Origin of the sequence: Mycobacterium sp. ITM-2016-00318 (genome assembly GCF_002968285.2) — a bacterium.
Lineage (GTDB): Bacteria > Actinomycetota > Actinomycetes > Mycobacteriales > Mycobacteriaceae > Mycobacterium.
The window spans coordinates 2,164,434-2,222,104 of the sequence record NZ_CP134400.1; the positions used below are offsets into that span (position 1 = coordinate 2,164,434).

Genomic DNA, 57,671 nt, shown 5'->3' on the forward strand with positions numbered 1-57,671 from the left:
GGTCGCGATAGATCGTGGCGAGCGCGCGGGTCAACGCCGCGCCCACACCCGGCAGGCTGATGCTCGGGTCGACGGCCAGGGTCCACAGGCTCGTGCCGTTCTCCGGGTCGGCGAACAGCCGCTTGTGATCGACGCCGGTGACGGTGCCCACCACGGAGCCGTCGTCGGCGCGTACCGCGATGAGGTAGTCCACCGATTCGCTGTCGCGATGGTTCTTCCAGATGACGTCGGTCGGCGCGGGCACCATCCCGCAGCGGACATAGACCTGGTTGATCGCGTCGGCTTCGGCCACGTCGCGCAGCGCGCGCACCGTGAAGCCGGTGGGCGGGGAAGTCGGCTCGTCGTCCTCGGAGAAGCGCAGCCGGTAGGTGTGGCTGGGGTCGATGAACAGTTCGGCGGGCGCTCTCGACACCAGCACGTGTGGCTCGCGGGCGTAGATGCAGATGTCGCGTCTGCCGTGGGTCTCGCCGCGCAGTACCTCGGCGAGCTTTTCGGCGTCGGCGAAGGTCTGCCCGAAAATGAGCCGCCCCCAGCCGAGTTCGAGGACGACATCGTCGGCCATCTCGTCGATCAGATGTGGCGGCGACGCGTCGTGCAATCCCAAGGTGATCGCTTCGGTGTGGTCTATGTCTGTTGCGTGGCTCCCGCTCGTCCCTTGCCGTGCGGGCCGGGGCCCACCGGTCCTCGCTTCGCTGCGATTCTCCTTCGCATTCGCTTCGCCGGGAGCCGCGCTCACGCCGCTGCCCCCGTGATGCCGTGCCGCTGCAGCCATAGTTCGAGCAGCGCTATCTGCCACAGTTCGTTGCCGCGCAGCGGGGTCAGCCTGCCGTTGGGGTCCGCCAGCAGTGCATCGACCGCCTCCGGCCGGAACAGGCCGCGCTCCTTGGCGACCGGTGCGTACAGCGCGTCGCGCACCAGATCGAGGTAGGGGCCTTCGAGGTGGGTCAGTGCCGGCACCGGGAAGTAGCCCTTCGGGCGGTCGATCACCTCGGACGGAATGACCCTGCGCGCGGCTTCCTTGAGCACGCCCTTACCGCCCTGTGCGGTCTTGAGATCCGGCGGGCAGGTGGCGGCCAACTCGACGAGTTCGTGGTCGAGGAAAGGCACTCGACCCTCTAAACCCCAGGCCATGGTCATGTTGTCTACCCGTTTGACGGGGTCGTCAACCAGCATGACGGTGGTGTCCAGCCGCAGCGCGCGGTCCACGCCCGACTGTGCGCCCTCCCGGGCGAAGTGCTCGCTGACGAACCGCCCGCTCGGGTCGTCGTCGGCGATGTAGTTGGCCGCCGCGAGGCTGCGAACACCCACAGGGTCGCGGTCGAAGAAGGCACCCCGATAGGCGGCCACCGCACCGTCGAGGGAGGCGGCTGCCGGCTCGCCCATCGGCGGATACCAGTGGTAGCCCGCGAACACCTCGTCGGCGCCCTGACCGGACTGCACCACCTTGACGTGTTTGGCGACTTCCTGGCTGAGCAGATAGAAGGCGACGCAGTCATGGCTGACCATCGGTTCGCTCATCGCGCCGATGGCGCCGTCGAGCGCGGGCAGCATGCGATCGGTACCGATGCGGATCTGATGGTGGTCGGTGCCGAACCGGTCGGCGATGATGTCCGACCAGGTGAACTCGTCACCCTCGACGTCGCCGACGGACTCGAAGCCGATCGAGAACGTCGACAGATGGTTCTGGCCGGCCTCTGCTAGCAGGCCGACGATGAGGCTGGAGTCGACGCCGCCGGACAGTAGGCAGCCGACCGGGACGTCGGCAACCATTCGGCGGTCGACCGCAACCCGCAGAGAGTCCAGAACCGCGTCCTCCCAGTCCTTTTCGGACCAGTCCTTGCGGTCGTCGCGGCGGCTGAAGTCGGGCGTCCAGTAGGTGACCTCGCTGCGACGGCCGTCCGGTTCGATGGCGACCAGCGTCGCGGGCGGAATCTTGGAGACGCCGCGCAGGATGGTGCGCGGCGGCGGCACCACGGAGTGGAAGGTGAGGTAGTGGTGCAGCGCGACGGGATCGATGCGGGTGTCGATGCCGCCACCTGCCACCAGTGCCGGCAGCGACGAGGCGAAGCGGACGCGGTGGGCGTCCTCGCTGATGTAGAGCGGTTTGATGCCGAGCCGATCGCGTCCGAGCAGGACTCGCCCGCTGTCGCGTTCGACGATCGCGAACGCGAACATTCCGTACAGCCGGTCGACGAAGCGGTCACCCCAGTGGTGGTAGGCCTTCAGCAGCACCTCGGTGTCGCTGTGGGAGAAGAACCGGTAGCCGTGCTGTTCGGACAGCTCATGCCGCAGCTGCTGATAGTTGTAGATGCACCCGTTCCAGGCGATGGCCAGGCCGAGCTCGCTGTCCACCATCGGCTGCGCGCCCGCTTCGGACAGGTCGATGATCTTCAGGCGGCGGTGCCCGAGCGCGACTCGACCCTGCGACCACGCACCCGCCGCATCGGGGCCGCGAGGGGCCATCGCCTCGGCCATGGCCGACACCGCCGCAAGATCAGGCGTTCGGCCGTCGAGTCGCACCTCGCCGGTGGCTCCACACATCGTTTCGACCCTACCGTTCGGCGCCCCTTCGGGCGCACGGATGGCTTATTGCCCGATGGGAGGGGTTAAGAAACGCCCTCCAACTCGCCTGTCTCGTCGATCTGCTTGACGGGCCCGGTGAACCAGTTCTTCACCGATGCGTGCCAGTAGATGTACAGCAGGATCAGGACGCCACCAACCAGGAGCGGGGTGTAGTTGACGAACTTCCACTCGAAGCTCGGATCCCACGGCATCCCGCCGAGCGAGGTCGGGAACATCGCGATTATCGACGTGATGATGATCTCGATGATGGCCACGGGAGCCATCCACTTGTGGTGCCCGCGCAGATTCCATCTACCGAGCGGGAAGTCGTCACCCATCTTCCAGCGCAGGTAGATGGGTACCGCGAAGCAAAGGTAGAGGCCGACGACGCCGATGGACACCACCGCGAAGAACGCGACCGGAACCGGTGCGCCGTTGATGTCGACCTCGACAAGGGCGGGCAGGGTGATGGTCGCCGCAAGGATCGCGGTGACCATGACGCCGTTGGCGGGAATCCTCTTCGAACTCAGCGCCGACCACAGCTGGTGACCGGGTACGGCGCGGTCGCGGCTGAACGCGAACAGCATGCGCGATGCGCTCGTCTGGCAGGCCGTGGTGCAGAAGAACTGGCCCGCGGCGGAGATCAACAGGACTATCGCGACCCACTTGGAGTCCATCGCCTGGGTGAAGATCGTGACCACCGCGCCGCCGCCGGCCGACACCTCGTCGGAGTCCTGCACCGCGAAGAGGAACGTCACCAGCAGGATCCAGCCGCCGATCGCCGAGTAGAAGATCGACCGCCAGATGCCCTTGGCCGCGCCGTCGGCCGCGCTTTTCGTCTCCTCGGAGAGGTGTGCCGACGCGTCGTAGCCGGTGATCGTGTACTGGGTGAGGATCGCGGCGATCGGCAGGCAGAAGAACAGGAAGCCGATGCTCGAGGTGGAGCCGCCGAACATGCCGCTGTTGTTGATTGTCTTGGCGAAGACGTCGCTGATGCTGGCGTGCTGCTCAGGGATGAGCCACAGGATGAGGATGACCACCGCGGCGCCCGCCACGTGCCACCACACCGAGATGTTGTTGATAACGGCCAACAGGTGGCTGGAGAAGATGTTGATGATCGCCGAGGCGGCCAGGATGATCACGAACAGGATGAACGTCCGGGTCAGGCTGTAGCCCGCGAGCCAGCCTTCGCTGAACGTGCCGAGCGTCAGGTCCAGGAACGTCGCGCAGCCGTAGGCCACGGATGCCAGGATGGCGATCAAACCGATCAGGTTCAGCCAGCCGGTGTAGAACCCCGCCTTGGGGCCGCCCAACTTGCTTGCCCACCAATAAATCCCGCCGGAAGTGGGGAATGCCGACACGAGTTCGGACATACACAGCCCGATGATCAGGATGAAGAGGGAGACGAGTGGCCAGCCCCACGCGATCGCCGCCGGTCCGCCGTTGTTCCACCCGAGCCCGAACGACGTGAAACACCCCGCGAGGATCGAGATGATCGAGAACGAGATCGCGAAGTTCGAGAAACCCGACCAGGACCGCGACAACTCCTGGACATAGCCGAGGCTGGCGAGGTGTTTCTCGTCGTCGTCTAGATGTTCGTGGCCCTCTGGCACGGCGATTCTCCTTCGCGGGGTGGGGATGGAACTCGCATAGGCACAATAAAGCGCCAAAGGTCTGTTGTCCTACCTTTGGCCATGACGACTGCGTAAATCTTGCTTCATGGGGAGTGACCTGCGGTTCACCCCGGGGGTTGCGCTCGAATACTCCGCGGTCCGTGGCCGTGGCCGATTTCGGGGCCGCGAGGGGTAGCTGGGCGCGACAGTAGGCCGGCCGACGCCGACATGAACGCATATGCCTGATCTAATGGTCTAATTACCCACCTTTAACCGGTGAGGGTTTGGTAAAACTACGTGGTCGCCCACGACCGAAGGCGGGTCCCGATGGTTGAGTTCTCGGCATGACTGGAATGTTGTCGCAGACCGAGTTGGAATCGTTGATCGCCGCAGGCGACATCGACACCGTGATCGTCGCCTTCTGCGATATGCAGGGCCGGCTGATCGGCAAGCGCGTTGCGGCGCGGTTGTGGGTGGAAGACGTCGCCGCCCACGGCGCGGAGTGCTGTAACTATCTGCTCGCGGTCGACGTCGACATGAACACCGTGGACGGCTATGCGATCTCCAGTTGGGAGACCGGATACGGCGACATGGTGATGACGCCGGACTTCTCCACCCTTCGCCTGGTGCCCTGGCTGCCTGCCACTGCGCTGGCGATGGCCGACCTGTCGTGGACGGACGGCAGGCCGGTGACCCAGGCGCCGCGCAGCATCTTGAACAAGCAGATCGCCCGGTTGGCCGACAAGGGTCTGGTGCCCTACATCGGCACCGAACTCGAGTTCATCGTCTTCGACGACAGCTACCGGGCGGCATGGGCGGCGGGCTATCGCGACCTGACGCCTGCCACGGACTACAACGTCGACTACGCGATGCACGCGTCCACCCGGATGGAGCCACTGCTGCGCGACATCCGCAACGGCATGGACGGTGCGGGCATGTACTGCGAAGGCGTCAAGGGCGAATGCAACCTCGGGCAGCAGGAGATCGCCTTCCGCTACGACCATGCGCGCGTCACCTGCGACAACCACACGATCTACAAGAACGGCGCGAAAGAGATCGCGGACAAACACGGCAAGAGCCTGACGTTCATGGCGAAATTTGATGAACGGGAAGGCAACAGCTGTCACATCCACATCTCGTTGCGCGGCGCCGACGGCAGCGCCGTGTTCGCCGACGAGGACGCATCCGACGGCATGTCGCCGATGTTCCGCAGCTTCATCGCGGGCCAGCTCGCGACGCTTCGTGATTTCACCCTCTTCTACGCGCCGAACATCAACTCCTACAAGCGTTTCGTGGAGGGCAGTTTCGCTCCGACCGCGATCGCGTGGGGAATGGACAACCGGACCTGTGCGCTGCGCATCGTCGGGCACGGTCACGGAATGCGCATGGAGTGTCGGGCGCCTGGCGGTGACGTCAACCAGTACTTGGCGGTGTCTGCGCTGATTGCGGGCGGCCTGTACGGAATCGAGAACGAGCTGGAGCTCCCGGAACCGTTGGCGGGCAACGCCTATACCAGTGGCGCCGAACATCTGCCGACGACGTTGGCCGAAGCCGCCGACCTCCTCGACAAATCGGAGATCGCGCGCGAACAGTTCGGCGACGAGGTGATCGATCACTACCTGAACTACGCCGACGTCGAACTGAAGGCGTTCAACTCGACCGTCACCGACTGGGAAAGGGTGCGTGGATTTGAGCGCCTTTAGCCCCGTGCTCGGCATGACCACATATCTGCAGCAGGCGCAGACAGGTGTGTGGGATGTGCACGCGACTTTCCTGCCCGCCATCTACCTGGAGGGCGTCAACCTCGCGGGCGGCACGGTGGTGCTGCTTCCGCCGCAGGCCGAAGACGCGGCGGACCGGGTGCTCGACGGGCTGGACGGCGTGATCATCACCGGCGGACCCGATCTCGATCCGGCCGCCTACGGCCAGGCGCGGCATCCCAAGACCGACGAACCGGACGCAGCCAGGCGCGCGCGCGACGCCTGGGAGTACGCCCTGGTTCACGGCGCGATCAGGCGCGGCATCCCGGTGCTCGGAATCTGCCGGGGCGCACAGGTGATCAACGTGGTGCTCGGCGGCACGCTGCACCAGCATCTGCCCGACGTGCTCGGCCACCACAATCATCAGCAGGGCAACGCCGTCTTCTCCACATCGTCGGTGCGCACCGTCGCGGGCACGCGCCTGGCCGCGTTGATCGGCGAAACATCCGATGCGCAGTGCTACCACCACCAGGCCATCGATCGGCTCGGCGACGGCCTGATCGTCAGTGCCCAGGATGCCGAGGGCGTGATCGAGGGCATCGAGATACCAGGGCCGAACTTCGTTCTGGGAGTGCAGTGGCACCCCGAGGAACGACTCGACGATCTTCGTCTGTTCTCCGCAGTGGTGAACGCCGCCGCGCGGTACGCAACCGGAAAGGTGGACGCGTGACCTCCTCTACCCTGGTCAACCCCGCAACTGAGCAGGAGTTGCGGCAGGTCGAGCAGACCACCGCTGAGGCGGTCGACGACGCGGTGGCGCGAGCCAAAGTCGCACAGCGGCAGTGGGCCAGGCGAGCACCGGCGGACAAGGCGGCCGCTTTGCGCGCTTTTGCCGCCGTCGTCGATGCGCACGTCGACGAGTTGGCCGCTTTGGAGGTGGCCAACTCCGGCCATCCGATCGGCAACGCCGAGTGGGAGGCGGGCCACGTCCGCGACGTTCTGCAGTTTTACGCTGCGAGCCCAGAGCGGTTGTCCGGCAAGCAGATTCCTGTCGCGGGCGGGTTCGACGTCACCTTCAACGAGCCGATCGGCGTCGTCGGCGTCATCACGCCGTGGAACTTCCCGATGACGATCGCATCATGGGGCGTCGTGCCCGCACTCGCCGCGGGCAACGCGGTGCTGGTGAAGCCGGCCGAGTGGACACCGCTGACAACCATCCGGCTCGGCGAACTCGCCCTCGAGGCCGGCATTCCCGCCGATCTGTTTCAGGTGCTGCCCGGCAAGGGCTCGGTGGTGGGGGACCGGTTCGTCACCAACCCGGACATCGGCAAGATAGTTTTCACCGGGTCCACCGAAGTCGGTGTCGGCGTGATGGCCGGAGCCGCGAAGCACATCAAGCGGGTGACGCTGGAGCTCGGCGGCAAGAGCGCCAACATCGTCTTCGACGACTGCGATCTCGAGCGTGCGGCAGCCACCGCGCCGCACGGCGTGTTCGACAACGCGGGCCAGGACTGCTGCGCGCGCAGCCGCATCCTTGTGCAGCGCAATGTCTATGACCGGTTCATGGAGCTGCTCGAGCCTGCGGTCAAGGGCGTCGTCGTCGGTGATCCCTCGTCGAAGGAAACCGAGATGGGACCGTTGGTCTCCAAGACGCACTGGAACAGCGTCGCCTCCTACGTACCTGAAGACGCACCGGTCGCGTTCCGCGGCGAGGCACCATCGGGGCCCGGGTACTGGTTCCCGCCGACGGTGCTGACCCCGCAGCGCACGGACCGGACCGTGACCGAGGAAATCTTCGGGCCGGTCGTCACGGTGTTGCCGTTCGAGGACGAAGCCGACGCGATCGAGTTGGCCAACGACACGCCCTACGGGCTGTCCGGGTCGATCTGGACCGATAACCTCTCTCGGGCCGTCCGGGTCTCTCGGGCCGTGGAAACGGGCAACGTGAGTGTCAATTCGCATTCGTCGGTCCGCTACAACACACCGTTCGGCGGCTTCAAGCAATCCGGTCTGGGGCGCGAGCTCGGCCCCGACGCGCCGTTGCACTTCACCGAAACCAAGAACGTCTTCTTTGCGATCGAGGAGAGCTAGATGGATCTCACCCAGCGGATGAAGGGCAAGGTCGCCGTCATCACGGGCGGGGCCAGCGGCATCGGACTCGCCACCGCCAAACGCATGCACGCCGAGGGAGCGACGATCGTCATCGGGGACATCGACCCCGCCGCAGGCAAGACGGTCGCCGACGACCTGAACGGCACTTTCGTCCAAGTCGACGTTTCCGATCAGGTCGCGGTGGACACGCTCTTCGACACGGCCGCCGAGACCCACGGTTCGGTGGACATCGCGTTCAACAATGCGGGAATCAGCCCGCCGGAGGACGACCTCATCGAGGTGACCGGAATCGACGCGTGGGACCGCGTGCAAGACATCAATCTCAAGTCGGTGTTCTTCTGCTGCAAGGCCGCGTTGCGTCACATGGTTCCGCAACAGAAGGGGTCGATCGTCAACACCGCGTCGTTCGTCGCGGTGAACGGTTCGGCGACATCGCAGATCTCCTATACCGCGTCCAAGGGCGGCGTGCTGGCGATGTCGCGGGAACTGGGCATCCAGTACGCGCGACAAGGCATCCGGGTCAATGCTCTGTGCCCTGGCCCGGTGAACACGCCGCTGCTGCAAGAACTCTTCGCCAAGGACCCCGAGCGCGCTGCACGCAGGCTTGTCCACGTGCCGGTCGGGAGGTTCGCCGAACCGGAGGAGCTGGCGGCGGCCGTCGCGTTTCTCGCCAGCGATGACGCGTCGTTCATCACCGGGTCGACGTTCCTGGTCGACGGCGGCATAACCGGCCACTACGTCACTCCGCTGTAGTCATGACGGCAGGCCAGGACGTCCCGCTTGCGGGCGAAGCGCTGCTTCGCCCGGTACGACCTGGGAATGCCTTCGAGGACACCGTCGGACGGCTTCTCCAGACGATCCGGCTCGGCGTGCTTCAACCGGGTGAATCGTTGCCGCCCGAGCGGGAGTTGGCGGCCCGCCTCGGCGTCAGCCGCGACACTGTGCGAGAAGCGATCAAGTCGTTGGCGGACGCCGGTTACCTGGTCCCGCGGCGCGGTCGGTACGGCGGCACCTTCCTGGCGGAACCGCTGCCCACGCATATGGGCGACCAACCGCGGGTGACGCGCGCCGAAATCGACGACGCGCTACGGCTACGGGAGGTGCTCGAAGTCGGTGCCGCGCGGATGGCGGCGAGCCAGACGTTGACCGCAGCGGAACGAGAAGTGCTGTGGGCCCGGATGACCGATGTGCGTGGGGCGCCCGCCGCCGACTACCGGCGGCTGGACTCGAGGTTTCATCTGGCCATCGCCGAAGCCGCCGGGTCACCGTCGCTGGTCACGCTGGTGGCCGAGAACCGGATGCGGCTCAACGGTCTACTCGACCAGATCCCGTTGCTGGCACGCAATATCGCGCACTCCGACGAACAGCACGAGGCGATCGTCATGGCCGTCCTCGCCGGGGACGGCGATGGTGCCGCCGCCGCGATGCTGGCTCATGTCGCGGGCTCGGCGGCGCTGCTGCACGGCTTCCTGGACTAGGAGTCAGCCGAGGCCATGCAACGGGACCGACGGCGACAACGGTGACTGAACGCTAGGCGTATGCCTGTGACCCCAGCGTTTCGATGGACACACCGCGGTCACTTGGTGAACGCTGTACTGCATGGCCGCGGAATTCAAGTTGCTCGGCGAAGTCGAGGCTTGCGTGGACGGCCACCCGCTCGACATCGGCCACGCGCGGCAACGGTGTGTCCTCGCGTCGTTGTTGGTCGATGTCAACAAGCCGGTGTCGGTCGACCAGTTGATCGACAGGGTGTGGTCCGCCGAGCCGCCGCACCGTGCCCGCAATGCCCTCGCGGGCTACCTGTCTCGACTTCGCACGCTTCTGGCCGATGCTTCAGCCCTGCAGATCACCCGCGGGCCTGCCGGCTACACCCTGACGGCCGAGGCGCTTTCGGTGGACCTGCACCTGTTCCGTTACCTGGCCGCAGAGGCGCGGTCGACCGCGGATCCACACGAAGCCACTGGCCTGTTCGGCCGCGCGCTCGATCTGTGGCGTGGCGAGCCGTTTGCGGCCCTCGACACTCCATGGATCAGCGACTACCGCACTTCGCTTGAGGCGGAACGGCTCTCGGTGGTGCTGGACCGCAATGACGTCGCGCTGCGTGCCGGGCAGCACACCGAACTGCTCGACGAGATGACCACCGCACACCACGGCCATCCGCTCGACGAGCGACTGGCCGGACAGTTGATGGTCGCGCAATACCGCTGCGGGCGTCAGGCCGACGCACTGGAAACCTACCGCAGGATGCGTGAGCGCCTCATCGACGAGCTTGGCGTCGACCCCAGCCCGCCGCTGCGCGAGATCCACCAGCAGATACTCGAAAGCGATTCCTTTGCAGCGCCCTCAAGGCCGCCATCGTCGCCGTCGTCGGCTGTAGGCGGTAGGACAACCGCCCAGACGAACGTGCCGCGTCGCACGAAGCGGTTCATCGGCCGCGACCGCGAAGTGGCGTCGCTGCGCAAGGCTTTGAATGACGGTCCGCTCATCACCTTGACCGGCGTCGGCGGAGTCGGTAAGACGCGGCTCGCGCTCGAGGTGGCCGACTGCACAAGGGAGAGCTTCGCTGACGGCGCATGGTTCTGTGAACTCGCGCCATTGGCCGACGGCGCCGCCGTCGGCCACTCCATCGCATCGGCACTGAGACTTCAGCAGGGCCCCCACGAAGCCGACGAGGCGGTCGTCGACTATCTGCGGGCCCGCGAGCTGCTCCTTGTCGTCGACAACTGTGAACACGTGCTGTTCGAGGCCGCACAGCTGGTCGACCGCATCGTGCGCGACTGCCCGCGGGTGTCGGTGCTGGCCACAAGCAGAGAGCCGCTCGGCACGGAGGGAGAAAGGATCACCCCCATATCTCCGCTGCCGGCCGAGGATGCCGCAGAACTGTTCGCCGAACGGGCCCGGGCGGCGCGCCCGGACTTCGACGCCGACAACGAACCGGTCGGTGCCGTGGCGGAGATTTGTCGACGGCTCGACGGCGTTCCGCTCGCCATCGAACTGGCCGCAGCGCGGATGCGCGCGATGAGCAGCCTCGATGTCGCGCGCCGACTTGACCGCCTGCGCCTTCTCAGCGGCGGCGCCCGCGGTGCGCATCCGCGCCAACAGAGCGTTGCGGCGACCATCGACTGGTCGTACCACCTGCTCGACGAGCGGGAGAAGGCGTTGTTCGACCGGCTGTCCGTCTTCGCAGGCGGGTTCGACCTCGAAGCGGTGCACGGCGTGTGTGCCGACGCGGGGCAGACCGAGGACGACATCCTCGACCTGTTGACCGGGTTGGTCGACAAGTCAATGGTTTTCATTCGCAGTGGCGGCATGGCGACTCGCTACGGAGTGCTCGAGACGCTGCGGGCGTATGGACGGGAACGGTTGCAGGACAAGGCCCTTACCGACGACATCGCAGCCCGGCACGCGCGCTACTACATCGAGCTCGTTGAGCGCTCCGAACGGGGTATGCACAGCGCCGACGAGCGGGCCTGGGTCGAGCGGATGGCGCCCAATGCGGGCACGCGTTACGCGTCGCCCGACTTCGAGAATCTCCGAACGGCGTTCGAGCATGTGATGTCGGACGGCGACATCGACCTTGCGCTTCGGCTTGTCACCTCTTTGATCGACTTGATGAACCGCGTGGGCTACCACGCGGCCCGCTGGGCGTTCCGAGTGGTGGATTCGGCCGACCACGACCATCCGCTGTTTGTATCGGCGGTTGGTGTCGCGGCGCGCGCGGCCTGGGTACTCGGCGACTTCCCGCACGCGCGGTCACTTGCCGACATGGCGGCTGGCCGGGTTGCCGGCGAACGTCCCTGCTACCTCGCTCATCCCGACGACGTACTCGCCGATATCGCCCTGTACGACGGTGATGCGGAGACCGCGCTGGCGCATTACGAGGCCGAGCTGCCAGGTGCCCGCAGTGCGGGCGATCCGATCCGGTTGGTGATGATCGTCGACCGGATCACCATGTGCCATCGGGCGTTCGGCGCCCCCGAAGCGGGCGTGCCCTATGCGGAGGAGGCGATCGTCGTCGCGGACGCCGCGGGTGTTCCGACGGCACGGTCACTGGCGCGCTGCGCCCTCGGCCGGGCACTGGCCCGCGCCGATCCGCCGCGGGCGCTCGCGCTGCTCGAACAAGCGAACGAGATCGGCGCGTCTGTCGACAACAACTGGTGTACCGGGATGGCAGGCATGGAGGCTGCGGCCATCCGCGCCGTACACGGTGATCCGATCGCGGCCGCGCCGACACTGATACCGGTGCTCGATCACTGGGAGCACGGGGGGCCCGGGCTCATCGCTCAGCAGTGGGACACGCTGCGGCATGTGGCACGACTGCTGGTGCGCTTGGGGGCCGAGAACGAAGCCGCAACGCTGCAACGCTTCTTCGTCGACGCGGGCCGTGAACCGCCCTTGTCCGGTGACGATGCCGCGCGGGTCGAGGACGCAAGCGCCACTGTGCCTGCCGAGGCCGATGTCGTCGAGTTCGCGAGGGCCGCTCTTCGCCCCTACTGCTGACACGAAAACGGGCTAGGCACAACAATTTCTGCTGTGCCGGCCCGCCGTGGGAGATCAGAAGTCGCCCTCCACCACGTTCGTGTTCTGGACTCTGCTGCCGCAGTCGCCGTCGACGAAGCGCGCACGGACGAACACCTCGTCGGTGCCGTCGCTGTCCTCGTTGAGGACACTCGCCGGAACGACGAACTGCTGCAGATACTCAAGGCCGCGGTCGGTGGCCCTGACGAAGCCGTCGACGTCCTCGCGGACTCCTGGGTAGTTGCGGTCGGACAGGTACTGCTCACCGCCGTCGTCGCCCCAGACGATGTAGTGCATGCCGCCGCAGCCGGCGCTCAGGTTGTTGAGATAGCCGACAGCATCAGGCTTCTCCATCGGATACACACCCTGCACGATCACCCGGTTCTGACCTGCGCCGGTGAAGTCCTGGTCGACGATGGTCAGATGCGATTCCGGTGACTGCGCGGGGGCAGCCGATGCGGGTGCAAGGCCCGGGGTCATGCCGGCGACGGTGGCGACCATGGCCGCTCCGCCCATCAAGGTCGTGATCTTCGTACGCCTGCTCATCGGTTCTCCAGTGCTCGTGGGCCGCGGGTGGCCCGGTCGTTGACGGTGTAACCGTGCCGGGCGAGGTTTCGGCAGGCCTGTCGCGATTATGAAATTCGCAGTTCAGGCCGCTCGAAGCCTTCATGCTGTACGGGTGGCGGTGAAGTTCGGGTTACTCGGCGACGTGGAGGCGCGTACGGGCGGGCAGTTGCTCGACATCGGTCCCGCGCGTCAGCGCTGCGTCCTGGTGGCACTGCTGATCGACGTGAACCGCCTTGTACCGTCCGACCAACTGATCGAGCGGGTGTGGTCCGACGAATTGCCGCACCGTGCGCGAAACGCCCTGGCCGGCTATCTGTCCCGGCTCCGGCATGTGCTCGGCGACCATGGTGTGCAGATCACGCGCCAGCCCGGCGGCTATGTGCTGACGACGGATCCGTCGTCGATTGATCTGCACACGTTTCGGCAGCTGGCGCGCCGGGCGCGCGCTGCGGCCGAAGCCGTCGAGGCCGACGCGTTGTTCGACGCGGCGATGTCGATGTGGCGCGGCGTCCCTTTCGCGTCGCTCGACACGCCCTGGATGAACGACGTTCGGACTGCACTGGAGGCCGAGCGGTTCGCGGTCGCGCTGGACGGCAACGACGCCGCCTTGCGGGTCGGCAGGCACGGTGAGCTGCTCCCCGGCCTTGTCACATTGTCGTCGGAGCATCCGCTCGACGAACGGCTGGCCGGACAGCTGATGCTCGCCCAGTTCCGTTGTGGCAGACAAGCCGACGCGTTGGAGACCTTCCGCGCGATGCGTGAACGGCTCGTGGAGGAGTTGGGCACGGACCCCGGGCCAGGACTGCGGCAGGTGCACCAGCAAATCCTCGACGGCGACCCAGGGCATCTGGTGCCAACGCCCGCGCCACGTGCTGCGGTGACCGCCCGCCCGCGCCCAACAGTGCCAAGGCGAATCACGAGCTTCGTCGGGCGCGAACGTGACATATCCACCGTCCTCGACGCCCTTGCCCGCAGCCCGTTGGTGACCTTGACCGGCGTCGGCGGGGTCGGTAAGACGCGGTTGGGCCTCGAGGTCGCCAGCCGGCTGCAGGCGGAATTCGACCACGGTGCGGCGTTCTGCGAGCTGGCGCCTCTGGAGGACGGTTCGGCGGTCGGCCACGTGGTCGCCGCGGCGCTGAGACTGCAACAACAGCAGGGGCTCGGAATCGAGGACACCGTCATCGACTACCTGCGCACGCACAGGATGTTGCTGCTACTGGACAACTGCGAACACGTCCTGCCCGCCGCCGCGCGTCTCGCGGACGAGATCGCGCGGCACTGCCCGGATGTCGTCGTGCTGGCTACGAGCCGCGAGGCGCTCGGCATCGAGGGTGAGCGAATCGTGCCGGTGGCCGCGCTGCCTGTCGAGGACGCAACCGCGCTGTTCGCCGAGCGCGCCAAGGCCGGCAGACCCGATTTCGACCTCGACCGGGAACCCGTAGGGGCAGTCGCCGAGATCTGCAGGCGTCTCGACGGCCTTCCGTTGGCGATCGAACTGGCCGCCGCGCGCATGCGCGCGATGAGCAGCCTCGACGTGGCACGCCGGCTGGACGGGCTGCGGCTGCTGCGCGGCGGAACACGCGATGCGCCACGACGGCAGCAGAGCCTCGCCGCGACGATCGACTGGTCCTACCGTCTGCTGACTGAGCGGGAACAGGCATTGTTCGTCCGGCTCTCGGTGTTCGCGGGCGGTTTCGACCTCGACGCCGCCCACGGCGTATGCGGTGCGGACGCCGACACCGAAGACGACATCCTCGACCTGCTCACCGCGCTGCTCGACAAATCCATGGTGAAGATGCGCGCCGGCACGACCGGAGCCCGCTACTTCCTTCTCGAAACGCTGCGCGCGTACGGCCGTGATCGATTGCGGAACAGCGGTCTTCTCGAGGACAACGTTTCGCGCCATGCGCGGTACTACACCGGTTTGGCTGAGCGCGCCGCGGCCGGCATGCACGGCGTCGACGAAGGGGCGTGGGTCGAGCGGATGACGCCCGACTACGACAACCTGCGGGTGGCGTTCGAGCACGCCGTCGCTGCGGCGGACATCGACAACGCCCTGCGTTTGGTCACGTCGCTGTCCGAATTCGTCCACCTCCGAATCGGATACGAGTCTTCGGGCTGGGCGCAGCGGCTGGTCGAGTTGACCGACCCCGACCACCGGCTCTACGCCGCCGCCGTCGGATTCGCCGCACGGGGAGCGTGGAACAAGGGGGAGTTCGAGCAGGCCCGGTCGTTGGCGAGCCTGGCCCGCGGGCGCGACCCGGGCCGCGGCAACGGCCGCGTCGCCTACCCCGGCGATGTGCTCGCGGATCTTGCACTGTATGAAGGGGATCCGGGCGCCGCGCTCAGCCATTACCATGCGGAGATGGTGCGTGCCCGCGCCGAGAACGATCCGATTCGCCTGGTGTGGACGCTGTTCTACGTGGCGATCTGCCATGCCGCGCTGCGTGTCCCCGACGACGGCATCGCCGCCGCGGAGGAGGCGGTCGCGGTATCCGATACGACTGCCAACCCGACGGCGCGATCGATGGCACGTTATGCGCTCGGCCTGGTGTCCAAGAAGTCGGCGCCCGAACGTGCCCTGGCGTTGTTCGACGAGGCCGCTGAGCTGGCGGCATCGGTGCAGAATTTCTGGTGGCATGGCATCGCGTCGATGGAGGCCGCGGCGACCCGCGCCGTCCACGACGAACCCGCGAGCGCGGCGCATGCCCTGATCGAGGTGATCGATCACTGGGACCGGGTCGGAGACTGGAGCCAGCAGTGGTTGAATCTCCGCTACGTCACCCGATTTCTGTTCAGGGTCGGCGCCGAGGAGGATGCGACGCGCCTGCATCACGCGCTCGTCGCCGCGGGCAAGGAATCGCCGCTGCGCGCAGACCAGCTCGTCGGCCTCGACGCGCGCCAGGGGGCAGGCATGTCCGGCGCCCAAGCCGTGGCGCTGGCGCTTGCGACACTTGAGCGGCACACCTGAAAAGCCAGAATATGTCCTGTGAGCAGGAGATTTCACGATCTGCGAACCCTTGCTCAACACCGCGGGGCGACGCTATTAACGTCAATCACCTACGTGAAGGAGTGCATGAGATGACCACCGTCGAAGCCGACGACCGTGAACTCAAGGCCAAACACCGTGCCCTGTGGGCATCCGGCGACTATCCGGCCGTCGCCGCCGAGCTCATCCCCGCCTTCGGTCCCGAACTGGTGCGCGCTTGCGGCGTCAAGTCCGGCGACCGCGTCCTCGACATCGCCGCCGGTTCGGGCAACGCGGCCATTCCCGCCGCCGAGACCGGCGCCATCGTCACCGCAAGTGACCTCACGCCGGAGCTGTTCGCCGCCGGCAGGCGCATCGCTGCCGCGCGCGGTGTCGAGCTCGAGTGGGCGGAAGCCGACGCGGAGGCTCTGCCGTTCGCAGACGACAGCTACGACGTCGTGATGTCATCCGTCGGTGTGATGTTCGCACCGCATCACCAGGCGGCCGCGGACGAGTTGATCAGGGTGTGCCGTCCGGGTGGAACGATCGGATTGATCAACTGGACGCCGCAGGGCTTCATCGGCAACCTGTTCAAGACGATGAAGCCGTACGCACCGCCGCCACCGCCTGGCGCCAGCCCCGCACCACTGTGGGGCGACGAGGACCACGTCCGCGAACTGCTCGGGGATCGGGTGACCGATCTCGAGCTGCGTCGCCAGAAGGTCCTCATCGACCACAGTGCGACGCCCGAGGAATTCCGCGAGTACTGGAAGCGCAACTACGGGCCGACGATCGCGGCGTACAGGTTCAACGCCGAGGATGCCGAGCGGGTTGCGGCTCTGGACCGCGACTTCCTGGCGTTCCTCACTGAATGGAACTCCTCGACGGAGCCCGGCGCGACGGCGTATGAGGCCGAGTATCTGCTCGTCACCGCACGGAAGCTCGAGCGGTAGGTAGAGGGGCCGCGGGGTGATCCAGCCGCTGGGTACCCGGTGGCTGGATTACATTGTCAGCAGTGGAGAAGCCCGTGAAAGAGCAGCTGGTCGAGCGTGCGTCGTCGGCGCTGGCCGACGTCGACACCGCCGGCTGGACCCTGCGTTTCGACCTGTTGTCCGATCCCAACCGGCTGGAGATCCTGCTGTGCCTGCACCGGGCGCCGGGGATCTGCGTCGGTGATCTCGCCGCGGCACTCGGGCGGTCGGAAAATGCGGTGTCTCAAGCGCTTCGGGTGCTTCGGCAGCAGGGCTGGGTGAGTTCGACGCGGACCGGCCGAGAGGTCAGCTACCGGCTCGAGGACGAGATCGTCCACGAGTTGCTGCACCGAATCGGCGCCCAGCACGGCTGATCACCTGGCCAACTCGAGGCTTCGCCACGACTCGGGCCTGAGCCAGTTCACACCTGAATATCTGTTCAGCTAGACAGATGAAGGCCCGGGTTCTAGGGTCGGCATGGTGAGTGTCGCGACGCAGTCGGAAGCCGCCGGTACCAATCGTTTCGACCGAACCGACTGGATGTCGATCACCGCAATGGGCGCCGTCGTGCTCGCACTCCACGTCTTCGGGTGGGGTGTGCTGGTACTCGGCGTGGCTCCACAGCACATCACGCTCGGTTCCGCCGGAGTCTTCGGCGTAGGTCTGGGCGTCACGGCTTACCTATTGGGCGTGCGACACGCATTCGACGCCGACCACATCGCCGTCATCGACAACACCACCCGCAAGCTGGTCGGGGAAGGCACCCGGTCGGTGTCGGCAGGCTTCTGGTTCTCGCTAGGACATTCCAGCGTGGTTTTCGGCCTGGCGTTCCTGTTGGCGATCGGCGTGCGCGCGATCGTCGGGCCGGTGCAGGACGAGGGATCGCCGATGCTGCAGACCCTTGCCCTGGTGGGTTCCCTTGTCGCAGGCACCTTCCTCATTTTGATCGGGCTCTCGAATCTGTTCGCCGCAGTGGGCATCGCCAAGGTGTTCCGCCGCATGCGCAGCGGCGAGCTCGACGAGGCCGAACTGGAGCGTCAACTTCAGCAGCGAGGCCTGCTGGCCCGGGTATTCGCCAGGGTCATGCGCCGGGTGAGCAAGCCGGGGCATCTGTATCCGGTCGGGCTCTTGATGGGCCTCGGCTTCGATACGGCCACCCAGGTGGCGCTGCTCGTGCTGGCGGCGGGAACGGCCGCGTTCACGCTGCCCTGGTACGCGATCCTGGTGCTGCCTGTGCTGTTCGCCGCGGGGATGAGCCTGTTCGATGCGGTCGACGGCATCCTGATGTCGCGCGCCTACGGCTGGGCCTTCCTGCAGCCGGTGCGCAAGGTCTACTACAACCTCACGGTGACGGTGCTGTCGGTCATCGTCGCGTTGGTCATCGGCGTCATCGTCCTCAGCGGCCTGCTGGCCGACCGGCTCGGCATCGAGTCCGGGCCGGTGGAGGTGATCGCTTCGGCGAATCTCGAGTTCGTCGGCTTCATGATCGTCGGCCTCTTCATCGCGGCATGGCTCATCGCCCTCGGCATCTGGCGTTACGGTCACGTCGAGAAGCGGTGGGCGGCGGCCGACTGAATCATCAGCCTTCTCGTGGGTTGCTAGAGCCCGGCCTGCTCGAGCGCTTCATCGAACTGCTCCATGGCGTCTTTCGCGCTCTTGCCGTCGTCAAGCGCCTTGGCGTAGACCGAATACAGACCGGCGCCGACGAGCGCGAACCGGTCATCCCAACCAGCGGAGTGCCGCCGCCAGTAACCCATGACGTCGAGTTGGCCGAGCTCCCAATGCAGTTCATTCCGCAGGTGCTTGCGTACGGCGCGCGCATCGCTCGCTTCGCCGGCGAACCAGCAGTAACCGGCCCCCTCCGGTGGGGTGTACGCCGAAACCCGCTGGGGGAGGGCACCGTCGAACGAGGGCACCACCGTCACGTCCGGCTGGGTTGGCAGGTAGGCCAGAGCGTCGTCGTCGACCACCTCGACGAACACGGTGGTCGGTACCGGTGGCGGATCGTCCAGGATCGCGGCGAGCGCGGGCAACCCGGCCATATCGGCAACGAGCAACTGCCAGTCGGTGGTCGCTGGTGGCCGGTACCACGAATTGGCATGCGCCAGCACGACCTTGTCACCCTCGGCGGCACGGCTTGCCCACGCGGTTCCCACGCCGTCACCGTGCATGAGGATGTCGACGACGAGACGCGCGTCCCCGCCTACATCCCGTCGAACGGTGTAGGTCCGGCCCGGCGCGGACCGCTCCCCGCCGAAATAGATTCCGACAGCGGTGTCGGCACAATTCGGCAGGTTCAGCCGCTCCACATCGGGCACATCGAGAGTGACTCGCGTGAAATACGCGCTGAGAGAACGTGAGTCGACCACCGAGCCCACGGCATGGTCAGTACTCAATGGCGGCGGGCGGGCGGCCACGGCGGTTCGCCGCACAACGCCAGCAGAGCGTTCTCGATGACCTCAGGCAGCGCCGGATGGATCCAGTACTGGCCGCGCGCCATGTCCTGACCGGCAAGACCGAAGCTCATCGCCTGGATGATCGGCTGGATCAACGACGACGCCTGATAGCCCATGATGTGGGCGCCGAGGATCTTCCCGGACTCGGCTTCGACGATGATCTTCGCGATACCGGTGGTGTCTTCCATCGCCCAGCCGTAGGCGACGTCGCCGTAGTCCTGCACCTTCGAACTGACGTCGTATCCCTGTGCGCGGGCTTGATTCTCGGTGAGCCCGACCATCGCGATCTGCGGATCGGTGAACACCGCCGACGGCACGAAACGATGGTCGGACTGCTTGAGGTGTTCGGTGTCGTCCCAGTCCAGCAGCAGGTTTTCCCGGACCACGCGAGCCTCGTGGTTGGCCACATGTTTGAGCTGATAGTCCGAGCTCACGTCGCCGAGCGCGAAAACGTTGCGGGCAGTGGTGCGTTGGTACTCGTCCACAACGACGCTGCCGTCACGAACCTCGATGCCGGCGGATTCGGCGTCGAGCAGGTCGCCGTTGGGTACGCGGCCCGTCGCCACCAACACGACATCGGCCTTCAGAGTCGCTCCGTTGTCCATCGTCAGAGTGACGCCATCGCTACCTTGGCTGGCGCCGACCACGTTGCAGTGGTTGTGGATCTCCCATTTCTTCGACGCGATGTCGGTGAACCGCTCGCACACCGTGTCGTCGCAGTGCCGCAGAAGCGTCCCACCGCGGATCACCAGCGAGACCCGGGTACCCAGCGCTGCAAACGTGTGGGCGAATTCGGCGGCGACGAACCCGCCCCCGACGATGACCAGGTGTTTCGGCAATTCGCCGATCCGCATGATGGTGTCGCTGGTGTAGTAGTCGACGCCGCAGTCCCTGATCGCGTCGGGCACCGAGACACGCGAGCCGGCCGCGATCACCACCTGGTCCGCCGTGAACTCCTCGCCGTTCTCGGTGCGCAGCTGATAGCGACCATCGGCCGTGGATGTGGTGAAGCGGGTGTGGGTGTCGTACACCACGACGTTGGGTGATGATCGTCGGTAGTTCTCGCCGCCCATCGCGATCGGGTCGATGCGACCGAACACCCGCGAAACGATGTCGCTCCACCGAACACCGTCAAGCGTCGCGTCGACACCGAATCGGGCGGTGTCGCGGACGGTATGCGCGACCTCCGCGGAGTAGACGAACATCTTCGTCGGGATGCAGCCGACGTTGAGGCAGGTACCGCCGAAAATGCCCTGTTCGCATATCGCGACGCGCTTGTCGGTGTAGCGCTGGTCGAGAATCGCGTTGCCCGAGCCGGTGCCGATGATCGCGATGTCGAAATGTTCCATTCAGGTCATCCTTGTTCCGATTGCGCTTCTGCACCTGCCGAATGTGACCAGTCGGCATACCAGTCCAGCCAACGGCCCAGTTCGCGGAATGCGGCGGCGCGCGGCTCTTCCAGCGACAGGAACACGTCGTGCTTCGCGTCGACGATCGGCACGATCGTGGTCCGGTTGCCGATGCAGCCCGCCCACCGCGCGATCTGCTCGACGTCGAGCACCGCGTCGCCGCGCTGAATCTTGTCGGGGTTGGGTACCTCCCGCACGCTGTGGTCCGAGCGCAGAATCAGGTTCGGCACGCCGACATCGAGTCCGCGGTGCAGGCGCGCGTGTCCGCGCCTGATCGCGTTGATCCAGCCGAACGTCACCGGAAAGCCGCCGACCGGTTTCCAGTTGAGGTCGTAGTCGAATTCGCCGTGGTAGTCGCGGTGCAAAGAGGTGCCGTACCCGCCTTCCGTCGGCGACCGGGCCACCAGCTTCTTACGGAAGCGCGAGACAGCGCCGATCGCGGCGGTGCCGACGGTGCGCAGGATCGCCGGGCCTTGCAGGTCCAGCCACGGGCTGTTGAGGACAAGGCCGTTGAGGTTTTTGGCGGCGGTGGCGCCGCGGCGCCGCAACCGGTCCAGCCACAGCGACACGACGAGCCCGCCCGCCGAGTGCCCGTACACGAGGACCTTCGCCCCACCGGTGGCCGCAGTGACGATGGCGAGTGCGCGGTCCAACTCGGCGTCGTAGCGGGTCAGGTCGGTGGTGAAGTGCGGGGTCTGCCCTTCGCGCCAGGATCGCCCGCACTTGTGCAGGTCGAGGGCGTAAAAGGCGAAACCGCGGTCGATGAAGGCGTTGGCGACCTCGGTGTGGAAGAAGTAGTCGGTGAACCCGTGCACCAGCAGCACGGCGTGCTCGACGGGTCGCTCCCGATCGCCTGCGCGAACCAGGGTGGCCACCAGGTCGCCTTCGCCGTCGGGGTCCGGCCCAAGGGCAAGGGTGTGCTGCCAGTAGCCGGGCAGAACATCGGGCTCCCAGGCGGTCACGTCAGCTACCTTAACCGCGGGCAGGTGGCCCGCTTCGGGCCGACGCTCGGCGGGATAACCTGGGCACCGTGTCCGTGACGGTGCCGACTTCGTGAACGTTTCTCTGCGTCGCGCCTGGGCCAAGGATCTCGACACCCCAACGCTCTACGAGCTGCTCAAGCTGCGCGTCGAGGTGTTCGTCGTCGAGCAGGCGACGCCGTACCCGGAGCTCGACGGGCGCGACCTGTCGGCAGACACCCGTCACTTCTGGTTGGCGGGCTCCGACGGCGATGTCATCGCCACGCTGCGGTTGATGGAGGAGCACGCGGGCGGCGCGAAGGGCTTCCGCGTCGGGCGGCTCTGCACGAAGCGCACTGCGCGTGGCCACGGCCATGCGAATCGGCTGCTGCAGGCGGCGCTGGCCGAAGTGGGAGACTACCCGTGCCGCATCAACTCCCAGACCTACCTGGAAGACATGTACCGACAGCACGGCTTCGTCCGCGACGGCGACGAGTTCCTCGACGACGGGATTCCGCACGTGCCGATGCTGCGCGGCGGAAGCGAACAACAGTGATCCCGGGCTATCCGTTCAGCGCGATCGTCGGGCATGACCGGCTGCGACTGGCGCTGGTGCTGTGCGCGGTGCGGCCCGAGATCGGCGGCGTGCTGATCCGTGGCGAGAAGGGCACCGCGAAATCCACGGCGGTGCGTGGCCTCGCGCAGGTGCTCGCGGCCGTCGACCCCGATTCGGCGCTGGTCGAGCTCCCGATCGGGGCGACCGAGGACCGGGTGGTCGGCTCGCTGGATCTGCAACGCGTGCTGCGCGACGGTGAGCACGCCTTCTCGCCGGGTCTGCTGGCCCGTGCGCACGGCGGCGTGCTCTACGTCGACGAGGTCAACCTGCTGCACGACCATCTCGTCGACGTCTTGCTCGACGCCGCCGCGATGGGCCGGGTGCACATCGAACGCGACGGGATATCGCACAGCCACGAGGCGAGATTCGTCCTGATCGGCACCATGAATCCGGAAGAGGGTGAGCTGCGCCCGCAGCTGCTCGACCGGTTCGGGCTCACCGTGGACGTGCACGCCTCACGCGAGGTCGATGTGCGAGCCGACGTGATTCGCGCACGGATGGCGTTCGAGGCCGACCCTGCCGCGTTCGCCGCTTCCTACGCCGAACAGGATGCCGAGCTGGCCCGCGGGATCGCTGCCGCCCGCGCAGCTGTCGGCGATGTGGATTTGCCGGACAACGAATTACGCCGCATTGCCGCGCTGTGTGCGGCGTTCGACGTCGACGGGATGCGCGCCGACCTCGTGGTGGCGCGCACCGCAGTCGCACACGCGGCGTGGCGCGGGTCGCGAGTAGTCGAGGAAACCGACATCCGCGTGGCCGCCGAGCTCGCGCTGCCACACCGGCGGCGACGCGACCCGTTCGACGATCCCGGCCTTGACCCCCAGCAGCTCGACGATGCGATGGCGCAATCGCAGGAGCAGGCAGGTGACCCGAACCCCGAGCCCGACCCGGATTCACCCGACGATGGCGGCGGTGCGCCGGTCACCGATTCGGATCGGCCCCAGCCGCAGGGCAATTCGTCACCCACGACGCGCCCGAGCGCGGCGCCGTCGGGCGTCTTCCGAACCCGCACCCTCCAGGTTCCCGGTGTGGGGGAGGGCGCTCCCGGTAGACGCTCGCGTGCGCGCAACCGCACCGGGACGCCCGTTTCGTCGACGGCAGAGCCCGACGAGGGGCACGGTCTGCATGTCTTCGCGACGCTGCTGGCCGCTGCGCGTCGGCAGCAGCGGCCGGGTCGGCCCCGTCCCACAGCCGACGATGTCCGCCGAGCGATTCGCGAAGGCCGCGAAGGAAACCTGGTGATCTTCGTCGTCGACGCATCGGGCTCGATGGCGGCGCGCGACCGGATGTCGGCGGTCAGCGGCGCAACGCTCTCGCTGCTGCGCGACGCCTATCAGCGCCGGGACAAGGTTGCGGTGATCACCTTCCGTGGGCAGGACGCCACCGTGCTGTTGCCGCCGACCTCGTCGGTGCACATAGCAGGGCGCAGGCTGACCCGATTCGACACCGGTGGGAAAACGCCACTGGCGCAGGGGCTGCTGGCCGCACGCGATGTGGTCGTGCGCGAGAAGGCGCGCGATCGGGCCCGGCGCTGCCTGGTGGTCGTCCTGACCGACGGACGCGCCACCGGCGGTCCCGACCCGCTCGGCCGGGCGCGGATCGCGGCGGCGCGACTGCTCGCAGAAGGCGCGGCGGCCGTCGTCGTCGACTGCGAAACATCCTTCGTGCGACTCGGTTTGGCCGAGGACCTGGCGCGTCACCTCGGTGCCCCCGCGGTTCGGCTGGCGCAGCTGAGGGCCGACAACCTCACCGCCGTGGTCCGCACCGCCGCATAGGGAGGGCTGAAGATGCCTCAGGGACAACCTCTCGCCGTTCCCGACGACGGTCTGACGACTCGCGTCCGCCGCAACGCACCGCTGCTCGCCGTGCACACGGGCGCGGGTAAGGGCAAGTCGACAGCGGCCTTCGGAATGGCACTGCGCGCGTGGAACCAGGGTTTCGACATCGCGGTGTTCCAGTTCGTCAAGAGCGCCAAGTGGAAAGTGGGCGAGGAAGCCGCTTTTCGTGAGCTCGGCCGGGTGCACGACGAGCACGGCGTCGGCGGCCCCGTCGAATGGCACAAGATGGGGTCCGGCTGGTCGTGGTCGCGCAAGGCTGGCACCGACGTCGACCATGCCGCCGCCGCGGCCGACGGCTGGGCCGAGATCGCCAGGCGATTGGCCGAGGAGCGGCACGACTTCTATGTGCTCGACGAGTTCACCTACCCGCTCAAATGGGGGTGGATCGACACCGACGAGGTGGTCGCCACGCTCGCTGCGCGGCCGGGTACCCAGCACGTGGTGATCACCGGCCGCGACGCCCCGCAGTCTCTGCTCGACGCCGCCGATCTGGTCACCGAGATGACCAAGGTGAAACACCCGATGGACGTGGGCCGTAAGGGTCAGAAGGGCATCGAGTGGTGACTGTTCTTCTCGCGGGCTGGGCCTACGCGAGCAGACGCAAAGGTGCCCATTTAGACGGCGTGTCGGGCACTTTTGCGTCTGCTCGCGCGAAAACGGAACGGCCGTGAGCACGGTGGGCGTGCCTGCCGTCGTGATCGCCGCGCCTGCGTCGGGCAGCGGAAAGACCACAGTGGCAACGGGTTTGATCGGCGCGCTGCGACAGGCTGGGCACCGCGTCGCCCCCTTCAAGGTCGGCCCCGATTACATCGACCCCGGCTATCACGCGATTGCGGCGGGCAGGCCGGGCCGCAACCTCGACCCGGTTCTGGTCGGCGACGACCTGATCGGCCCGCTGTACCGGCACGGCGGCGACGGGTGCGACATCGCCGTGGTCGAGGGCGTGATGGGGCTGTTCGACGGTCGCATCGAACCCACCATGACCGGCCCGGCGACGGGTTCGACGGCACACGTCGCCGCCCTTCTCGGCGCGCCGGTGATCCTCGTCGTCGACGCCAAGGGGCAGAGCCACAGCATGGCCGCGCTGCTGCACGGCTTCTCGACGTTCGACGACACCACAAGGATTGCCGGGGTCATCCTCAACCGGGTCGGCTCACCGCGGCACGCGGAGGTGCTGCAGCAGGCGTGCGAGCATGCTGGCATCCCGGTTGTCGGCGCGTTGCCGCGGCTCGACGAGTTGAGCGTGCCCTCACGGCATCTCGGGCTGGTCACCGCCATCGAACACGGTGAGCATGCCCGCGCCGCCGTCGCCGCGATGACGTCCTTAGTCGCTGCGCACGTCGACCTGGCGGGCGTCGTCGCCGCCGCGGGCGGACACGTCACCGCGGACCCGTGGAGCGCGGAAGACGCCGTCGGCGACCGCACCGCCTGCGGTGTCACGGTGGCCCTAGCCTCGGGTAGAGCGTTCAGCTTCAGCTACGCCGAACACTCAGAACTGCTCAGGGCGGCGGGCGCCGACGTCGTCGAGTTCGACCCGCTGATCGACGGCCTGCCCGCGGGCTGCGCGGCGCTGGTGCTGCCCGGCGGGTTCCCCGAGGAGTTCAGCACCGAGTTGTCGGCCAATGTACCTGTCCGACAACAGATCGCCGCGCTCGCCGCGACGGGTGCGCCCGTGCACGCCGAATGCGCCGGCCTGACGTACCTCGTCGACGAGCTCGAGGGCTATCCGATGTGCGGTGTGCTTTCGGGCTCGGCGCGGTTCACCGACCGGCTCACGCTGGCCTACCGCGAAGCCGCCGCCACCGCCGATTCGACGCTCTACGCGGCGGGGGAGCGCGCGATCGGCCATGAGTTCCACCGAACCACAGTCACGTTCGCCGACAGCTATCACCCGGCCTGGGTGTATCGCGGCCGCGACGTCGCCGCCGTCCGCGACGGCGCCGTGCACGGCGGAGTGCATGCCAGCTATCTGCACACCCATCCGGCGGCCCGCCCCCATGCGACGGCACGCTTCGTCGAGGCGGCGAGAAACCTCTAAGCTCGCCGGATGACGCGCACGCGTAGGGGTACCGCCCGCCCGAAGGGCAGGGGGAGAGCGAGGTGACCTCTGAGAACGCCTACCTCGTCGGCCTGCGCCTCGCCGGAAGGAAGGTCGTCGTCGTCGGCGGTGGCACGGTTGCCCAGCGCCGCCTTCCCTTGCTGGTTGCCACCGGCGCGGACGTGCACGTCATCTCCAGGTCCGCGACTCCTGCCGTCGAAGCGATGAGCGGAATCACGCTGACGCTCAGGGTCTTTGAGGACGGCGATCTCGACGGCGCGTGGTACGTCATCGCCGCCACCGACGACCCCGACGTCAACGCGGCCGTTGTCGACGGGGCCGAGCGGCGGCGAGTCTTCTGCGTCCGTGCCGACGCCGGAAGCGAAGGTTCCGCGGTGACGCCCGCCACATTCGACTACGAGGGGCTGGCCGTCGGCGTACTCGCCGCGGGCGATCACCGACGTTCGGCGGCCATCCGATCGGCGATACACGAGGCTTTCCAGCAGGGCCTGATCACCGGCGAAGCGCCCGGCGTCGTGCACGGCGGGGTGGCCCTTGTCGGCGGCGGACCCGGTGACCCGGAGCTGATCACGGTGCGTGGCAGACGTCTGCTGGCCAACGCCGACGTGGTGGTCGCCGACCGGCTCGCGCCGCCGGAACTGCTCGCAGAACTGCCGCCGCACGTCGAGGTCATCGACGCCGCGAAGATTCCGTACGGCCGGGCGATGGCACAGGATGCGATCAATGCGGTGCTCATCGAGCGGGCCAAAGAAGGCAAGTTCGTCGTCCGGCTCAAGGGCGGCGACCCGTTCGTCTTCGCGCGCGGCTACGAGGAAGTGATCGCGTGTGCCAATGCCGGCATTCCGGTGACTGTCGTGCCGGGTGTGACAAGTGCCATAGCGGTTCCCGCAATGGCAGGCGTTCCCGTCACCCACCGAGCGATAACGCACGAGTTTGTGGTGGTCAGCGGCCATGTTGCGCCGGGACACCCCGAATCGTTAGTGAATTGGGATGCGCTGGCCGCGATGTCCGGCACCGTCGTTTTGCTGATGGCCGTCGAGCGGATCGAGCAATTCGCCGAAGTCCTGCTCAAAGGCGGCCGACCTGCGGATACACCAGTGCTCGTCGTCCAGCACGGCACGACCTCGGCGCAGCGGACGTTGCGGACCACGCTCGGCGACGCGCCAGAGGCGATCCGGTCGGAAGGCGTCCGACCACCGGCGATCATCGTGATCGGCCCCGTAGCGGCCTTCGGCGGTTAAAGGGATCTTAAGATTACTGTAAGGTAACCACCTATGACGGCTCTCAATGACGCAGAGCGCGCCGCCATCCGACGTGACGCAGAAGGCGGCACGGCCCGGGCGCTCCCGGAGCAGGCGAAACCCTCCGCGGTGTCGAAAACCGGCAGGTACCCGGCTTGGCTGCCCTCTCGGCGCTTCATCGCCGCGGTCATCGCGATCGGCGGCATGCAGCTGCTGGCAACCATGGACAGCACGGTCGCGATCGTTGCGCTTCCTAAGATCCAGGACGAACTCAACCTCTCCGACGCGGGCCGCAGCTGGGTCATCACGGCCTATGTGCTGACCTTCGGCGGCCTGATGCTGCTCGGTGGGCGCCTCGGCGACACCATCGGGCGCAAGCGGACCTTCATCGTGGGCGTCGCGCTGTTCACCATCGCGTCCGTCCTCTGCGGCATCGCATGGGACGAGACCACGCTGGTGATCGCCAGGCTGCTGCAGGGCGTGGGATCGGCGATCGCCTCGCCGACGGGCCTGGCCCTGGTCGCGACCACCTTCCCGAAGGGGCCTGCACGTAACGCCGCGACGGCCGTGTTCGGCGCCATGACCGCGATCGGCTCCGTGATGGGCCTTGTCGTCGGCGGCGCGCTGACCGAGGTGTCCTGGCGATGGGCGTTCCTGGTCAACGTGCCGGTCGGCATCGTGATGATCTACCTGGCCCGCACCAGCCTGCGCGAGACGCACAAGGAGCGGATGAAGCTCGACGCGACCGGCGCCATCCTCGCCACGCTTGCCTGTACGGCTGCAGTCTTCGGCTTCTCCATGGGCCCCGAGCAGGGTTGGCTGTCGCCGATCACGCTCGGCTCGGTCGCCGCCGCAGGCGTCTTCTTCATCGCGTTCCTCATCGCCGAGCGCACTGCGCAGAACCCCGTCGTGCCGTTCAGTCTCTTCACCGACCGCAACCGGGTGGCCACCTTCGTCGCCGTCTTCCTCGCGGGCGGTGTGCTTTTCACGCTGACCGTCACCATCGGGCTGTACGTGCAGGACATCCTCGGTTACAGCGCGCTGCGGGCAGGCATCGGCTTCATTCCGTTCGTTCTCGCGATGGGCGTCGGCCTCGCCGTCTCCTCGCAGCTGGTGTCGGTGTTCTCACCGCGCGTGCTGACGATCGCAGGCGGCGTGCTGGTGCTCGGCGCCATGATCTACGGGTCCACCCTGAACGCGGGCATCCCGTACTTCCCGAACCTCGTCGCGCCGATCGTGATCGGTGGCATCGGGATCGGCACGATCGTCGTCCCGCTGACCATCTCCGCGATCGCAGGCGTCGGCTTCGACCAGATCGGTCCCGTTTCCGCTATCGCGCTGATGCTGCAGAACCTCGGCGGCCCGCTGGTGCTCGCCATCATCCAGGCCGTGATCACGTCGCGGACGCTGTATCTGGGCGGCACGACGGGTCCGGTGAAGAACATGGACGCTTTCCAGTTGCACGCCCTGGATCAGGGCTACGCGTACGGCCTGCTGTGGATTGCCGCGGTGGCAATTTGCGTCGGCGTGGTCGCACTGTTCATCGGCTACACCGCCGAGCAGGTCGCCCATGCCCAGGAAGTCAAGGACGCGATCGACCAGGGCGAGCTCTAGCGATCTCGGCGCGGCTGGGTGTACCGAGCGCCGCTGGGCACGCAGAACCCGCATCTGGGTAGGCTGGCAAGCCATGTCTGCGGCGGGCGGTTCCAGCGGGTCGACCGACCACTCCGCACCGCGTCTGACAACGCATGTTCTAGGTATCGCGATCTTCGCGATCACCGGCATGCAGTTGATGGCCACGCTCGACGGCACCATCGTCATCGTCGCGCTGCCGCGACTGCAGGCCGAACTCGACCTGTCCGACGCGGCCAAGAGCTGGGTCATCACCGGATACGTGCTCACATTCGGCGGCCTGTTGTTGATCGGCGGCCGGGTCGGTGACGCCATCGGACACAAGCGCGCGTTCCTCTCCGGCGTCGGCGTGTTCACGATCGCATCGCTGGTGTGCGGACTGGCCACCGACGGAATCACCCTGATCATCGCCAGGGCGGTGCAGGGCACCGGCGCGGCGATCGCAGCACCCACCGGACTCGCGTTGATCGCGACCACCTACGCCGTCGGGCACGCCCGCAACCGCGCATTCGCCGTCTCGGCCGCCATGCAGGCGTCGGGTTCAGTGCTTGGGCTGGTGCTCGGCGGCGCGCTGACCGTCGTGTCCTGGCGGCTGGCATTCCTGATCAACGTCCCGATCGGCATCGTCATCATCTGGGTCGCGGTCACCCGGTTGGCCGAGACGAACCACGAACGGCTCAAGCTCGACGTCGCAGGCGCGGCGCTGGCCACGCTCGCCTGCACGTCGGCGGTGCTGGTGTTCACCCAGGGCCCGCCGCGCGGCTGGATCGACCCGTGGGTGATCGGCGCGGGTGTCGCCGCAGTGGTCTTCCTGGCCGCGTTCCTGTTCGTCGAGAGGACCGCGGAACACCCGATCGTCCCGTTCACGGTGTTCGACAACCGCAGCCGCGTCATGACCTTCCTATCGCTGTTCATGGCCGGCGGCGTGATGCTGACCGCGACCGTGATCATCGGTCTCTACGTACAGGACGTGATGGGCTATTCGGCACTGCGCGCCGGTGTCGCCTTCCTGCCGTTCGCGGCCGCGTTCGGTTTCGGCACCGTGCTGGCCACCCGCGTGGCCCCGCACATCGCGCCGCGATGGCTGATCATCGGATGCGGAACGCTGGTGCTCGCGGCGATGTTGTACGGCTCCACACTGGACCGCTCGATCTCCTACTTCCCCGACTTCGTCGCGCTGATCGTGGTGGGCGGCTTCGGAATCGGCGTCATCTCGGTGGTGCTGCCGCTGTGCGCGGTGGCCGATGTCGGGCCTCGTGAGATCGGGCCGGTGTCGGCGATCCAGCTGATGGTCTACAACCTCGGCGGACCGCTGGTGCTCGTGGTGATCCAGGCCGTCATCACGTCGCGCACGTTGTATCTGGGCGGCACCACGGGACCGGTCTCCGATATGACGCCCGCCCAGCTCGACGCGCTCGACGCCGGCTACACCTACTCGCTGCTGTGGGTCGCCGGTATCGCGGTGGTCGTCGGCGCCGCGGCGCTCGGAATCGGTTTCACCGCACGGCAGATCGCCGCCGCCCAGCACACCCGTGAGGCGTTTGAGGCGGGCGAACTCGAGGAAGGCGAGTTGGAGGAAGGCGAGCCGCAAGAAATGCGACCGCCGAGCGACCGCTGATGACACACTTTGCGACGTGAGCACCGGTCGCGTCAGATACGCGCGCAACGGGGACATTCGGCTGGCCTATCGGGTGATGGGCGACGGTGACATCCCTGTCGTGCTGGTCCCTGGATGGGTCAGCAATGTCGATCTCTACGACGACCCCACTACCTTGTATGCCGGAGTCGCGGAGCGGTTGAGCCGGCATGTGCGACTGATCGTGTGGGACAAACGCGGCACGGGGCTGTCGGACCCTGTCTCCCATGTCCCGCCGATCGACGAACGTATGGACGATCTGCGTGCCGTGTTGGACGCGGCCGACATCGAATACCCGGCGCTGATCGGGATCTCGGAGGGTGGCCCGATGAGCCTCCTGTTCGCCGCAACCTATCCGGAGCGAGTGCGTTCGCTGTTGCTCATGGGCACCACTGCCAGGTTCTCACAAGAACTGCCTGATCGCCCATGGGGGCTCACGCCAGAACAATTCGTGGCGGGACATGAAGACATCGAAAACAATTGGGGCGAGGGAGCGTTGGCGGATTTCTTCTTCGGGCCTGTCGCCGACGTACCGGGTGTCCGAGAGATGTGGGGCAGGGAGCAGCGGGCGTCCGCAAGTCCGATGATGGCGCGCTTGATGTGGCAGGCGGTAGAGGACATGGACATCCGGGCTGTGCTGGAAAGCGTCCGCACACCCACCCTGGTGCTTGGCCGCCGGGGAGACCGCATCGCACCCTTCGAGTCCGCCACAGAGCTGGCGGCCCGAATACCGAATGCCGAGCTGCAGGAGTTGCCGCCGGGCGAGCACTACGCTATCGACCTTGTCGAGCTGCTTCCACAAGCAGTGCTGAAATTCATTGGCCGACAGGCAGATGCTGCTCCTGCCGAACGGGTGTTGAGCACTGTTCTCTTCACCGACATCGTCGGTTCTACGGAAATGCTTGCTGCGCAAGGCGACGACCACTGGCGCAGGCAGCTCGACGACCACGACCACCTGGTCGACGTCGTGCTGGCGCGCTACGGCGGTCGACGCGCCAAGCACACCGGTGACGGAATCTTCGCGCTGTTCGACGGTCCGACGAAGGCCGCCCGGTGCGGCCTCGACCTGATACCGGCTCTGGCCACCCATGGCATACCGATCCGCGCAGGCGTGCACATCGGCGAGTGTGAGAAGCGCGGCGACGAGTGGAGCGGTATGGCCGTGCACGTCGGCGCACGCATCGGCGCCATCGCCGGGGTCGGGGAGGTGCTGACCAGCCGCACCGTGCGCGACCTCTCCGCAGGGTCTGGGCTTGTCTTCGAAGGCCTGGGACTCCACCGACTGAAAGGACTGCCCGAGGACACTGAGGTCTTCCGGGTCAAGGCGGCTTGAGGAACCGCCTAAGCTAGCGGGCTGTGATCACCCGCATGTCCGAGTTGTTCCTGCGCACGCTTCGCGACGACCCGGCCGACGCCGAGGTCCCCAGCCACAAGCTGCTGATCCGCGCGGGCTACGTCCGCCCCGTCGGCCCCGGTCTGTACAGCTGGCTGCCCCTGGGTCTGCGGGTACTCCGCAACGTCGAGCGCGTCGTCCGCGATGAGATGAATGCGATTGGCGGGCAGGAGATCTTGTTCCCCGCGTTACTTCCGCGCGCGCCTTACGAAACCACGAACCGGTGGACCGAATACGGCGACGGCGTCTTCCGGCTCAAGGACCGTCGTCAGAACGACTATCTGCTGGGTCCCACCCACGAAGAGCTGTTCACGCTGACGCTGAAGGGGGAGTACAGCAGCTACAAGGACTTTCCGGTGCTGCTGTACCAGATCCAGACGAAGTACCGTGACGAGGCGCGGCCACGGGCGGGCATCCTGCGGGGGCGGGAATTCGTGATGAAGGACTCGTACTCGTTCGACGTCGACGACGACGGCCTGCGCGCTGTCTACCACCGCCATCGCGACGCCTACCAGCGCATCTTCGACACTCTGGGCGTCCGCTACGTCATCGTCTCCGCCGTGTCGGGAGCGATGGGCGGAAGCGCCTCTGAAGAGTTCCTCGCCGAGAGTGAGATCGGCGAGGACACCTTCGTGCGCTGTCTCGACTCCGGCTACGCCGCCAACGTCGAAGCCGTCGTCACCGCGGCTCCCGACCCGCAGCCGACCGACGGCCTGCCCGAGGCCATGGTGTACGACACCCCCGACACACCGACCATCGCCACCCTGGTGGACTGGGCGAACACCGTCGACCTCGGGCGGGAGATCACCGCGGCCGACACCCTGAAGAACGTCCTGCTCAAAACCCGCCGGCCAGGCGGCGAATGGGAACTGCTGGCGGTCGGGGTGCCCGGCGACCGCGAGGTCGACGAGAAGCGGCTCGGCGCGGCGCTCGACCCGGCCGAGTACGCGTTGCTCGACGATGCGGACTTCGCCAAGAACCCGTTCCTGGTGAAGGGTTATGTCGGCCCGAAAGGCTTGCGGGAGAACGGCGTTCGCTACCTGGTCGATCCGCGCATCGTCGACGGCACATCGTGGATCACTGGCGCCGATGCGCCCAACAAACACATTGTCGGCCTTGTGATGGGGCGCGACTTCACCGCCGACGGCACCATCGAGGCCGCCGAGGTGCGCGACGGCGACCCGTCGCCGGACGGGGCGGGTGCGCTGGTGTCGGCGCGCGGCATCGAGATCGGCCACATCTTCCAGCTCGGCCGCAAGTACACCGACGCCTTCACCGTCGATGTGCTCGGCGAGGACGGTAAGCCGGTGCGCCCGACCATGGGTTCCTACGGCATCGGGGTGTCCCGGCTGGTTGCGGTGATCGCCGAGCAGCAGCACGACGAGCTCGGCCTGCGCTGGCCGTCGTCGGTGTCGCCGTTCGACGCCCATGTCGTCATCGCCAACAAGGACGAGGCAGCGCGAGCGGGCGCCGACGCGCTGGCCGCCGAATTGGACGGGCTCGGCGTCGAGGTGCTTCTCGACGACCGCAAGTCCTCACCCGGTGTCAAGTTCAAGGACGCCGAACTGATCGGGATGCCGTGGATCGTGGTCGTCGGCCGTGGCTGGGCCGACGGGGTGGTCGAACTGCGCAACCGGTTCTCCGGCGAGACGCGCGAGGTCGCCGTCAACGGAGCGGCCACCGAGATCGCGCGGGCACTCACCGGCTAGTTCTACTCGCTGCCGCCGGGGAAGGCCACGGTGATCGGCCAGACGCCGAGCACCTTGCTCCAGCGCGCGGCGGTCACCGCCGTCTGGGTCAGGGCCTTCACCGCGAAAGCACGCTCCTCGGCGGTCGCAGCCTGTTCGAGCACCGCTCGCCAGGCCACCGCCGAATCCTCCTCCATGCGCACCGCGAGGTTCCCCGCATCGGTGGGGTTGTCGACCTGCATGGGCACCTGATAGCCGGCGGCGGGCAGCGGCGGGTCCACACCGCGCCCGTCGAGCATCGCGATCGCGGCTTCGCGACGTCGGCGGTGCTCCTTCATCGACGATGCGACGAGGTCGTTGTCGTCGGGGGTGGAATGCGCCGACACCAACCCGTAGCCGTAGATCACCCCGTGCTCGGTGGTGACCGCGTCGAAAAGCGCCGCGGCGTCGGAGTCGGGCGGTCGGCTCGGGCTGGTCGGTTCCGCGGCGTCCGATGTCGTCGGGGTGGGTTCGGCAGATGTCACGGCGCTCCCTCCCGCGCCGCGAGCGACACCGTGTAGGCCGCGGTGCACGACGCGGCGATCGAACCGAGCAGCCCGGCTCGGTAGCCCGACATCTCGGCGGCCAACTGCGCCGCGCTCTCGGCCGACTTCTTCAGTGCGGCGACGACGTCCTTCGCTGTCGGCGGGGGCGCAGGCATTGCGGTGGTGGTCGTGGTCGCCGACGTCGACGTGGCCTGCTCGCCGGTCAACCGGGCGATCTCGGCTGTCAGCGCCTCGGCATGCTTCGACCGCTCCGCTGAGACGGCGGCAAGCGCGGAACGCTGCGGCGGCTTCGCTGCGTCGGCGGCGTCACTGGCCAGTTGGCTGTCGCTGTGGGCCGCCTCCAGCTGGCTCGTCAACTCGGCCAACTCCGGCGGCGGCGCCGGCTTGCCGCAGGCGACGCCGGTGGCGCCGACCACCGCAAGAGCCGCGGTCCCGACCAGCATGCGCCGCCTGCTGACGACGGGAAGGGCGCTTGGCACAGCGCCATCCTGCCATTGCCTCCAAGCGGGTCTGTGCATTCGCTGGGCGTGGGTGCGGGATTGCAGTTCGCCTGCAGTTCACTGGCGTATCGTTGCCACCGTCGGAACAATTCAACATGAGGAGCTCGCCGTGGCATCGGATCCGCAGCTGCGGTCTGCGAGATTGCCCTCGCAGAAGCAGGTGATCGAGCTACTCGACGGCGAGTTCGCGCGCGCGGGATACGAAATCGAGGACGTCGTCATCGACGCCGCCGCGCGTCCGCCGCGCATCACCGTGATAGCCGACGGCGACGAGGGCCTCGACCTGGATTCGATCGCCACCCTCTCGCGGTCCGCGTCCGAACTGCTCGACACCGCCGACCCGGCGAATTCCGCAACGCCGTATGTCCTCGAGGTGACTTCGCCCGGCGTGGACCGGCCGCTCACCGAGGAGAAGCACTATCGGCGCGCCCGCGGCCGCAAGGTCGAGTTCACGCTGACCGACGGCTCACAGCTGATGGGCAGGCTCGGCGAGACCAGGGACGGCGCCGTCGGCGTCGTGGTGGCCGAAAAGCGTCGGGGGGACTACTCGGTACGCGACCTGCCACTCAGTGAGATCGCCAAAGCCGTTGTGCAGGTGGAGTTTTCTCCGCCAAGCCAGCGCGAGGTCGAGCTGACGGGCCAAACCGGGAAGGGGGCTGGTGCATGAACATCGATATGGCCGCACTGCACGCCATCGAGGCCGACAAGGGCATCTCGGTGGAGGTCGTCGTCGACACCATCAAATCGGCGTTGCTCACCGCATACCGCCACACCGAGGGCCATGAAGCCGACGCTCGCATCGAAATCGATCGCAAGACCGGCGTCGTGCAGGTGTTGGCGCGTGAGACCGACGAGGACGGCAACGTCCTCAGCGAATGGGATGACACGCCAGAGGGGTTCGGCCGCATCGCGGCGACCACCGCGCGGCAGGTGATCCTGCAGCGGTTGCGCGACGCCGAGAACGAGAAGAACTACGGCGAGTTCTCCACCCGCGAGGGCGAGATCGTCAGCGGCGTCATCCAGCGCGACAGTCGCGCCAACGCCCGCGGCCTCGTCGTCGTCCGGATGGGCAGTGAGACGAAGGGCTCCGAAGGCGTGATCCCGGCGGCCGAACAGGTGCCCGGCGAGAGCTACGAACACGGCGACCGGTTGCGTTGCTACGTCGTCGGCGTCACCCGCGGCGCGCGCGAGCCCTTGATCACGTTGTCGCGCACGCACCCCAATCTGGTTCGCAAGCTGTTCTCGCTCGAGGTGCCCGAGATCGCCGACGGTTCCGTCGAGATCGCCGCGGTGGCACGTGAGGCGGGGCACCGGTCCAAGATCGCGGTGACCTCTCGGGTGCCCGGCCTCAACGCCAAGGGCGCGTGCATCGGTCCGATGGGCCAGCGGGTGCGCAACGTGATGAGTGAGCTGTCGGGCGAGAAGATCGACATCATCGACTACGACGAGGACCCGGCCAAGTTCGTCGCCAACGCCCTGTCACCGGCCAAGGTGGTGTCGGTGCAGGTCATCGACGAGGCGGGGCGCGCGGCGCGAGTCGTGGTGCCCGACTTCCAGCTGTCGTTGGCCATCGGCAAGGAAGGGCAGAACGCCCGCCTCGCGGCCCGATTGACCGGCTGGCGGATCGATATCAGAAGCGACGCGGCCACCGCGCCGGAGGCCGCACCGAATCCGGGTGCGACGCAGAGGGTGCCTCACAACCGATAGCGGATATCGGCCGTTTCGGATCGTCAGGGCCCAGACGGTAGACTCAGGCGTGATCCAGCGCGAGACTTCGGCTTCGCCGCATCGAAGTACGGATGGACCCGTACGGACATGCGTCGGCTGCCGGAAGCGAGAGCTGGCCTCCGGACTGCTTCGGGTAGTTGCTCGCGGCGGCGGGAATGGCAATTACGCCGTAACCGTTGACGCAGCAGGTAACCTGCCTGGGCGGGGCGCTTGGTTGCACCCTGACCAGCAGTGTCTGCACGCAGCAATCCGGCGGCGAGCATTCGCTCGAGCGTTGCGCATCACCGGTTCACCGGAAACATCCGCGGTGTCGAAGCACTTGGAGTTGATCGGAGCATCACTCGAGGCGCGTCGGCTCCCGGCACAGAACAGGCAGCGAAGAACATGAGCACACCGTGAAGTCCAGACGATGACCATGCGTCATAGCTAAACCCGAGGCGCGGCCCTCCCACCGCTGTCGCCTCTAAGACAGGAGAGAAGTGGCAGGCAAGGCCCGCGTACACGAGTTGGCTAAGGAACTCGGTGTAACCAGCAAGGAAGTACTCGCCCGACTGAGTGAACAGGGCGAATTCGTTAAATCCGCATCCTCCACCGTGGAGGCCCCCGTCGCGCGCCGGCTGCGCGAATCCCTTGGTGGCGCGAAATCGGCCGCTGACAAGGCCAAGGCCGACGGCAACGGCGCACCCGCCAAGAAAGCGGCACCGGCCAAGGCGGCACCCGCGCCCGCGGCGGCGGCCCCGGCAGCGGCAAAGCCGGCCGCACCTGCGGCGCCGGCAGCGGCACCAGCACCGGCCGAGCCTGTGGCACCTGCCCCTGCGGCGGCGGCCGCACCGGCTCCCGCACCAACACGTCCCGGCCCGACGCCGGGGCCAAGGCCTGCGACGCCGGGTCCCAAGCCTGCACCGCGGACACCGCGCGTCGGCAACAACCCGTTCTCCTCGGCGCAGCCGGTCGAACGTGCGATTCCCCGGCCTCAGGCCCCCCGGCCCGGCGCGCCCCGCCCTGGCGGCGGCCCTCGGCCCGGCGCCACGCCGGGCAACATGCCTCCCCGCCCACCTGGCGCGCGGCCAGGCGCTACCGGCCGTCCAGCCGGTCCCCGTCCGGCACCCGGCGGCCGCGGCCCCGGCGGCGGCGGCGGCGGAGGAGGACGTCCCGGCGGTGGCGGCGGCGGTAACTACCGCACCGGCGGACCCGGTGGCGGCGGACCCGGTGGCGGCGGCGCACCCGCGGGCGGCGGCTATCGCGGCCGTCCAGGTGGCGGTGGTCGTCCCGGTCAGCGTGGCGGCGCCGCAGGCGCCTTCGGTCGTCCCGGCGGGGCACCCAAGCGCGGCCGCAAGTCGAAGCGGGCGAAACGCGCCGAATACGAGAACATGCAGGCGCCGGTCGTCGGTGGCGTGCGGTTGCCGCACGGCAACGGCGAGGCCATCCGGCTGGCCCGCGGCGCATCGCTGTCGGACTTCGCCGAGAAGATCGACGCCAACCCGGCCGCCCTCGTGCAGGCGCTGTTCAACCTGGGCGAAATGGTCACCGCGACCCAGTCGGTCGGTGATGACACCCTGGAGCTGCTCGGCAGCGAGATGAACTACAAGATCCAGGTCGTGTCCCCGGAGGACGAGGACCGCGAGCTGCTGGAGTCCTTCGACCTGACCTACGGCGAGGACGAGGGCGACGAGTCGGACCTGGAGAGTCGTCCTCCTGTGGTCACCGTCATGGGTCACGTCGACCACGGCAAGACCCGCCTGCTCGACACGATCCGCCAGGCCAACGTCCGCGAGGAGGAAGCCGGCGGCATCACCCAGCACATCGGTGCCTACCAGGTCGCCGTCGATTTCGACGGCGGCGAACGGCTGATCACCTTCATCGACACCCCGGGCCACGAGGCGTTCACCGCCATGCGCGCCCGCGGCGCCAAGGCCACCGACATCGCGATCCTGGTGGTCGCCGCCGACGACGGCGTCATGCCTCAGACGGTGGAGGCCATCAACCACGCGCAGGCGGCCGATGTACCGATCGTGGTCGCGGTCAACAAGATCGACAAGGAAGGTGCCGATCCGTCGAAGATCCGCGGGCAGCTGACCGAATACGGTCTGGTGCCAGAGGAATTCGGCGGCGACACCATGTTCGTCGACATCTCCGCCAAGCAGGGCACCAACATCGCGGCGCTGGAAGAGGCGGTGCTGCTGACCGCCGACGCCGCCCTCGACCTGCGGGCCAACCCCGACATGGAGGCCCAGGGTGTGGCCATCGAGGCGCATCTGGACCGCGGCCGCGGACCGGTGGCGACCGTGCTCATTTCGCGCGGCACACTGCGGGTCGGCGACTCGATCGTCGCGGGCGACGCCTACGGCCGTGTCCGTCGCATGGTCGACGAGCACGGTGAGGATGTCGACGCCGCGCTGCCGTCGCGACCGGTGCAGGTCATCGGTTTCACGTCGGTGCCCGGTGCAGGCGACAACCTGCTCGTCGTCGACGAGGACCGGATCGCACGTCAGATCGCCGACCGCCGCAGTGCGCGCAAGCGCAACGCGATGGCCGCGCGCAGCCGTAAGCGGATCAGCCTCGAGGACCTGGATTCGGCGCTGAAGGAAACCAGTCAGCTGAACCTGATTCTCAAGGGTGACAACGCGGGCACCGTCGAGGCGCTCGAGGAAGCCCTGATGGGCATCCAGGTCGACGACGAGGTCGAACTGCGTGTCATCGACCGCGGTGTCGGCGGCGTCACCGAGACCAACGTCAACCTGGCGTCGGCCTCGGATGCGGTGATCATCGGCTTCAACGTGCGCGCGGAGGGCAAGGCGACCGAGCTGGCCAACCGCGACGGCGTCGAGATCCGCTACTACTCGGTGATCTACCAGGCCATCGACGAGATCGAGAGCGCGCTCAAGGGCATGCTCAAGCCGATCTACGAGGAGAAGGAGCTGGGCCGCGCGGAGATCCGGGCGATCTTCCGGTCGTCCAAGGTCGGCAACATCGCCGGCTGCCTGGTCACCTCCGGCATCATCCGTCGCAACGCCAAGGCACGGCTGCTGCGTGACAGCGTCGTGGTCGCCGAGAACCTGACGGTGTCCTCGCTGCGTCGTGAGAAGGACGACGCCACCGAGGTCCGCGACGGTTACGAGTGCGGTCTGACGCTCACCTACTCCGACATCAAGGAAGGCGACGTCATCGAGACGTACGAACTCGTCGAGAAGGCACGCACTTAATGCCTGATCCGGCACGGGCACGCCGGCTGGCCAAGCGCATATCCGAGATCGTCGCCATGGCGATCGAGTACGAGGTCAAGGATCCGAGGCTGGCCGGCGTCACGATCACCGACGCCAAGGTGACCAACGACCTGCACGACGCCACGCTGTACTACACGGTGCTGGGCAGTTCGCTCGACGAAGAGCCGGATTACGACGGCGCGGCCGCCGGGCTGTCGAAGGCGACCGGTGTGCTGCGCAGCAAGGTGGGCGCGGCGCTCGGCGTGCGCTTCACCCCGACGTTGGCATTCGCGCGCGACACGGTGCCCGATGCGGCCAACCGGATGGAGGAGTTGCTCGCCCGCGCCCGCGCCGCAGATGAGGATTTGGCGAGAGTTCGACAGGGTGCCAAGCACGCAGGGGAGTCCGACCCGTATCGTCAGGATCGGGCGGAGGACAGCGGGGAATTGGATGACGAGCGAGACGCTGAGGACACCGTTGACCGCGATTGACCCGAAGATCGACGCAGACCTGGTAGGTCAGCGCGTCGACGCGAACGGGGCGGCCGACCTGCTGAATTCCGCGCGCTCTGTCAGCGTGGTGTGTCACGTCTATCCCGACGCCGACACCGTCGGCGCAGGCCTGGCGCTTGCGCTCGTCCTCGACCATGCCGGAAAGGACGTCGAGGTCAGCTTCGCCGAACCCTCGGGTCTGCCCGAATCCCTGCAGTCGCTGCCCGGCGGTCACCTGCTCATTCCGCCCGCCGACATGCGCCGCGACGCCGACCTGGTGGTCACCGTCGACATCCCCAGCGTGAACCGGCTTGGCTCGCTGGAGAAGCTGGCCGAACCGGGACGCGAGGTGCTGGTGATCGACCACCACGCCTCCAACCAGCTGTTCGGTAGCGCCAACTTCGTCGACGCGTCAGCGGACTCGACCACGATGCTTGTCGCCGAGCTGCTCGACGCGTGGGACAAGCCGATCGACGCCGGGGTGGCGCACTGTCTGTACGCCGGGCTGACCACCGACACCGGATCGTTCCGGTGGGCCAGCGCGCGTGCCCACCGGCTGGCCGCCCGGCTGGTGGAGCTCGGCGTCGACAATGCCTCGATCAGTCGCACGCTGCTGGACAGTCATCCGTTCGCGTGGCTGCCGATGTTGTCGCGCGTGCTGGCGTCGGCGAAGTTGCTGCCCGATGCTGTCGACGGCCGCGGCTTCGTCTATGCCGTTGTCAGACACGAGGAATGGGCCGAGGCACGGCCCGAAGAGGTCGAAAGCATCGTTGACATCGTGCGCACCACCCAGCAGGCCGAGGTCGCCGCGGTGTTCAAGGAGATCGAACCGGAACGCTGGTCGGTCTCGATGCGGGCCAAGTCGCTCAACCTCACGTCCATCGCCAGCCAGTTCGGGGGCGGCGGACACCCGCACGCCGCCGGCTACTCGACGTCCGGATCGGCCGACGATGTCGTCCAGGCGCTCTCCGTTGCTCTCGGCTGACGGGCGCCAGCGGCGCCTTGGTTGACCCCGAACCGGAACTTCCTGTCGCGCAGGCGACCGGTCGCCGGATCGCCGGACTGGCGCTGCCTGCGCTCGGGGTGCTCGCGGCAGAGCCCATCTACCTGCTGTTCGACCTCGCCGTCGTCGGACGGCTTGGTGCACTCAACCTGGCCGGGCTTGCCATCGGCGGGTTGATTCTGACCACGCTGAGTTCCCAGATGACGTTCCTGTCCTACGGCACCACCGCGCGCTCGGCCCGCTTCTTCGGAGCGGGAAACCGGGCGGCGGCGGTCGGTGAAGGGGTTCAAGCGACCTGGCTTGCTGTGGGAATCGGGATGTTGGTCATCGCGATCTTCCAGATCGTCGCGGTGCCACTGGTTTCCGCACTTGCCGCCGGTGGTGACATCGCTGCCGCGGCGCTGCCGTGGGCGCGGATCGCGATCTTCGGTGTGCCCGCCATCCTGATCTCCGCGGCGGGCAACGGCTGGATGCGCGGGGTGCAGGACACGGCGAGGCCGCTGCGCTATGTGGTTTTCGGGTTCGCGATGTCGGCTGTGCTGTGCCCGCTGCTCGTGTACGGCTGGCTCGGCATGCCCCGGCTGGAACTCGCCGGATCCGCGATCGCCAACCTGATCGGCCAATGGCTCGCGGCTCTGCTGTTCTGCCGTGCGCTTCTGGTGGAACGGGTGGCCTTGCGGATCCAGCCGGAAGTGCTTCGCGCACAGGTGACCATGGGTCGAGATCTGTTGCTGCGGACGCTGGCTTTCCAGGCCTGCTTCGTCTCGGCGGGAGCCGTCGCCGCCCGGTTCGGTGCGGCGGCCGTGGCGGCTCACCAGGTGGTGTTGCAGCTGTGGAATTTCCTTGCGCTGGTGTTGGATTCGTTGGCCATCGCGGCGCAGTCGCTGGTGGGTGCCGCGCTCGGCGCAGGCGAGTTGACACACGCCAAGTCCGTCGCATGGCGGGTGACGATCTTCTCCGCAGTCGCGTCCGCGGTGCTGGCCGGCGTCTTCGCGGTCGGCGCATCGGTGTTTCCGACCGTGTTCACCGACGACCGCTCCGTACTGGCCGCGATCGGTGTGCCGTGGTGGTTCATGGTGGCTCAATTACCCGTCGCCGGGATAGTTTTCGCACTTGATGGGGTCCTGCTCGGTGCCGGCGACGCGAAGTTCATGCGCAACGCCACGTTGACCAGCGCGCTGGTCGGCTTCCTGCCTCTGATCTGGTTGTCGCTGATCTTCGGCTGGGGCCTGCTGGGCATATGGACCGGCCTCAGCACCTTCATGGTGCTGAGGCTCGTCTTCGTCGGCTGGCGTGCGTTCTCCGGCCGGTGGTTGGTGCCGGGGACGTCTTAGACACCGTCGGGTTTGTTTTCCTTCGGAGTCTGCTGGGAGATCGACTTTTCGGGCGATATCGCGATCTGGCCGCAGTCTCGGCGACGGGTTTGGAAGGATCAGTGCGATGAGCAGGCTCGCGTACCCCACCGGCGCCGTGGCATTGCTGTGCCTCGTCCCGGTGTCGACGGCCGCGGCAGAGCCGGACGCCGGAACCGTCGGCACCGCCGTCCAGGTGGTGATCCACAAGTCCTACACCGAGATCCCCGAACCCGATCAATGCACCGGTGCCGGATCGCTGGCGGCAGTCCGCCGTGGCTCGTCGGTGGTGCTGTCAGAAGCGTCGGGCAGCGCGGACGCTCCCAAGGTCGCCGTCGGTCAGTTCTTCCGGTCGCGGGTGAAGGACGGCACGTGTCAGGTCATGTACATCACGGCTGCACCCGTCAGGCCCGCGTTCAACGTCGCGTTCGTCGGGCCGGAGGGAGTCCCCAGCTCGACCTTCGGGCCGAGCCCCTCCGAGCCGGTGACCGACCAGCCCGGTATCGCACAGCTGATCCGTGTCGATATGGCGTTCGGGCCGCAGCCCTAACCGGCCACCCGGGCGACGACGGCCCAACCGAATTCATTGATGCGGACGTCGATTTCGCCGAAGCCGGCAACGGTGAGCCGGGCGGGCAGCGTCGATGGATCGATCGGGTTGTAGGTGTCGCCCTCGTGGTGGGCCTCGAGTTCCTCGCTGCCAAGGCTGTCACTGGCGACGAGCGGGGCGCCAAGCCGCAGCACGCGGGCGATCTCGCCGAAGAGCCGGTCCTGCAACTCGGCGGTCGGCACGTGGTGCAACATCGTGAAGCACGCCGCGCCGGAGAACCGGTTGTCGTCGTATCGCAGCGAGGTCGCGTCGGCGTTGACGATCTCGACCGACGGGAGGTCGGCGAAGCGGTCGGTCAGCATGGCGGCCAGCTCGTCGTCGATCTCGACCGACGTCAGCCGGGGCACCGCCCGGCTGAGCACATCGGTGGTGGCGCCGTAGCCGGGCCCGACTTCGAGCACGTCGTCGCCGAGGTCGGTGTCCTTCAACGCCCACGGCAGGATCACATCCCTGATCGCCTGCCGCCACTCGTCGCTGCCGCACATCTCATGCGCTTTGTTCACAGTCGGCAGCCTAGGAGACTGCTGAATTAGTGGCGTTGGGGCGGGGCGCCTCGAGCCGTCGTGCGGCGGTGTGAAGTCAGACCCGTGGGTCGACAGAAGAGGTCGCCCCGCCGAAATCGAGCGTGACACTGGATCTCGCGGTCGGCAAGGCCGGAATCCAACTGTGTTAGGCGATAGCCCAGGTAGTTCCGGTGTGAGTCAGGCCCAGTGAGATGAGGCGACGCAGGTTGAGTGCGGCGCTGCGGTGGTGCAGCCAGTGGTCGTTGCGGGTGACGCCGCGGTAGCGGACTCTGCGGTTGTTGCGGGTGAGCCAGGCGATGGAGCGTTCGACCATGGGCCGATGCTGGCGGTACTCGGCTTGCCACTCGGGGTCGCGTGCTCGACTGCGGGCTGCGCGCTGCAGCGGTTCGTACTCACTGAGGGTGAGTTTGCGTCCGTTAACCGCGGTAGTGCATTGAGACGCTAAAGGGCATGAGCGGCAACGTGTTGTGAAACCGACTCCGCCGCTGGGCGGAATCGGCAGCGTGTGGTTGGCCGGGCAGGTGACGGTGCGGGCGTCGAAATCGATGGTGAAGTCATCGGTGGTGAATCCGCCGGGTACCGGGGAGCGCAGGGGTATCGGTTTGATGATCGTGGTGTGCTTGGCCTCGGCGAGCGCAGCGCGAGTCGCACCGGTGCCGTAGGCCGAATCGCCGAGCACTCGCACCGGGCTCGGCTCGTCCTCCAGGAGGGCCAACCCGATGACGGCTTCGTGGTTGTCAGATCCGCTGGCTTTGGTCAGCGCGCAGTCGGTGATGATCCCGGTGTCGGGTTCGATCGCGAGGTGGGCTTTGAACCCGTCCTGACGGCGGTGCACCGTCTTATGGGCGTGGCGGCTGTCGGGATCCACAGTGGAGATCACCCGATCCGGGGCGACCTTCTGCGCGATACGCCAGTGCCCGTCGGTGCCATCGGAGCCCTCGACCGGTTCGACGTCCTGGCCGGCGATCAGCGCCAACAACGCCACCGCCTCAGCAGCCCGAGGATCGAGTTCGTGCTCGGGTAGATGCCCGAGCACTCGATGAGCATCACTGACCAGGCCATCTACCAATGCGTCACGGGCGGCCTTGTCGTTCCAGGCAATCGCGGGCTTGCCCGGGTCGTCGTAATCGTGAGCAGTGCAGTGCTGTTCGATCACCGCTGCGGCGGCGGGAACCTCGCGGCGGACCCGCCGGATCGCGGCGATCAACTGAGTCACGGTGTCCTGAGTAGCCACCGCATCATCGAGGACGGTGGAATCCAACGCCCGCCGCGTCTTCTTGGCCAACACGCCGGTCTCGGTGACGACGGCTTTGACCGCCTCAAAGATTCGGTTCGGCCGAGCTGAGGCCGCCAGTCGGCGCCGCCAGTAGGTCAACGTCGTGGAGTGAAACGCCGGTGCGGTGATCGGCAATCCGCAGGCCGCCTTCCACCGCAGGTCAAAGGTGACCGCGTCGACGGTCTCGTTATCCGACAGGCCGTGCAGCGCCTGCAGGGTGATCACGCTGGCCATCACCTCAGCCGGAACACTGGGCCGACCCCGCCGCGAGGGAAACAGATCGGCGAACATCTCCTCAGGAAACAACTCACTCCGATGTGCGGACAGGAACGCAAACACACTGTCGGACTTCAGAAGATGCCCGGCCACCGACTCGGCATCCAACAACTCTCGCTGATCATCAGATCGACCCTGCACCATCTAATGATCCCGAAAACCCCAGCACAAGCACCCCCGCCACGCCGCAATAATTCAGCAGTCTCCTAGGCGGTCAGCGCACCTGTGCGCGGCCCCTCTCGATGACGGCGGCGCGGTTGGCCGCGATGTCGTCACCGGTCGCAGTGCCCATCCACTGCCGGGCCGACGCCGCCTCGATCCACAGACCCTGGTCGGTCTGCGACTCGTCGATGCGGTGATACGACGCCAGCAGCGCGCGGACCGCCTTGGAGTTGTTGCCGACGATCGATGCGGCGATCCGTCGCGCGGTCGGCAGCAGCTCGTCGTGCGGCACCACCTCGGTGACCAGCCCGGTGCGAAGCGCTTCGGTAGCCGACAGATAGTCCCCGGTGAGGCTCATCCGGCGGGCCATGCCGACGCCCACCTTCTGCGGCAGCCGCACCGAAAGGCCCCACGTCGGCAGCAGTCCCACCCTGGCGTGGGTGTCGGCGAACCGGGCCGATTCGGAGGCGATGAGAATGTCGCAGTAGAGGGCGAGTTCGAGGCCGCCGGTGACGGCCGCGCCGTTGATCGCGCCGATCACCGGCTTGGTCATCGGCGGCCACTTCGGCGAGATGTCGGGCAGCTCGGTGGTGTCGCCGAGCTCCTTGAGGTCCAGTCCGGCGCAGAACACGGGGTCGGCACCGGTCAGGATGACGACGTCGACGGAGTCGTCGGCCTCGGCGTCGCGTAGCGCGGCGAAGAACTGCTTGCGCAGCGCGGAGGACAGCGCGTTGCGTGATTGCGGCCGGTTCAGCGTCAGGGTGCGCACCCGGTCTGCGGTCTCGATGAGCAGCACGTCATCGTGGGCGTTCGTCATGGTCTGAACCTATCGTGGACGCATGTGCCGAAACATCACCGAGCTGCGCGGCCTGCAACCGGCCGCTACCGACGAAGAGATCGAGGCCGCAGCGCGGCAGTACATCCGCAAGGTCAGCGGCGTGACGCGACCGACCGCTGCCAACGTCGACGCGTTCGAGGCGGCCGTCGCCGAGGTCACTGCCACCACGACGCGGCTGCTGGCCTCCCTGCCGCCGCGTAAACAGCCACCCAAGACCGTTCCGCCGTTGCGGCGCCCCGAGGTCCTGGCGCGCATCGAGGCCCGAACCGCAAGCGCCGGGTGACCGCGACGACGCTGACTCAGCCGGCGCTCAAGGAATGGAGCGCGGCGGTGCATGCGATGCTCGACGGCCGGCAGACCGTGTTGCTGCGCAAGGGCGGAATCCACGAGAAGCGCTTCACCCTCGACTCGCCGCACTTCCTGTTCTTTCCGACCGTCGCCCACAGCCACGCGCATCGGGTGCGTCCCGAGCATCGCGACCTGCTGAAGCCCGCGGCCGCCGACAGCAGCGAGAGCGAGGTCGTGCTTCGGGCGGGCGCAAAGGTCGTCGCCGCCGTCGAGGTGAACCGGCCCGAAGGGCTGGAAGAGATTGCCACTCAGCACATCTGGACTGCCGAGTCGGTACGCGCCGATCGGCTGGACTTCCGGCCGAAGCACCGGCTGACGGTGCTGGTTGTCCAGGTAAGCCCGCTGGCAGTGCCGGAACGGCTACTCAGGAGGCCGGAGTACACCGGCTGCATCAGCTGGGTGCCGTTGCCGGTCAACCCGACGTGGTCGACGCCGGTGCACGACGACGCGACGCTGCACGACATCGCCGCGCGCGTGCGTGCCTCAGTCGGTTGACGGCAGGCGCCCTGCGGGCAACCGCAGCCGCGACGCACCTTCGCCGAGGCGCACGGTGTGGGTCGCGGTCCGCATTCGCCGTCCGGTAAGCAGCGGTTCGCCTGTGCCGAGGTTTCGCGCGAACCGCGGGTGCGAGCCGCCCGCGATCAGCACCCGGATGCGGGAGCCGGCGCGAAACCTGTGCGCGACGGCGTCGAGCTTGATCGTGATGGCTCCCTGATCCCCTGTGTGACGGACATATCCGTCGCTGACGTTGCGGGAACGCCCCTTGGCGTCGACCTCGCCGACACGGACGAAGAGGTCGTTGTGCGGGTTGTCGCACGAGTGCGACAGCTCGAGTACCGGACTGCCGACAACGTAGAGGTCCTGCGACAGCGTGTCGCCGGTGAACGTCAGCACGTCGGTGCGCTCTGCGAGCCTGTCGTCCCTGCGATAACCGCCTTCGGGGGAGAGCAACCGTCCGCCCACGGTCGGCGTCGGATTCGCAGGATCGTAGGTGAATGTCGACACCGGCGCCGTGTCGGGCGGCACCGCGTTCCCGAGTCGCCCGCCCGGCTGCAGATACCGCACCTGCTCGGGCATCTGCGGCGGCCAGTCGTCGAGGTCGAGCCAGCCGTCGTGGTTGACGTGAACGCGCACCCGGCTGCGCTCCGCACCCCTGTTTCCCGCGACGTGGCTGTCGAACCAGGCGAGCGACTCGCGGAGCACCGTCGGCGCGCCTCTGGTCAACATGTGCGCGTGCGTCCACGGCCCAATGGTCGCGGCGACGGGCGCGCCGCGGCGACGCAACTGCATGTACTGCTCCAGCGTCTGCTCGATGAACAGGTCCTGCCATCCGCTGAGCAGCAGCACGGGCACCTCGGAGTGTTCGAGGGCCTCCTGCAGTTTCGTCGGCGTCCAGAACGGGTCGTCGTGCTCGGGATGCTCGAGCCACGGCTCGTACCACGGCGCACCCGTGCCGAGCAGCTTCCGGCCCGCCTCGCCTGCGGGCACGTCTGAGGCCGCTCGTGCCAGCAGCCGTCGGGATCGGATCATTCGCATGACGCCGCGGATCCGGCGTGGATCCTCCTGGTGAGCCACGTCGTTGCTCCAGCCGAGGAAGTCGTTGAGCCCGAATGTGCCGGTGCCCCAACGGGGTCCGCTGACATCGTGCGGTCCGACGGTGATGACGGCGGCGGCCAACTCCGGTGGCGGGTCGGTCAGCAGCGCCCACTGGGTGAAGCCGAGGTAGGACGCGCCCATGGTGCCGAACGAGCCGGTGAACCAGGGCTGGTCACGCAGCCACACAACGGTGTCGGCGCCGTCGGCGATCTCACTCGAGAAGGGGCTGAACTCGCCCCCCGACCCGTACGTGCCGCGAACGCTCTGCACGACGACGTGGTAGCCGCGGGACGCGTAGACGCTGCCGAACAGCACCGAGACGGGATATCCGCGGCCATAGGGCGTGCGGACCAGCAGCGTCCCCGCGGGCTTCGGCGTCAGTGGCCGATAGTGGTCGGCGCGCAGGTCGACGTCGTCGCGCATCGGAACTCGCAGACCGCGAATCACGTCGTATTCGGAGGTGTGCGGTGGCAGGCCCAGAAGGCGGCCAAGGGTGCGACCGATGAGTGTCTTGGCTTTGGTCACTGCATCCAGCCTACGCAGGCGGCGGGTCGCCCTCGGCGACAGCCTCGATGACCTTGGCCATCAACCAGTTCACGGCGCCGGTGGCGGTCGACCCGTCGACGCCCCACACCCCGACCAACCGCTCGTAGCTGGGCAGGTTCCACAGCACATCCAAAAGGCCTGCGGTGACGCGTTGTTCGCTGTCGGTCCAGTGTGGGGCCGACGCGGCGACGGCGCGCAGCAGCGCCTCCCGTCTGCGGGCGTCGACGCCGAGGAAGGTCGGATCACGGGGCGTGTCGACCGATTCGCGAACCGCGAATCTCTGCAGCGACGCGAAGACGCGGGCGGTGACCTCACCGAGGTTGTCGAGGTCGACATCGGAGTAGGAGATGCCCGCTTCCGACTCCAGCCGCTGCATCACGGCGTCGTGCAGGTGGCGTTCGGTGGGGAAGTGGCGATACACCGTGCGTTCGCCGACGCCGGCACGTTCGGCGACGGACCGAAACGTCAGGTCGCGCCAATTCCAGCTGTCGAACCCGTGCACCAACTCGCTGCCCGCGGTGACGATGCGCTCGCGGGTCTGCGCGGCCTTCTCGGCCCGCGCCCTGTTGTCGTAGCGGCGCTGGCTGCCTCTTGACGGGTCACCCACAATGATGACAGTGTACTGTCACGAATGTCGGCGGAGGTGCGCTGTGGCATCAGCGGGCGAGTTGATGGCTTCGGCCGTCGTGCGGACCGGGTACGAGGACTTCGGTGACGACTCTTACCGCGAAGGCTTGGAAATCCTCGTCAAGGCGCTGCGCGACGAGGCCAGGCTCAACGACCGCGGCGAAGCCTTCGTGTATGGGCGCATCGGCGTGCACCTCCGGCAGCGGTTGCAGATCGAGGACTGGTACCGCCGCCATCCCGAGATCGACGACGTGCCCGTCGAGGCGCCGCTGTTCGGGCTAGGGCTGCCCCGCACCGGGTCCACGGCGTTGTCGTTTCTGCTCGCGCAGGATCCGCACATCCGATACCTCCGCAGCTGGGAGTCCGCGCAGCCGTGCCCCCCGCCGTCCACGGTGGTGGGCGACGATCCGCGGATACCACCGGAGCACCGGACGGCGTTGGTGGGCAGCAGGAATCACGTGCCCACCGATATCCACGGCCCGATGGAGTGTCTGGACCTGATGGCGCTCGACTTCAAGTCGCAGATCTTTCAGGCCTTCGCCCAAGTGCCCTCATACTCCGAATGGCTTCTCGACAAGGCCGATTACACCTCGACCTACTCCTACGAGCTGCGCGTGCTCAAGCTTCTTGCGTGGGGTGAGCCGAATCGGCCGTGGCGGTTGAAGTCGCCAGCGCACATACTCGCAATGGAGCACCTGGACCGCGTGTTCCCCGACGCCCGATTCGTGATGACGCACCGTGACCCTACCGATGTGCTGCTGTCGGTTGCGGACGTATACGCCGATATCGCAGGCGGTTTCACCGACCACCTTGACCGGCGTTACTTGGGTGAGCTCAACGTTTCCCACTGGTCGGTTGGCATCGACCGTGCGGTGAGGTTCCGCGGTCCTGGTCGGCCCGGCGGCAACGACCACCGGTTCTTCGACATCGACTTTCGCGCCATGCTGGCCGATCCGATCGGCGAGGTGCGCAGGCTGTACGCCTGGCTCGGGGAACCGGTCAGCGACGAGTTCGAAGCCGGCATGCGCACCTGGTGGGCGCGCAACGCCGAGAACCGCGAACCGCATACGCACGCCGATCCCGAAGCCTTCGGACTCGACCTCGAAGAGATCCGGCCGCTGTTCGCTGAGTACGTCGAGCACTCCCGACGCTGGATCACCCACGAAAGGTGAACGCACACATGTCAATCGATTTGACAGGCGGTATCGACCCCGCGCGCGAATACATGTTCGCCGAACCGCCCGCCGACCCAGAGATGCGTGATTCGGTGAGCTTGTGGGTCTTCGACGACAGCGGCCGGGTCGGTCTGCCCCGGGTCGGCGTGGAGGCGGTGGCGTCGAACTGGGACGAACACAGCATTCAGGTCAACGTCGCGTTCCCCGACGGCCGCACATACCGGTTACGCGACGAGGGCAGAAGCTGGCCGGTCGAAGACGGCGCGGGTAATCCGGCCGTGCTCGGCGGCGGCCCGCTGGGGTTCAGGTGTGTCGAGCCGTTCGGGGTCTGGACGATGACGTTCCACGGTAAGGCCGCTGCGACGACGTCTGCTGATCTCGCCGCCGGGCGCAAGAACGGTCCGTTGGTCGATCTGCGCTTCGAGGTCGAGGCGAGCATGGCCGTGCCGCCGTGGGTGCAGGGTGCATTGCAGGCCGACGCCGCGTCGGCGTTGCAGACCTCCGTCGAGGGCGACCTGATGGGCGGCGACCGCTACGAGCAGTTGTTCCGGACGACGGGTTCGGTGCTCGTCGCGGGCGAAGAGCACACCTTCACAGGAAGCGGGCTGCGGATCAGGCGCCAGGGTGTGCGCAGGCTCGAGGGATTCTGGGGCCACTGCTGGCAGTCGGCGCTGTTCCCGGGCGGCCGGGCGTTCGGCTACATCGCCTACCCGCCGCGTCCGGACGGCCAACCGACGTTCAACGAGGGATACCTCTTCGACCCGGATGCGGGCGGCGAACTCATACCGGCGCGCGTGGTCGAGGCGCCGTGGCTGACTCGGCTGCTTCCGGCCGGCGAGGACGTATCGCTGGTTCTTCAGACCGCCGACGGTGTCGAGCGGATCGAGGGCGATACGGTGCTCTCGACCCACGACATCACCGATCCGGCTGATGTGGCTGAAGAGCTGCTGGCGAAGATGGCCAACTGGACGTTCCCGGCGCTTCAGCAGGCGGGCGTGCGCTACCGGTGGAAGGGCGAAGAGGCCTACGGCATGCTCGAGCGTTCGAGCCCGATGGACAAGATCACTCGGTAGTGGCTTTGTCGTACTTGTAGTACGGCGCCAGTTCGTGGGCGCGCTGCAGGTTCGTCTGCAGACAGTCGACGTCGTCGGGAGTGTAGGTCGGCGCGTAGAACAGCGACTGCTGAATCAGCCCGTATTCGGTCTTGAACGCGATCGCGCAGGTGATCCACCACCGGTTGCTCCAGTCGGTCGGCTTCATCACCCAGTACTGCGCCGCGCGGTGGCCGTCGATGTCGAGTTCGATGGCGTCGGCGGGCAGGCTTTCCTCGTAGGTGCGCCACACGAACGCCTCAACCGCCATCTGGTAGTTGCCCACGTCGTAATGGCAACGCAGGCTGTCTTCCGGCTCCGGCGGGGTGAAGGCGAGACCGATGCGCTGGATAACGTCGAACGGGATGTCGCGGCACGGGTCGAACGGGTCGGGATCGGTGAGGTCGATCACCGGCCATTTGATGGTCGTCGTCGCGATCGGCAGCGGCGCGAAGGTGGAGCGCAGTTGCACCTGGTCGGGTGCCGACACTGTCGGCGGTCCGCTCTGCCCTACCAGAATCACCGCCGTTACCAGCGCGCTGAACGCCGCCAACAACCGGATCCTGGTGGTCATGAAATTCCCTCGCTGATCGCCGACCCCTGCGGGGACTATACAAGTCACTCCGCGGCGCGGGAACGGATAACGAGAACACGTTCTAGTTGCACGCCGGTCGCGGCCGGGACGCGCAAGTACGCTGGTCGGTTGTGGCGACACTCTGGGCGATCAGCGACCTGCATACGGGTCACACCGGCAACAAGCCGGTCACCGAGTCGCTGCACCCGGCGTCGCCGGACGACTGGCTGATCGTGGCGGGCGACGTCGCCGAGCGCACCGATGAGATCCGGTGGGCGTTGGACCTGCTGCGCAAGCGCTTCGCCAAGGTCATCTGGGTGCCCGGCAACCACGAATTGTGGACCACCACCCGAGACCCGATGCAGGTGTTCGGCCGCGCCCGCTACGACTACCTGGTCAACATGTGCGACGAACTCGGCGTGGTCAGCCCCGAGCATCCCTTCCCGGTCTGGACCGACGCAGGCGGCCCGGCCACCATCGTGCCGATGTTCCTGCTCTACGACTACACGTTCCTGCCCGAGGGCGCGGCGACGAAGGCCGAAGGGCTGGCCATCGCCAGGGAGCGCAACGTGGTGGCCACCGACGAGTTCGTGCTCAGCAACGAGCCGTACGCGACGAAGGATGCGTGGTGTCGCGAGCGGGTGGAGGTAACCCGCAAGCGGCTGGAGGACCTCGACTGGGTGACGCCAACCGTTCTGGTGAATCACTTTCCGCTGGTGCGCGAACCCTGCGACGCGCTCTTCTACCCCGAGTTCTCCCTGTGGTGCGGCACCACGGCGACGGCCGACTGGCACACTCGGTACAACGCGATCTGCTCGGTGTACGGACACCTGCACATCCCGCGCACGACATGGTATGACGGCGTGCGATTCGAGGAGGTGTCCGTCGGCTATCCGCGCGAGTGGCGGCGCCGCAAGCCCTACCGCTGGCTTCGCCAGGTGCTGCCCGACCCGCAGTATCCGCCCGGCTACCTCAACGAGTTCGGTGGGCATTTCGAGATCACCGAGGAGATGCGCACGAGCGCACGAAAGGTGCAGGAGCGCATCGCCAATCGGCAGGCGACGCGGTCTCGATGATCGTCGCGACCCTGCTCTCCGACGTGCTGCCGGGCACAGTGGCCGCCGCCGAGATGTATGACGATCCGCCGGATCTGGCGCCGCTTCCCGAAGAGGAGCCGCTGATCGCCAAGTCGGTCGCCAAACGCCGCAACGAGTTCATCACCGTCCGCTACTGCGCGCGCCTGGCGCTGGGGGAACTCGGTGTGCCGCCGGTGCCGATCCTGAAGGGGGACAAGGGCGAACCGTGCTGGCCCGACGGAGTGGTGGGCAGCCTCACACACTGTGACGGGTACCGCGGCGCCGCAGTCGGCAGACATGAGGCGGTGCGGTCGGTCGGCATCGATGCCGAACCCCACGATGTGTTGCCGCGCGGCGTTCTCGACGCGATCAGCCTGCCCGCCGAGCGGGCCGAGATCTCCGCTCTGCCCGGCGGACTGCGCTGGGACCGAATCCTGTTCTGCGCGAAAGAGGCGACGTACAAGGCGTGGTATCCGGTCACTCAGCGCTGGCTGGGTTTCGAGGACGCGCACATCGTCTTCGACGTCGACGACGGGGCGACGACCGGAAGCTTCGAATCGGCCATTCTCATCGACCCGGCGGCCCGGTCGGGGCCGCCGCTGACCACGCTGCGGGGCCGCTGGTCGGTGCGCGATGGGCTGGCGCTGACGGCGATCGTGCTGTGAGCGAAGCGGCCCTTGTCATCGTCGACAAGCCGACGGGACTGACGAGTCATGACGTGGTCGGCAAGTGCAGGCGGATCTTCGCGACGCGCAAGGTCGGACATGCGGGAACGCTGGACCCGATGGCGACCGGTGTGCTGGTGGTCGGAATCGAGCGGGGGACCAAGATCCTCGGTCTGCTGACCACGAGCGACAAGTCGTATGCCGCGACGATCCGACTGGGTCAGACGACAACGACGGAGGACGCCGAAGGCGAAATGCTGCAAGCGGTTTCGGCATCGGCGATCACCGATGCCGCCATCGTTTCCGCAGTCGCCGCGTTGCGAGGGCAGGTCACACAGATCCCGTCGGCGGTCAGCGCGATCAAGGTCGGCGGCAAGCGGGCATACCAGCTCGCGCGCGAGGGCCGGACCGTCGAGCTGGCCGCGCGGCCGGTGCGCATCGACCGCTTCGAGGTGTGCGATGTCCGACGATCAGCCGACGTCGTCGACGTCGACGTCGAGGTGGACTGCTCGGCAGGCACCTACATCCGGGCGCTGGCCCGCGACCTCGGCGAAACCCTCGGTGTGGGTGGACATCTCACCGCGCTGCGACGTACCCGTGTCGGCCGCTTCGGGCTCGGCGAGGCGCACACGCTTGACGAGCTCGCCGAAAAGCCTGCGCTGTCCTACAGCCTCGACGAGGCATGTCTGCTGACGTTCCCGCGCCGTGACCTGACCGCGCAGGAAGCCGAGGCCGCCCGGCACGGCCGGCCGCTGGACCCGGCGGGGATCGACGGCGTGTATGCCGCGGTGGCGCCCGGCGACAAGGTCATTTCGCTGCTTCGCGACGAGGGCGACCGGGCGAAATCGGTGGTGGTCGTGCGTCCGGCAACGCTCTAGGACGAGGCGGAGGTCGTCGAGTCAGCAGATTGGCCTCGGTCGGCCTCATGCTGGCTCTCGAGGCGTTCACGTTTGCGGGTGTTCAGCGATTTCTTGATGTTGTTCGATACGTCGTTGACGACCTTCTTGATGCCGCTGCTCAGGTTCTTGGCCGCATCGCGCAGAGGTGTTTGTCGCGTAGGGCCGGTGGTGAAGGGCGTCGAGTTGTTGCTGCGGTCGCCTTGCGACTTCTCAGTCGTATCAAAGTTGTCGACCGACTGCACTGCACCGATAGATTCGTTGGTCTGCAACTCGGCGACTTGAACATCCTCATCGACGGTTGTATTCGTTGATGGTGCAGTAATTGTGAGCGATGCCGCTGGCTTGACGAGTGCACCGGCGTTGTCGATCCCCTCGCCGACCGCGTCGACGAGATCGCTGGTCAACTTGGCCGGATCGAACTCGGGGATCAGCCGTGCCGGGGTGGGCTGCCACGCCGGGATGCTGCGGTCGTAGCCCTGTTCCACGATCACCCGGAAGAACGGCTCGAACACATCGATCACCGGCTCGGGCACCCCCAGCGTGCGCAGCGGACCGAACAACGGCAGGTCCGGATTCTCGAAGAAGTAGTAGCTGGTGTCGCCGTGCTTGTACTGATATGCCGGCGATTCCGTCGGGTTTTCGGCGGGCAGGCTCAGGTCGAGGCCGTACATGTGCACGTAGACGATGCCCAGAACGGCGTTCAAATCAGCGACGAAATTGAGTGGATACAACGGAAAATCGGAGAAGCCGTCGTACTGCTCGTTGATCTCCACAGTGTCGAACTGGGTGTCGGTAGCCGCGGGTCCGTTCATGGTCAAGTTGAGGATCGGGATGTGCAGGCCCGGGAAGCGGGCGGCAAGACCGCCGTTGGGCAGGTTCGGGTCACCGCCCAGCACGAAGTCGATATCGGGGGCATCGGGTCCCGGGTATTGCTCGGCGAGTCTTTTCTTCACCACGTTCGCGATGCCCGCGCCCTGAGAGTTGCCGTAGATCACCACGGGGCCATCGGGGTTCGCGGCAAGCGTCGCGGCAAGCGCATCCTCCAGACCGGCCACCCCGCCCTCCAGCGACTTATCCGCGGTGAGGTCGAAGAGCCCCGAGAGTTTCCACAGCGGCTCGTCCGGCCAGCCTGGTCCACCCGGCCCCCAAATGCTCGCGGGCCCGAGCGCGAGCCCGAGGACGCGGAAGACCCCTGTTATGGGCCAGAACTCCATGGGCGCCGTCACTTTGACCGGCGCGATGATCTGGTCTGGATGGGTCGGCGCGACGAACTTGTTCACGATGGAGTCCATCCAGAACTGGTTGGGTGTCGGGCAGGTCGTCCCGCACAGGATCAAGGCGGTCGTGTCAGGCGGCGGCGGTGTGTCCGACACCGAGGCCGTCGACACCGGCGCAGCCGCGATTCCTACCCCCAGCGCAACCGCCAGTGCACCTATGCGACCGATGTGCTTCGCGATGTTCGCCATTTGTCCTCCGCGGATCCTGGGGAAACGATGGCCCACCGCGTCTGGTGGTCGAGTCCCGCCGAGGAGAAGCCTCCTCACATGCGGGGTAAACGAGCGCAGTAGCTCACCACTGCAATCCCGCCGATCTTCGCTCCCGACTACTTATGAGTCCCGACGCGTTGAGATGGCACTGACGGTGAGGGTTACTCGCACTTCTACGCCACCATTGCCGTGTCGACACACGTGTCGCCAGAAGCGGCGCTAGGCGACGACCCAGATCGCTTCGGCGGCGGGGCTGCCGAGGTCCACCGTCGTACCCGGGTCGTCCTCCTTGGCGTCGGCGCCTTTGATAGCGACCGAGATCATGCCTGCGAAGTCGCGACGGGCGAGCACCATCAGCCGTGAGTCCAAGGTGATCCCGACACTGTCGAAATAGCGCAGCATCTCCGGATCGGCGTCGGAGATACGGGCCACGGTGCCGGACTCGCCGTCGGAGCACACCGACAGCTGCCGCGCGTCGGGTGTCGGCACGTGGCCGTCGGCGGCGGGGATCGGGTCACCGTGCGGATCGCGCTTCGGGTAGCCGAGCTTGGCGTCGATGCGGTCCAGCATGCGGTCTGAAACCGCGTGCTCGAGCACCTCGGCCTCGTCATGCACCTCGTCCCAGCTGTAGCCGAGCATCCGCACCAGGAAAGTCTCCATCAGCCGGTGCCTGCGCACCATCTCCAGCGCGGCCATACGACCCGCCTGCGTCAGGGTCACCGCACCGTACTTCTCGTGGTCGACCAGGCCTTGGTCGGCGAGCTTGCGGATCGACTCCGACGCGGTGCTCGCAGAGACCCCGATGCGCTCGGCGAGCATCTTGGTGCTGACCTTCTCGTGTGACCACTCCTGCGCGGTCCAGATGACCTTCAGGTAATCCTGGGCGACTGCGGTCAGGTCGCGCGGGTTACCGTTCGGGCTCACAACGACAAAGTTTAGGCAATGGTCACTTGATCTGGGGATGTGACGCAGTCGCAGCGCGTTGCGCGCCGTAGGCTTGCCACTGTGCAGCGCTGGCGGGGGCAGGATGAGATCCCCACGGACTGGGGGCGATGCGTCATCACCATCGGCGTCTTCGACGGGGTACACCGCGGACATGCCGAGCTGATCAACCATGCGGTCAAGGCGGGCAGGTCCCGTG

52 protein-coding genes (2 of these 52 cut by a window edge) are annotated in these 57,671 nt (G+C 67.2%); 35 read left to right on the forward strand and 17 right to left on the reverse strand.

From position 1 onward, the window contains the following. The 3 genes from ngg to C6A82_RS10480 form a co-directional block, all read right to left on the reverse strand. Positions 1–772: the start of an N-acetylglutaminylglutamine synthetase gene (ngg, locus tag C6A82_RS10470; RefSeq protein WP_105348740.1), read on the reverse strand. The gene continues 1,121 nt to the left of window position 1, outside the view; only the first 772 of its 1,893 coding nucleotides appear in the window; the start codon lies at positions 770–772; its stop codon lies off the left edge, out of view. After that, positions 733–2,541 carry an N-acetylglutaminylglutamine amidotransferase gene (locus tag C6A82_RS10475; protein ID WP_105348742.1) on the reverse strand — a complete coding sequence of 603 codons (1,809 nt, stop codon included), beginning with the start codon at positions 2,539–2,541 and terminating at the stop codon, positions 733–735. Before C6A82_RS10475 ends, ngg begins: the two co-directional genes overlap by 40 nt. A 65-nt stretch (positions 2,542–2,606) precedes the next feature. Continuing rightward, a complete protein-coding gene (locus tag C6A82_RS10480; protein ID WP_105348743.1) occupies positions 2,607–4,175 on the reverse strand; it encodes an amino acid permease in 1,569 nt (522 codons plus the stop codon). A gap of 344 nt (positions 4,176–4,519) precedes the next feature. Here C6A82_RS10480 and C6A82_RS10485 point away from each other — a divergent pair, with 344 nt between their 5' ends. From C6A82_RS10485 to C6A82_RS10510, 6 genes are all read left to right on the forward strand, one after another. Further along, complete coding sequence (locus C6A82_RS10485) at positions 4,520–5,878, forward strand: glutamine synthetase family protein (RefSeq protein WP_105348745.1); 1,359 nt, start codon at positions 4,520–4,522, stop codon at positions 5,876–5,878. Positions 5,879–5,891: 13 nt separating this feature from the next. Next, entirely contained in the window at positions 5,892–6,605 is a 714-nt protein-coding gene (locus tag C6A82_RS10490; RefSeq protein ID WP_105348779.1) for a gamma-glutamyl-gamma-aminobutyrate hydrolase family protein, read from the forward strand. Beyond that, entirely contained in the window at positions 6,602–7,966 is a 1,365-nt protein-coding gene (locus tag C6A82_RS10495; protein ID WP_105348746.1) for an aldehyde dehydrogenase, read from the forward strand. Before C6A82_RS10490 ends, C6A82_RS10495 begins: the two co-directional genes overlap by 4 nt. Further along, entirely contained in the window at positions 7,967–8,740 is a 774-nt protein-coding gene (locus tag C6A82_RS10500) for a 3-oxoacyl-ACP reductase (protein WP_105348748.1), read from the forward strand. It abuts the gene before it with no gap. 2 nt (positions 8,741–8,742) lie between these two features. After that, positions 8,743–9,465, forward strand: a complete 723-nt coding sequence (locus tag C6A82_RS10505) for a FadR/GntR family transcriptional regulator (RefSeq protein ID WP_105348750.1) — start codon at positions 8,743–8,745, stop codon at positions 9,463–9,465. A 121-nt stretch (positions 9,466–9,586) separates the two neighbouring features. Next, positions 9,587–12,487 (forward strand): BTAD domain-containing putative transcriptional regulator, encoded by a 2,901-nt coding sequence (locus C6A82_RS10510; protein ID WP_105348751.1) that lies wholly within the window; start codon positions 9,587–9,589, stop codon positions 12,485–12,487. A gap of 54 nt (positions 12,488–12,541) precedes the next feature. Here the strand turns inward: C6A82_RS10510 and C6A82_RS10515 are convergent, their stop codons facing one another. After that, the gene (locus C6A82_RS10515) at positions 12,542–13,051 is read right to left on the reverse strand and encodes a hypothetical protein (protein ID WP_142406050.1); all 510 of its coding nucleotides are present in this window, start codon (positions 13,049–13,051) and stop codon (positions 12,542–12,544) included. Positions 13,052–13,184: 133 nt separating this feature from the next. Between C6A82_RS10515 and C6A82_RS10520 the strand changes: the two genes are divergently transcribed. The 4 genes from C6A82_RS10520 (at position 13,185) to C6A82_RS10535 (ending at position 18,586) form a co-directional block, all read left to right on the forward strand. Continuing rightward, positions 13,185–16,043, forward strand: coding sequence for a BTAD domain-containing putative transcriptional regulator (locus C6A82_RS10520; protein ID WP_105348755.1), 2,859 nt, complete (start codon positions 13,185–13,187; stop codon positions 16,041–16,043). Between the two features lie 110 nt (positions 16,044–16,153). Beyond that, complete coding sequence (locus tag C6A82_RS10525) at positions 16,154–16,993, forward strand: class I SAM-dependent methyltransferase (protein ID WP_105348756.1); 840 nt, start codon at positions 16,154–16,156, stop codon at positions 16,991–16,993. A gap of 53 nt (positions 16,994–17,046) precedes the next feature. Beyond that, entirely contained in the window at positions 17,047–17,385 is a 339-nt protein-coding gene (locus tag C6A82_RS10530) for a helix-turn-helix transcriptional regulator (protein ID WP_105348758.1), read from the forward strand. Between the two features lie 166 nt (positions 17,386–17,551). Further along, on the forward strand, positions 17,552–18,586 hold the full coding sequence (locus C6A82_RS10535) for a HoxN/HupN/NixA family nickel/cobalt transporter (protein ID WP_396836809.1): 1,035 nt from the start codon (positions 17,552–17,554) through the stop codon (positions 18,584–18,586). Between the two features lie 23 nt (positions 18,587–18,609). Here C6A82_RS10535 and C6A82_RS10540 read toward each other — a convergent pair whose 3' ends face one another. The 3 genes from C6A82_RS10540 to C6A82_RS10550 are packed head-to-tail and all read right to left on the reverse strand — an operon-like array spanning position 18,610 to position 21,838. Next, complete coding sequence (locus tag C6A82_RS10540; RefSeq protein ID WP_311101778.1) at positions 18,610–19,389, reverse strand: siderophore-interacting protein; 780 nt, start codon at positions 19,387–19,389, stop codon at positions 18,610–18,612. A gap of 14 nt (positions 19,390–19,403) precedes the next feature. After that, positions 19,404–20,816, reverse strand: coding sequence for a mycothione reductase (mtr, locus tag C6A82_RS10545; RefSeq protein WP_105348761.1), 1,413 nt, complete (start codon positions 20,814–20,816; stop codon positions 19,404–19,406). 5 nt (positions 20,817–20,821) lie between these two features. Further along, positions 20,822–21,838, reverse strand: coding sequence for an alpha/beta hydrolase (locus C6A82_RS10550; protein WP_105348763.1), 1,017 nt, complete (start codon positions 21,836–21,838; stop codon positions 20,822–20,824). 91 nt (positions 21,839–21,929) lie between these two features. Between C6A82_RS10550 and C6A82_RS10555 the strand changes: the two genes are divergently transcribed. From C6A82_RS10555 to C6A82_RS10595, 9 genes are all read left to right on the forward strand, one after another. Then, entirely contained in the window at positions 21,930–22,391 is a 462-nt protein-coding gene (locus tag C6A82_RS10555; protein ID WP_105348764.1) for a GNAT family N-acetyltransferase, read from the forward strand. Next, positions 22,391–24,226 carry a magnesium chelatase subunit D family protein gene (locus C6A82_RS10560; protein ID WP_199193957.1) on the forward strand — a complete coding sequence of 612 codons (1,836 nt, stop codon included), beginning with the start codon at positions 22,391–22,393 and terminating at the stop codon, positions 24,224–24,226. Before C6A82_RS10555 ends, C6A82_RS10560 begins: the two co-directional genes overlap by 1 nt. A gap of 12 nt (positions 24,227–24,238) precedes the next feature. Beyond that, positions 24,239–24,853 (forward strand): cob(I)yrinic acid a,c-diamide adenosyltransferase, encoded by a 615-nt coding sequence (gene cobO, locus C6A82_RS10565; RefSeq protein WP_105348768.1) that lies wholly within the window; start codon positions 24,239–24,241, stop codon positions 24,851–24,853. A 112-nt stretch (positions 24,854–24,965) separates the two neighbouring features. Continuing rightward, positions 24,966–26,327 carry a cobyrinate a,c-diamide synthase gene (locus tag C6A82_RS10570; protein WP_105348782.1) on the forward strand — a complete coding sequence of 454 codons (1,362 nt, stop codon included), beginning with the start codon at positions 24,966–24,968 and terminating at the stop codon, positions 26,325–26,327. 62 nt (positions 26,328–26,389) lie between these two features. Beyond that, entirely contained in the window at positions 26,390–27,589 is a 1,200-nt protein-coding gene (cobA, locus tag C6A82_RS10575) for a uroporphyrinogen-III C-methyltransferase (RefSeq protein WP_105348770.1), read from the forward strand. Between the two features lie 33 nt (positions 27,590–27,622). Next, positions 27,623–29,203 (forward strand): MFS transporter, encoded by a 1,581-nt coding sequence (locus C6A82_RS10580; RefSeq protein ID WP_105348771.1) that lies wholly within the window; start codon positions 27,623–27,625, stop codon positions 29,201–29,203. Positions 29,204–29,372: 169 nt separating this feature from the next. Continuing rightward, the gene (locus C6A82_RS10585; protein ID WP_233217153.1) at positions 29,373–30,839 is read left to right on the forward strand and encodes an MFS transporter; all 1,467 of its coding nucleotides are present in this window, start codon (positions 29,373–29,375) and stop codon (positions 30,837–30,839) included. 16 nt (positions 30,840–30,855) lie between these two features. After that, complete coding sequence (locus tag C6A82_RS10590) at positions 30,856–32,190, forward strand: adenylate/guanylate cyclase domain-containing protein (protein WP_105348775.1); 1,335 nt, start codon at positions 30,856–30,858, stop codon at positions 32,188–32,190. A 23-nt stretch (positions 32,191–32,213) separates the two neighbouring features. Then, on the forward strand, positions 32,214–33,959 hold the full coding sequence (locus C6A82_RS10595; protein ID WP_105348777.1) for a proline--tRNA ligase: 1,746 nt from the start codon (positions 32,214–32,216) through the stop codon (positions 33,957–33,959). A gap of 2 nt (positions 33,960–33,961) precedes the next feature. Here the strand turns inward: C6A82_RS10595 and C6A82_RS10600 are convergent, their stop codons facing one another. Both C6A82_RS10600 and C6A82_RS10605 read right to left on the reverse strand, forming a co-directional pair. Next, on the reverse strand, positions 33,962–34,462 hold the full coding sequence (locus tag C6A82_RS10600; RefSeq protein ID WP_311101779.1) for a ferritin-like domain-containing protein: 501 nt from the start codon (positions 34,460–34,462) through the stop codon (positions 33,962–33,964). After that, positions 34,459–34,962 carry a hypothetical protein gene (locus C6A82_RS10605; protein WP_105341474.1) on the reverse strand — a complete coding sequence of 168 codons (504 nt, stop codon included), beginning with the start codon at positions 34,960–34,962 and terminating at the stop codon, positions 34,459–34,461. Before C6A82_RS10605 ends, C6A82_RS10600 begins: the two co-directional genes overlap by 4 nt. A 130-nt stretch (positions 34,963–35,092) precedes the next feature. Between C6A82_RS10605 and rimP the strand changes: the two genes are divergently transcribed. From rimP to C6A82_RS10645, 8 genes are all read left to right on the forward strand, one after another. Then, positions 35,093–35,650, forward strand: a complete 558-nt coding sequence (gene rimP, locus C6A82_RS10610) for a ribosome maturation factor RimP (RefSeq protein ID WP_199193565.1) — start codon at positions 35,093–35,095, stop codon at positions 35,648–35,650. Then, positions 35,647–36,690 (forward strand): transcription termination factor NusA, encoded by a 1,044-nt coding sequence (gene nusA / locus C6A82_RS10615; RefSeq protein ID WP_105341471.1) that lies wholly within the window; start codon positions 35,647–35,649, stop codon positions 36,688–36,690. Before rimP ends, nusA begins: the two co-directional genes overlap by 4 nt. A gap of 49 nt (positions 36,691–36,739) precedes the next feature. Continuing rightward, positions 36,740–37,099, forward strand: coding sequence for a YlxR family protein (locus tag C6A82_RS10620; RefSeq protein WP_199193564.1), 360 nt, complete (start codon positions 36,740–36,742; stop codon positions 37,097–37,099). A 91-nt stretch (positions 37,100–37,190) separates the two neighbouring features. Then, positions 37,191–39,914 carry a translation initiation factor IF-2 gene (gene infB, locus C6A82_RS10625; protein ID WP_311101780.1) on the forward strand — a complete coding sequence of 908 codons (2,724 nt, stop codon included), beginning with the start codon at positions 37,191–37,193 and terminating at the stop codon, positions 39,912–39,914. Further along, positions 39,914–40,405 carry a 30S ribosome-binding factor RbfA gene (rbfA, locus tag C6A82_RS10630; RefSeq protein WP_105342032.1) on the forward strand — a complete coding sequence of 164 codons (492 nt, stop codon included), beginning with the start codon at positions 39,914–39,916 and terminating at the stop codon, positions 40,403–40,405. The genes infB and rbfA overlap by 1 nt, the downstream gene beginning before the upstream one ends. After that, a complete protein-coding gene (locus C6A82_RS10635) occupies positions 40,392–41,390 on the forward strand; it encodes a bifunctional oligoribonuclease/PAP phosphatase NrnA (protein WP_199193597.1) in 999 nt (332 codons plus the stop codon). Before rbfA ends, C6A82_RS10635 begins: the two co-directional genes overlap by 14 nt. Positions 41,391–41,407: 17 nt before the next feature. After that, positions 41,408–42,742 (forward strand): MATE family efflux transporter, encoded by a 1,335-nt coding sequence (locus C6A82_RS10640; RefSeq protein WP_105342029.1) that lies wholly within the window; start codon positions 41,408–41,410, stop codon positions 42,740–42,742. A 106-nt stretch (positions 42,743–42,848) separates the two neighbouring features. After that, complete coding sequence (locus C6A82_RS10645; RefSeq protein ID WP_233216737.1) at positions 42,849–43,310, forward strand: hypothetical protein; 462 nt, start codon at positions 42,849–42,851, stop codon at positions 43,308–43,310. Here C6A82_RS10645 and C6A82_RS10650 read toward each other — a convergent pair. The 3 genes from C6A82_RS10650 to C6A82_RS10660 all read right to left on the reverse strand — a co-directional run bounded on the left by C6A82_RS10650 (position 43,307) and on the right by C6A82_RS10660 (position 46,425). Further along, positions 43,307–43,873 carry a class I SAM-dependent methyltransferase gene (locus C6A82_RS10650; RefSeq protein WP_105342027.1) on the reverse strand — a complete coding sequence of 189 codons (567 nt, stop codon included), beginning with the start codon at positions 43,871–43,873 and terminating at the stop codon, positions 43,307–43,309. The genes C6A82_RS10645 and C6A82_RS10650 overlap by 4 nt on opposite strands. 166 nt (positions 43,874–44,039) lie before the next feature. Beyond that, complete coding sequence (locus C6A82_RS10655) at positions 44,040–45,587, reverse strand: IS1182 family transposase (RefSeq protein WP_311101844.1); 1,548 nt, start codon at positions 45,585–45,587, stop codon at positions 44,040–44,042. A gap of 73 nt (positions 45,588–45,660) precedes the next feature. Then, on the reverse strand, positions 45,661–46,425 hold the full coding sequence (locus tag C6A82_RS10660; protein ID WP_105341868.1) for an enoyl-CoA hydratase: 765 nt from the start codon (positions 46,423–46,425) through the stop codon (positions 45,661–45,663). Positions 46,426–46,447: 22 nt separating this feature from the next. Here C6A82_RS10660 and C6A82_RS10665 point away from each other — a divergent pair, with 22 nt between their 5' ends. Both C6A82_RS10665 and C6A82_RS10670 read left to right on the forward strand, forming a co-directional pair. After that, positions 46,448–46,729 (forward strand): DUF2277 domain-containing protein, encoded by a 282-nt coding sequence (locus tag C6A82_RS10665; RefSeq protein WP_105341870.1) that lies wholly within the window; start codon positions 46,448–46,450, stop codon positions 46,727–46,729. An 11-nt stretch (positions 46,730–46,740) separates the two neighbouring features. Then, positions 46,741–47,289, forward strand: a complete 549-nt coding sequence (locus tag C6A82_RS10670) for a DUF1802 family protein (RefSeq protein WP_105341877.1) — start codon at positions 46,741–46,743, stop codon at positions 47,287–47,289. Here the strand turns inward: C6A82_RS10670 and C6A82_RS10675 are convergent. After that, entirely contained in the window at positions 47,278–48,915 is a 1,638-nt protein-coding gene (locus tag C6A82_RS10675) for a CocE/NonD family hydrolase (protein ID WP_233216731.1), read from the reverse strand. The genes C6A82_RS10670 and C6A82_RS10675 overlap by 12 nt on opposite strands. 10 nt (positions 48,916–48,925) lie before the next feature. Then, on the reverse strand, positions 48,926–49,543 hold the full coding sequence (locus tag C6A82_RS10680; RefSeq protein ID WP_105341872.1) for a TetR/AcrR family transcriptional regulator: 618 nt from the start codon (positions 49,541–49,543) through the stop codon (positions 48,926–48,928). Positions 49,544–49,586: 43 nt separating this feature from the next. On the opposite strand from C6A82_RS10680, the gene C6A82_RS10685 reads away from it, so the two are divergent. Both C6A82_RS10685 and C6A82_RS10690 read left to right on the forward strand, forming a co-directional pair. Next, entirely contained in the window at positions 49,587–50,735 is a 1,149-nt protein-coding gene (locus tag C6A82_RS10685) for a sulfotransferase (protein ID WP_105341874.1), read from the forward strand. 8 nt (positions 50,736–50,743) lie between these two features. Further along, the gene (locus tag C6A82_RS10690) at positions 50,744–51,811 is read left to right on the forward strand and encodes a hypothetical protein (RefSeq protein WP_311101781.1); all 1,068 of its coding nucleotides are present in this window, start codon (positions 50,744–50,746) and stop codon (positions 51,809–51,811) included. Here the strand turns inward: C6A82_RS10690 and C6A82_RS10695 are convergent. Beyond that, positions 51,801–52,403, reverse strand: coding sequence for a DUF3558 domain-containing protein (locus tag C6A82_RS10695; protein WP_105341302.1), 603 nt, complete (start codon positions 52,401–52,403; stop codon positions 51,801–51,803). The genes C6A82_RS10690 and C6A82_RS10695 overlap by 11 nt on opposite strands. 131 nt (positions 52,404–52,534) lie before the next feature. Between C6A82_RS10695 and C6A82_RS10700 the strand changes: the two genes are divergently transcribed. Genes C6A82_RS10700 through truB form a run of 3 tightly spaced genes read left to right on the forward strand, consistent with a single transcriptional unit; the run spans position 52,535 to position 55,022 of the window. Next, positions 52,535–53,479, forward strand: coding sequence for a metallophosphoesterase (locus C6A82_RS10700; RefSeq protein ID WP_311101782.1), 945 nt, complete (start codon positions 52,535–52,537; stop codon positions 53,477–53,479). After that, complete coding sequence (locus C6A82_RS10705; RefSeq protein WP_199193807.1) at positions 53,476–54,144, forward strand: 4'-phosphopantetheinyl transferase; 669 nt, start codon at positions 53,476–53,478, stop codon at positions 54,142–54,144. Before C6A82_RS10700 ends, C6A82_RS10705 begins: the two co-directional genes overlap by 4 nt. Continuing rightward, the gene (gene truB / locus C6A82_RS10710) at positions 54,141–55,022 is read left to right on the forward strand and encodes a tRNA pseudouridine(55) synthase TruB (protein ID WP_105346023.1); all 882 of its coding nucleotides are present in this window, start codon (positions 54,141–54,143) and stop codon (positions 55,020–55,022) included. Before C6A82_RS10705 ends, truB begins: the two co-directional genes overlap by 4 nt. Here the strand turns inward: truB and C6A82_RS10715 are convergent. Next, positions 55,019–56,509 carry a PE-PPE domain-containing protein gene (locus tag C6A82_RS10715; RefSeq protein ID WP_105346021.1) on the reverse strand — a complete coding sequence of 497 codons (1,491 nt, stop codon included), beginning with the start codon at positions 56,507–56,509 and terminating at the stop codon, positions 55,019–55,021. The genes truB and C6A82_RS10715 overlap by 4 nt on opposite strands. A 240-nt stretch (positions 56,510–56,749) precedes the next feature. Beyond that, positions 56,750–57,454, reverse strand: coding sequence for a manganese-binding transcriptional regulator MntR (gene mntR, locus C6A82_RS10720; protein ID WP_105346019.1), 705 nt, complete (start codon positions 57,452–57,454; stop codon positions 56,750–56,752). An 81-nt stretch (positions 57,455–57,535) separates the two neighbouring features. On the opposite strand from mntR, the gene C6A82_RS10725 reads away from it, so the two are divergent. Then, a protein-coding gene (locus C6A82_RS10725; protein ID WP_105346017.1) for a bifunctional riboflavin kinase/FAD synthetase crosses the window boundary here: on the forward strand, positions 57,536–57,671 show its beginning. Its footprint extends 839 nt past the window's final position; only the first 136 of its 975 coding nucleotides appear in the window; it begins with the start codon at positions 57,536–57,538; its stop codon lies beyond the right edge, outside the window.

Coding starts and splice junctions, on each gene's coding strand:
- C6A82_RS10535 (WP_396836809.1), top strand. CDS start 17,552: ATGTCGATCACCGCAATGGGCGCCGTCGTGCTCGCACTCCACGTCTTC.
- C6A82_RS10690 (WP_311101781.1), top strand. CDS start 50,744: ATGTCAATCGATTTGACAGGCGGTATCGACCCCGCGCGCGAATACATG.
- nusA (WP_105341471.1), top strand. CDS start 35,647: ATGAACATCGATATGGCCGCACTGCACGCCATCGAGGCCGACAAGGGC.
- C6A82_RS10510 (WP_105348751.1), top strand. CDS start 9,587: ATGGCCGCGGAATTCAAGTTGCTCGGCGAAGTCGAGGCTTGCGTGGAC.
- C6A82_RS10525 (WP_105348756.1), top strand. CDS start 16,154: ATGACCACCGTCGAAGCCGACGACCGTGAACTCAAGGCCAAACACCGT.
- mtr (WP_105348761.1), bottom strand. CDS start 20,816: ATGGAACATTTCGACATCGCGATCATCGGCACCGGCTCGGGCAACGCG.
- C6A82_RS10645 (WP_233216737.1), top strand. CDS start 42,849: ATGAGCAGGCTCGCGTACCCCACCGGCGCCGTGGCATTGCTGTGCCTC.
- C6A82_RS10585 (WP_233217153.1), top strand. CDS start 29,373: ATGCAGTTGATGGCCACGCTCGACGGCACCATCGTCATCGTCGCGCTG.
- C6A82_RS10660 (WP_105341868.1), bottom strand. CDS start 46,425: ATGACGAACGCCCACGATGACGTGCTGCTCATCGAGACCGCAGACCGG.
- C6A82_RS10500 (WP_105348748.1), top strand. CDS start 7,967: ATGGATCTCACCCAGCGGATGAAGGGCAAGGTCGCCGTCATCACGGGC.
- C6A82_RS10515 (WP_142406050.1), bottom strand. CDS start 13,051: ATGAGCAGGCGTACGAAGATCACGACCTTGATGGGCGGAGCGGCCATG.
- C6A82_RS10490 (WP_105348779.1), top strand. CDS start 5,892: ATGACCACATATCTGCAGCAGGCGCAGACAGGTGTGTGGGATGTGCAC.
- C6A82_RS10665 (WP_105341870.1), top strand. CDS start 46,448: ATGTGCCGAAACATCACCGAGCTGCGCGGCCTGCAACCGGCCGCTACC.
- C6A82_RS10695 (WP_105341302.1), bottom strand. CDS start 52,403: ATGACCACCAGGATCCGGTTGTTGGCGGCGTTCAGCGCGCTGGTAACG.
- C6A82_RS10580 (WP_105348771.1), top strand. CDS start 27,623: ATGACGGCTCTCAATGACGCAGAGCGCGCCGCCATCCGACGTGACGCA.
- C6A82_RS10705 (WP_199193807.1), top strand. CDS start 53,476: ATGATCGTCGCGACCCTGCTCTCCGACGTGCTGCCGGGCACAGTGGCC.
- C6A82_RS10715 (WP_105346021.1), bottom strand. CDS start 56,509: ATGGCGAACATCGCGAAGCACATCGGTCGCATAGGTGCACTGGCGGTT.
- C6A82_RS10475 (WP_105348742.1), bottom strand. CDS start 2,541: ATGTGTGGAGCCACCGGCGAGGTGCGACTCGACGGCCGAACGCCTGAT.
- cobO (WP_105348768.1), top strand. CDS start 24,239: ATGCCTCAGGGACAACCTCTCGCCGTTCCCGACGACGGTCTGACGACT.
- rbfA (WP_105342032.1), top strand. CDS start 39,914: ATGCCTGATCCGGCACGGGCACGCCGGCTGGCCAAGCGCATATCCGAG.
- C6A82_RS10485 (WP_105348745.1), top strand. CDS start 4,520: ATGACTGGAATGTTGTCGCAGACCGAGTTGGAATCGTTGATCGCCGCA.
- C6A82_RS10505 (WP_105348750.1), top strand. CDS start 8,743: ATGACGGCAGGCCAGGACGTCCCGCTTGCGGGCGAAGCGCTGCTTCGC.